Here is a 45,710-nt window from a genome sequence, read left to right as displayed (position 1 = left end):
GTGTATAGGAGTCGGGCTCCCGCCGCGGTGCCCGCCCCGCAGCCTCCGGCCGCCGCGGCGCCTGCCTCGCAGCCTCCGGCCGCCGCCCGGGCTCCGCGTCCTGAACCCGCGCCCGAGGTGGTGCCCGCGCAGCGTCCGGCCCCGGTCGCAGCGGCCGCCACGTCCGACGAGCGGGCGCCGGTCGACACGCAGCCGACGGGTGCCGCCGCCGAGCCGCCCGCGGCGCCTCCAGAGCCGACGCCGGTCGAGCTCGCGCCGGCCGCCGCCGCGGACGACAGCCCGCCGTGGGACCCCGCGCCGACGCCTACCGCCGTCGAAGCAGTCGAACCTGTCGCAGCCGTCGAACCCGAGAAGGCGGCGATCCCCGAGCCGGCCCCTGCCCCGACCCCCGCCCGCGCGTCCTCCGGCGGCCCCGACACCGAGGTCCTCCGTCGTCGCTGGCCGGAGGTCCTGGAGACGGTGAAGGGCCTGCGCCGGGTGACGTGGGCGCTCATCGACCCTCGGAACGCCCAGGTCGCCGAGCTGGACGCGACCACGCTGCGGGTCGCCTTCGACAACCCGGCACTGGCCACCACGTTCCGCAACGGAGCCCACGCGGACGTCGTCGCGCGGGCCGTGCGGGAGACGCTCGGGTTCGACGTGCGGGTCGAGGGCATCCTCGCGGAGCAGGTCGGCGCGGCCCCGGTCGCAACGGCGGCGGCCCGGCCCGCACCCGACGACCGCGCCAACCCGCGTGCGGTCACGCCGGCCGAGGCGGCCGCGTCGTGGGACGACGAGCCTCCGATGCCCGAGCCCCCGGACGACGAGCCCGGCGAGCCCGCCACCCCGGACGCCCCGCCGCAGGACCTCGCCCCGCCGCCGTCCGGTACCGCGCGCGAGCGCGGGATGGCCGCGGCGCGCGAGTCTGCGTCGCGGTCGGTGCCCGGGGTGCCGGACGACCCGTCGCCGGACGACCCGGACATCACCACGTCGAGCCTGATGGGCGCCCCGCTGGTCGCCCAGATGCTCGGCGGCACCGTCATCGACGAGCAGCTGGACGACGGCTCGTCGTGACCGAGCGGCCGTCGGGCAGCCTGCACCACCTCGAGGTCTGGGTCGGTGACCTGGCTGCGGCGGAGCGGAGCTGGGGCTGGCTGCTGACGCGGCTGGGCTACGCGGTGCGCGACCGGTGGCCCGACGGTGTCAGCTGGGGGCACGGCTCGGGGCCGTACGTGGTGCTCGAGTCGGGCCCGGACGTGGCGTCGGCTCCGCACGACCGGCTGCGACCCGGCCTGAACCACCTGCCCTCTGGGGCGGCTCGCGCGCGGACGTGGACGCGCTGGTCAGGGACGCCCCCGCGCACGGCTGGTCGCTGCTGTTCGCGGACCGGCACCCGTACGCGGGCGGCCGGGAGCACTACGCGGCCTACCTCGAGGACGCCCAGGGCTTCGAGGTGGAGCTGGTGGCGTCCGACGGCGGGACCCCACCGACCCCGTAGGCTGGCAGGCGTGTACGAAGGCGCGGTCCAGGACCTGATCGACGAGCTCGGGCGACTGCCCGGGGTCGGTCCCAAGAGCGCCCAGCGCATCGCGTTCCACATCCTCTCCGCGGACCCGGCGGACGTCCGCCGGCTGTCCGACGCGCTCACCGAGGTGAAGCTGCGGGTCCGGTTCTGCGAGATCTGCGGCAACGTCGCGCAGGAGCCGCAGTGCCGCATCTGCCGCGACCCGCGCCGCTCCCCGCTGACCATCTGCGTCGTCGAGGAGCCCAAGGACGTCGTCGCCATCGAGCGCACGCGGGAGTTCCGCGGCAAGTACCACGTGCTCGGCGGGGCCATCAACCCGATCGCCGGAGTCGGCCCGGACGACCTGCGGATCGCCGGCCTGATGACGCGGCTGGCGGACGGCACGGTCACCGAGGTCATCCTGGCCACCGACCCGAACGTCGAGGGCGAGGCCACGGCCACGTACCTGGCGCGGCTGCTGGTCCCGATGGGCCTGACGGTCAGCCGGCTGGCGTCCGGCCTGCCGGTGGGCGGGGACCTGGAGTACGCCGACGAGGTCACGCTCGGCCGCGCGTTCGAGGGTCGTCGACGGATCAGCGCATAGGGGAGCGGGCACCATGAGCACCACAGCAGACGCGGATCTTCGCGAGATCGCCCAGGCGGTCGCGTCCGAGGCCCGCAGCTATCTGACCACCGTCACGGAGGTCGCGTCGGGGTCCAACCCGGACGCGTCGCTGCCGTTGCTGCTGCTGGCCGTGAGCGACGTGCTCGCCGCCGGCGCCCGGCTGGGGGCGACGACCGACGTGGTCCCCTCGGAGCGCTTCGAGCCCGATCTGGGTCCCGACCCGGACGTCGAACCGCTGCGGGCCAACCTGGCCAACGTGTTCGAGGGCATCGACGAGTACGCCGAGGTGGTCGACCCCCTGCTGGGCGTGGAGGTCCAGCCCGCGACCGTGTCCGGCGACCTCGTCGCGATCGCCGGCGCGCTGGCCCAGGGCCTGCGGCACTACGAGACCGGCGGCGTGCTCGAGGCCCTCTGGTGGTGGCAGTTCTCGTACCTGTCCGACTGGGGCGAGCGCGCGTCGAGCGTGCTGCGCACCCTGCAGACGATGCTGGCGCACCTGCGGCTGGACGTGGAGGACGACGTCGCGGCCGAGGCGGAGTACGACGCCCTGCAGCCCTGACCTACCGGGTGCAAAGGCGTTGTCCACGGGCGGCCCGTCGAGCAAGGTAAACCTCGTGATGACTGCTGAGGACAGGGCCCACCTGCGCCGTGCCACCACCGACGACGCGGGCATCATCGCTGCCCTCAACGAGCACGTGCAGCGTCTGCACGTCGACGCCTTACCCGCCCAGTTCGTGACCGTCGACCGCGCTGCGGCGGAGACCTTCTTCTCTGCACAGCTGGCTGACGAGGGCAACATCGTCTGGATCGCCGAGGTGGGCGGACAGCCAGTCGGGTACCTCTACGCGGTCGAAGCGCACCGGGGCGTCAACCCCTTCACCACCGAGCAGCACACCCTCTACATCCACCACCTTGCCGTCGACCCTGCCGTCCGTCGGCGCGGCGTGGGCTCAGCGATGGTCGCGGCTGCGGAGACCTACGCCCGAGCTCACGGGCTGAGCGGCCTGCGGCTGGACAGCTGGCTCTTCAATGCGGAGGCGCACGCTTTCTTCCGCGGTCTGGGCTTCGATCCCGTCATCACGCGCTTCGCCCGCGACCTGTAAGCCTGTCCGGGGCGGCCACATCGAGCGTCAGGCGACGCGCGTCCCCCGGGCGAGCGTGCGGGTGGGCACGTGGAGCCGGCGCACCGCGACCACGAACCCGCCGGCGCCCAGCAGCACGGTCACGGCCAGCCCCCACGGCCACACAGGGGTGCGCGACGCGGCCTCGATCCTGTCGTCGACCGAGGTCTGGTCGGTCCAGCACTCGTCGAGCGGGATCGCGGGGCCCGCCCGCAGCTCACGGACGCCGTCCCGGATGGCACCGAGCGGGTCGTTGTCGTTCCCCGAGAACCTCGTGTACTCGGTCGTGCCGGCGCCGTCCGCCAGCACGACGAACGGGTTGAGGCCCAGCAGCCACCACGTGCGCTCCGTGTGGGCGACGGTCCGCTGCTGGACGCTCACCTCGCACTCGACGTCCACCTCGCCGGTCCAGTCCTGCGGGACGGTCGACACCTCGACGGTCTGCGTGCGCGAGATCGACGGGTACGTGAGCCCGAACAGGATCGGGGTCAGCAGGGTCAGTGCGGCGACCGTGAGGAACGTGAGGACGGTCGAGCCGGCCGTGCGTGCCGTGAGCGCGGAGAACCCCAGGCCGATCCCGCACACCGCGGCCAGCAGGACCGCGATCAGGATGATGACGCGGAGCAGGGCCGTGCCGGGGGTTCCGCCGAGCGCCAGCGCAATCCCGAGGAACGGCAGGCTCGCCACCAGGAACGCGCAGGCGGCGGCCCAGGCGGCGAGCAGCTTGCCGGCGGCGATCTCGGCGGGGGTCAGCAGCGTGACCTGCAGTGTCGCGAGCGTGCCCGCGTTGCGGTCTCCGTTGATCCCGGTCGACGCGAGCGTCGGCGTGACCAGCAGCCCGAGGCCGAGCACGAGGAACGTCACGGCGCCGAACAGGAGCGGTCCGTTCGACGGACGTGCGCCGAACGCCTCGCCGGACGAGAGGGCGGAGATGGCCCCGGAGGTCAGCAGCGTGATCCCACCGACGACCACGAACCAGACGATCAGCGCGACGATCCACCGGGTCGAGCGCACGCGCTGGCGCAGCTCGAGCACCGCGACGGTCCGGACTCCGTGCCACGTCAGACCCCACGTGGCGGAGCGCGGGGCCTTCGGCGGCGTCGTCGACGGCTCGTGCTCGAGCTCGACCTCGGACATCGTCATCGCCGGTCCTCCTCGAGGGTCAGGTAGGCTTGTTCGAGCGCGCCGGCGGCCGGCACCACCGACACGAGCGCGACCCCGGCGGTCACGGCGTCGCGGATGAGCCGCGCGGCGCCCTCGTCACCGTCGAGCTCGAGCAGCACGCCGCCGGAGCCGGTAGGGGTGTCGGGTGCCTCGTCGGGCCGCCACGCCACGCCGGTGCTGGTCAGCCAGGCGGTGAGCGCCTCGACGGACAGTGCGCGGACGTGCCAGGAGCGGCCGCCGCCGGGGCCGGCGTCGGGCACCACGGTGCGGCCGCGGGAGAGGAAGACCGCGTCGTCGGCCATCTCGTCGAGCTCGGAGAGCACGTGGCTCGAGACGAGCACGGTGCGGCCCTCGTCGGCGAGGCGGCGCAGCAGGATCCGCAGGTCGACGCGGGAGCGCGGGTCGAGGCCGCTGGCCGGCTCGTCGAGGAGCAGCACCGCCGGGTCGTGCACGAGGGCGCGCGCCAGGCCGAGCCGCTGCTTCTGGCCGCGCGACAGGACGCTCGCGGGCCGGTCGGCAAGCTCGGTGAGGTGGACGGTGGCCAGCAGGTCGGTGACCCGTGCCCGTGCGACAGCCTCCGACAGCCGGTACGCGGCGGCGAAGGTCAGCAGCACCTCGCGCGCGGTCAGGGAGTCCCAGGTGCCGAACGTGTCGGGCATCCAGCCGGTCCTCGCACGGGCGGCCGGTCCCTGGGCGATCGGGTCGTGCCCCGCGACCCTCACCGAACCGGCGTCCGGGACCAGCAGCCCGGCGAGCACCAGGAGCAGCGTGGTCTTGCCGGAGCCGTTGGGGCCGACGAGCGCGGTGACCGCCCCGGTGCGCGCGGTCAGGTCGACGCCGTCGAGGGCCTTGACCTGCCCGAACGCGCGGTGCAGACCGCGCACCGAGATGCCGTCGCCCGGCGCGGGAGAGGGGGGTGGTGGCGCGGCCGCGGTGTCGTCATCGACGGTGCTCGACATGGCGCCAACCTAGGCCTCGACCGGTCGGGCCGGGCAGGGTTCGGCCTCCGCGTCTGTGCAGGTGCTGTGGAGGGCGAGCCACCGTGATCCGCCATCTGAAACTCGCTGCCCACCAGGTGGGCACGGCCGTACACTCGCCCGGTCCTGTCCGAGCCCGCGAAAGAGCTCCCCCGTGGCCTTGATCGTGCAGAAGTACGGCGGTTCCTCCGTCGCCGACGCCGCCAGCATCAAGCGCGTCGCGAAGCGGGTGGCCGAGGCCAAGCGCGCCGGTCACGACGTCGTCGTGGTGGTCAGCGCCATGGGCGACACCACGGACGAGCTCATCGACCTGGCGCAGCAGATCACCCCGATGCCGCCGCAGCGCGAGATGGACATCCTCCTGACCGCCGGCGAGCGCATCTCGATGTCCCTGCTGGCCATGGCCATCCACAACCTGGGCGTCGACGCCAAGTCGTTCACGGGCCAGCAGGCCGGGGTGATCACCGACGAGTCGTACGGCAAGGCGCGGATCATCGACGTCACGCCCAGCCGCATCCGGCAGACGCTCGCGCAGGGGTCGGTGGCCATCGTCGCCGGGTTCCAGGGCGTCAACCCGACCACCAACGACGTGACCACGCTGGGCCGCGGCGGCTCGGACACCACCGCGGTCGCGCTCGCGGCCTCGCTCAAGGCCGACGTCTGCGAGATCTACACCGACGTCGACGGCGTGTTCACCGCGGACCCGCGCATCGTGCCGAACGCCCGCAAGCTCGACCGGGTCAGCTACGACGAGATGCTCGAGCTCGCGGCCAGCGGCGCCAAGGTGCTGGTCCTGCGCTGCGTCGAGTACGCCCGCCGGTACGGGGTACCGATCCACGTGCGCTCGTCGTTCACCACTCATACGGGCACCCTGGTGACGGACCAGCCCGCTGCCGAAGGAGAGATTGTGGAACAGCCGATCATCGCCGGCGTCGCGCACGACCGCAGCGAGGCCAAGATCACGGTCGTCGGCGTCCCGGACGTGCCGGGCAAGGCCGCCCGCATCTTCCAGGTGGTCGCGGGCGCCGGGGTGAACATCGACATGATCGTGCAGAACGTGTCGGTCGCCGCCACGGGCCTGACGGACATCTCCTTCACGCTGCCCGCCACGGACGGCGCCGCAGCGACGGCCGCGCTGACCGAGCACCAGCCCGACATCGGCTTCGCGTCGCTCCAGTACGACGACACGATCGGCAAGCTCTCGCTCATCGGCGCGGGCATGAAGTCGCACCCCGGCGTCTCCGCGCGGTTCTTCGCCGCGCTGTCGGAGGCCGGCATCAACATCGAGATGATCTCCACGTCGGAGATCCGGATCTCCGTGGTCACGCGGGCCGACTCGCTCGACGACGCGGTCCGCGCGGTGCACACCGCGTTCGACCTGGACTCCACGGAAGACGAGGCCGTCGTGTACGGCGGGACGGGACGGTAGGGCCATGGGACTGAACATCGCGGTGGTCGGCGCCACCGGACAGGTCGGCGCGGTCATGCGGCGGCTGCTCGACGAGCGCAACTTCCCGGTCGACTCGATCCGCTACTTCGCGTCCGCGCGCTCGGCCGGCACGACGCTGCCGTGGAAGGGCACCGACGTCGTGGTGGAGGACGTCGAGACGCAGGACCTGTCCGGCATCGACGTCGCCCTGTTCTCGGCCGGCGGTGCCGCGTCGAAGATCCACGCCCCGCGGTTCGCCGCGGCCGGCGCGCTGGTCATCGACAACTCGTCGGCGTGGCGTCGCGACCCCGAGGTCCCGCTCATCGTCTCCGAGGTGAACCCGGGCGCGCTGGCGGGAGCCGTCAAGGGCATCATCGCCAACCCGAACTGCACCACGATGGCCGCGATGCCGGCGCTCAAGGTCCTGCACGACGAGGCCGGGCTGCGCAGGCTCGTCGTGTCGACCTACCAGGCGGTCTCCGGCTCGGGCCTCGCGGGGGCCGCGGAGCTGGACAGCCAGATCCGCGCCGCGGTCACCCAGGACACGCTCGCGCTGGTGCACGACGGGTCTGCCGTGACCATGCCCGCGCCGGTGAAGTACGTCGCGCCGATCGCGTTCGACGTCATCCCGCTGGCCGGGAACCTGGTCGACGACGGCTCGTTCGAGACCGACGAGGAGCAGAAGCTGCGGCACGAGTCGCGCAAGATCCTCGACCTGCCCGGCCTGCTGGTGTCCGGTACCTGCGTGCGCGTGCCGGTGTTCACGGGCCACTCGCTGTCGATCAACGCCGAGTTCGACCGCGCGATCACCCCCGAGCGCGCCGCCGAGCTGCTGTCGACCGCACCCGGCGTGCAGCTGACCGACGTGCCGACGCCGCTGGTCGCCGCCGGTCAGGACCCGTCGTTCGTCGGCCGCCTGCGCCAGGACGAGGGCGTCGAGGGCGGCCGCGGTCTGGCGCTGTTCATCAGCAACGACAACCTCCGCAAGGGCGCCGCGCTGAACGCGGTGCAGATCGCCGAGCTGGTCGCGGCCCAGCGCCTCACCGCCGTCTGACGCACCACCCGCAACGTCCGCACTCGTCGGGGCTGGAGCCCTCACGAGTGCGGACGTTGCTGTGTGTTCGGGTCTTGCGGCGCGATCGGTTCTGTGGTTAGTTGGTCATGTAACGAACCACTGAACAGGACAGGAGGTGCACCGTGTTCGACGGTCGAGACCCCCTGTACGTGCAGATCGCGGACCAGATCCGCGCCGACGTCCTGTCGGGAGCCCTCGCAGCGGAGGAGCAGGTCATGTCCACCACGCAGTACGCGACGACGTTCCGGATCAACCCCGCGACGGCCGCCAAGGCGTTCACGGAGCTGGTCGACGAGGGCGTCCTCTACAAGCGCCGCGGCATCGGCATGTTCGTCGCGGAGGGTGCCCGGGAGCGTCTGCTGGAGCAGCGCCGGGCGACGTTCTTCACGGACGTCGTCGAGCCGATGCTCGAGCAGGCGCGGGTGCTGGGCATCACCACGGACGAGATCGTCGCGCGGCTGACGACGGGGGAGCAGCGATGACCGGGTTCGGCGTCGAGGTCCGGGACCTCACCGCCCGCTACGGCACGACGACCGCGCTCGACGCGGTGTCGTTCACCCTCCGACCCGGCGTCATCACGGGGCTGCTCGGCCGCAACGGCTCGGGCAAGACGACCGCGCTGTCGATCCTCGCGGCGTTCCGCCGACGGACATCGGGCACGGTCCTCGTCGACGGGGAGGACCCCTGGGAGAACGAGCGGGTGCTGGCCGGGACGTGCCTGGTGCGGGAGAGCGGCGACGTCGCCAACGACCAGAAGCTCAAGGAGACGCTCGAGTTCCTCGGGGACCGTCGCCCGCTGTTCTCCCGGGAGCTGGCGGACACGCTGATGGACCGCTTCGAGCTGGACCCCCTCAGTCGGCCCGACCGCCTCTCGCGCGGAAAGCGGTCGGCGTTCGGGGTGGTGGTCGGGCTGGCCAGCCGCACCCCGCTGACCCTGCTCGACGAGGTCCACCTCGGCATGGACGCCCCGTCGCGGTACGCGTTCTACGACGCCCTGCTGGCCGACTGGGTGGAGCACCCGCGCACGATCGTGCTGTCCAGCCACCTGATCGGCGAGATCGAGCGGCTGCTGGAGGACGTCGTGGTGCTGGACCGCGGGACCGTGCTGACGATGTCGGACGCGGAGACGCTCCGCTCCGGCGGGATCACCGTCACCGGTCCGGCCGAAGCGGTCGAGGCCTTCGTCGCCGGCCGCGACGTCGTCGCCCGCCAGCGGCTGGGGCGCACCGCGCAGGCGACGCTCGTCGGCACACGTGCCGACGACGCCAGCCGGGCCCGGCAGACCGGGCTCGAGCTCGGCCCCGTCGCACTGCAGGACCTGTTCGTCCACCTGACCGACCGCCCCGCCGGCGCCACCACGGAGGAGTCCCGATGAGCATCGACACGGCACGTCTCCCGAGCCGCAGCTCCGTGCGCGGCACCGCGACCTGGCTGCTCTGGATGAACCTGTACCTGGCCGCGTGGGCGTGGGGCATGGCGATCGTCGTCGTGACCGGCGCGCTCGTGGTGATCAACCAGGTGGGTGAGGTCAACAACAGCGTCATGGCGTTCGCGCGGCAGGGCGCGATCTGGTTCCCGTTCTCGGTGCTCATCGCGATCACCGCGGCCTACCTGCCGGTGCACATCGCGGCCGGGCTGACCCGGCGCAGCCTCGCGCTCGGGTCGCTGCTCGCCGCCGGCGGCCTGGCCCTCGTCTACGGGGTCGTGTTCGCCCTGCTGCTGGTCGTCGAGCGCGCGGTGTTCGACGCGTTCGGGTGGCAGTGGCGGATCGTCGAGGGGCTCTCGCCCGACAGTGCCGACGTCGCGACGCTCTTCGTCAGCTCGACGCTGCTGTTTCTGGTGGCCTACGTGTCCGGGCTGCTGGTCGGCATGTCCTACCAGCGGCTCGGTGGCTGGTGGGGGACCCTCGCGCTGCCGCTGACCGCCGGCCCGATCCTCCTGGTCTCGGCCCTGCTCGCGCAGGACGCCGGTCCCTTCTCCACCTCCGTGTGGTTCGGCGGCGACCAGCCGCTCCTGGTCGGCTCCGCGGTGACCCTGCTGATCGCCGGCCTCATGGCGGTCGCGTTCGACCGCCTGACGCGCGGTGCGTCGGTGCCCAACCGCACCTCCTGACTCGACCCGTCACTCACGGGACCGGCCGTCGGCCGCTCCCGCGGCACCCCACACCCGAAGGAGCCCGCCATGCCCGTCATCCAGGTCGAGAACCTGCACAAGCGCTACGGCGGCACGGTCGCCGTCGACGACGTCAGCCTCGAGGTGCACCGCGGCGAGATCTTCGGCGTGCTGGGCCGCAACGGGGCCGGCAAGACCACCACCGTCGAGATCGTCGGCGGGCTGCGCGAGGCCGACTCCGGCACGGTCCGGGTGCTCGGCCTGGACCCGGTCCGCGACCGCAGCCGGCTCCGGGAGGTCGTCGGCCTCCAGCTCCAGGAGAGCCAGCTGCAGCCGAAGCTGGTGGTCCGCGAGGCCCTCGACCTGTACGCGTCGTTCTACCCGGACCCGGCCGACCCGACGCAGCTCCTCGACGAGCTGGGCCTGACCGACCGGGCGGGTGCGCGGTTCGAGCAGCTGTCGGGCGGCCAGAAGCAGCGGCTGTCGGTGGCGCTGGCCCTCGTCGGCAACCCGCAGGTCGCCATCCTCGACGAGCTCACCACCGGGCTCGACCCGCACGCGCGCCGCGACACGTGGGAGGTCGTGGAGCGCATCCGCGACCGCGGCGTGACGATCGTGCTGGTCACGCACTTCATGGAGGAGGCCGAGCGGCTCTGCGACCGGATCGCGCTCATCGACGCGGGCCGGGTCGTCGCGACCGGCACCCCGGCGGAGCTGGTCGCCCGGGCGACCGCCGAGCAGGTGCTGCGGTTCCGCCCGTCCGCCCCCGTCCCGGTCGGGCTGCTGGAGCACCTCGCCCGCGTCACGCACTCCGACGACGGCACCATCGAGGCCCGCGGCCGCGACAACGTCGTCCAGGACGTCCTCGTCGCGCTGGCCCAGCACGGCATCCGCCCCGAGAACCTGCGCCTCGAGCAGAGCTCGCTCGAGGACGCGTTCGTCGCACTCACGACATCCGTGGAGGTCTGACCATGTCCAGCACGAGCGTCACCGCGTCCCTCACGGGCGCCCAGGCCCGCCTGACCACCGTCGAGGCCCGGCTCTTCCTGCGGGAACCGTCCGGAGCGTTCTTCGCGGTCCTCTTCCCCGCCGTCCTGCTCACCGTGCTCGGCCTGGTGATGCCGTGGGCGGACGTGCCGTTCGACGACCAGGACCCGATCCTGTCGCAGATCAACGGCATCACCGGCTACGCGCCGACCGTCCTGGCGCTCGCCGTGGCCACGGTCGGCCTCTCCTCCTACCCCCAGACCGTTGCGGGGTACCGCGGCCGTGGGGTGCTCAAGCGGCTGTCGACCACGCCCGTGCCGCCGTCGCGCATCCTGGTCGCGCAGGTGCTGGTGAACCTGGCCGCCCTGCTGGTGGCGGCGGTGCTCATGTACGTGCTCGGCGTGACCGTGGTCGACGTGGCCGCGCCGGCCGAGCCACTCGTCCTGCTGCTCGCGTTCCTGCTCACCGTCCTCGCGACCTTCGCGGTGGGATCCGTGATCGCCGCGCTGGCCCCGAACGCGCCGGCCGCGACCGCGTGGGGGATGACCGTCTACTTCGTCTCGCTGTTCTTCGCGGGCGTCTGGCTGCCCCTGCCGCTGATGCCCGACGCCATCCAGACGATCGCGGGCTGGACGCCCCTCGGGGCGGGCAGCGAGGCGCTGGCCGCGGCCTGGTACGGGCAGCCGTTCCCGACCGGGTCGCTGCTGGTCCTGGCAGCGTGGACGGCCGTCGGGGTGCCGGTGGCGGCGCGCTTCTTCCGGTGGTCGTGACGACCATGTGGTCGCGCTCCCACTCGAATCGTTTAGGAGTCTGGACGCCGGCTGTGCGCCGCCGGAAAGTGGGCGCCGACCCGGCCTCCGTCTGCCCGGACACCCGCACCGTTGCGGGGTACCCGGCACCGTCGGCCAGTTCCTTCGTGCACCTCCGTCACCGCCCGCACGCGCTTGCGTGCGGGCGCGGGGCGTACCCGCGACGTCGCGGGGGCGCGCCCGACAGCCAGAAAGGTACGAGTAGATGTCCTCATCGACCCGACGGCGAGCTGCCTGGGTGGCCACGGCCACCCTGAGCGCAGCATCGCTGCTGGCCATCTGCGGGATCCAGCCCGCCATGGCCGCCGGCCCGGCCACCGTCTCGGTGCCGGCCGCTGCACCCGTCAAGGCCGCCGTGGCCGACGGCGAGTACACCCAGCGGTTCCTCACCATGTACGACAAGCTCAAGGACCCGGCGAACGGGTACTTCAGCGCGCAGGGCATCCCCTACCACTCCGTCGAGACCCTCATCGTCGAGGCGCCCGACTACGGCCACGAGACGACGTCGGAGGCGTACTCCTACTGGGTCTGGCTCGAGGCGCTGTACGGCCAGGTCACCGAGGACTGGGCCCCGTTCAACCACTCGTGGGACACGCTCGAGAAGTACATGATCCCGACGAGCGCGGACCAGCCCACCAACTCGTTCTACAACCCGAACAGCCCGGCGACGTACGCCTCGGAGTTCAACCACCCGAGCAGCTACCCGTCGCAGCTGAACAGCGGCGTGACGTCGGGCAAGGACCCGATCGGCGCGGAGCTGAAGGCCACCTACGGCAACTCCGACGTGTACGGCATGCACTGGCTCGCCGACGTCGACAACAAGTACGGGTTCGGCGCCACCCCGGGAGCGGGCTGCGAGCTCGGCCCGACAGCCACCGGCACGTCCTACATCAACACCTTCCAGCGCGGCCCGCAGGAGTCGGTCTGGGAGACCGTCCCGCAGCCGTCGTGCGAGGAGTTCAAGTACGGCGGCACCAACGGCTACCTGGACCTGTTCACCAAGGACGCCTCGTACGCCAAGCAGTGGAAGTACACCAACGCCCCCGACGCCGACGCGCGTGCGGTCGAGGCCGTCTACTGGGCCAACCAGTGGGCGACCGCGCAGGGCAAGCAGGCGCAGATCGCCGGCACGGTGGCCAAGGCCGCCAAGATGGGCGACTACCTGCGCTACGCGCTGTTCGACAAGTACTTCAAGGCGGTCGGCTGCACCTCGCCGTCCTGCCCCGCCGGCTCCGGCAAGGAGAGCGCGCACGGCCTGCTCTCCTGGTACTACGCGTGGGGTGGGGCGCTCGACTCGTCGGCCGGCTGGGCCTGGCGCATCGGGTCGTCGCACGCGCACTTCGGCTACCAGAACCCGCTCGCGGCCTGGGTGCTGTCCACCGACCCGGCCCTCACGCCGAAGTCGCCGACCGCCAAGTCGGACTGGGCCAGCTCGCTGACCCGCCAGCTCGAGTTCTACAAGTGGCTGCAGGCCCCTGAGGGCGGCATCGCCGGTGGCGCGACCAACAGCTGGGACGGCGCGTATGCCACGCCCCCGGCCGGCACGCCGACCTTCTACGGCATGGGCTACACCGAGGCACCGGTCTACAACGACCCGCCGTCGAACCAGTGGTTCGGCATGCAGGCGTGGGGCATGCAGCGCGTCGCGGAGCTCTACTACGCCTCGGGCAACCTGCAGGCCAAGGCCATCCTCGACAAGTGGGCACCGTGGGCCGCGGCCAACATCACGGTCTCGGGCTCCACGTGGTCCGTCCCCTCGGAGCTGACCTGGACCGGCAAGCCGGACACCTGGAACGCCGCGAGCCCGGGCTCCAACTCGGGTCTCAAGGTCGTCGTCAAGAGCAGCGGCCAGGACGTCGGCGTCGCCGGCGACACCGCCCGCACGCTCCTGTTCTACGCCGCCAAGTCGGGCAACACGGCCATCCAGGCCAAGACCAAGGCCCTGCTCGACGCCATCTGGGCCTCCAACCAGGACTCGCTGGGCGTCTCGGCGCCGGAGACCCGCACGGACTTCGGCCGGTTCGACGACACCTACGTCGCGGGCGGCAACGGGGTCTACATCCCTGCCGGCTGGACCGGCACGATGCCCAACGGCGACGTCATCAAGCCGGGCGTCTCGTTCCTGGACATCCGCTCCTGGTACAAGCAGGACCCCCAGTGGTCCAAGGTCCAGGCGTACCTGAACGGCGGCGCCGCGCCGACGTTCAACTTCCACCGGTTCTGGGCCCAGACGGCCGTCGCCGGTGCCATGGCCGACTACGACCGGCTGTTCTCGACGCCCGCCCCGACCGACACGGTCGCTCCGAGCGTCCCGACAGGTCTGCTCGTCGGCACCACCACCGCGACGTCGGCCACGATCTCGTGGACGGCCTCGACGGACAACACGGGTGGCTCCGGCGTCGCCGGGTACGACGTGTACCGGGGCGGTGCGCTGGTCGGTTCCTCGACCACCACGTCGTACACCGACACCGGCCTGACCGCGTCGACGGCGTACTCGTACACCGTCCGGGCCAAGGACGTGGCGGGCAACGTGTCCGCCGCCTCGTCGGCCCTCGCAGTCACCACCAGGGCCACGCCGACCGACACGGTCGCGCCGAGCGTCCCCACGGGCCTCGCCGCGAGCGCGGTCACCCAGAACAGCCTCACGCTGTCCTGGGCGGCGTCGACCGACAACTCGGGCGGCTCCGGCCTGGCCGGGTACGACGTCTACCGGGGCACGACGAAGGTCGGCTCCACCACGACGACGTCGTACTCCGACACCGGCCTCACGGCGGCGACGGCGTACTCGTACACGGTGCGCTCGCGTGACGTGGCGGGGAACATCTCCGCGGCGTCGAGCGCGCTGTCGGTGACCACGCTGCCGGCCACCACGGTGGACACGATCGCCCCGTCGGTGCCTGCGGGCCTCGTCGCGACGACCGTCACGGAGACCAGCGTCGCCCTCACGTGGACCGCGTCCACGGACACGGGTGGCTCCGGCCTGGCCGGGTACGACGTCTACCGGGGGACCACCAAGGTCGGCACGCCGACCACGGCGTCCTACACGGACAGCGGCCTCACGGCGGCGACGGCGTACCAGTACACCGTGCGGGCACGGGACAACGCGGGCAACATCTCCGCCGCGTCCTCGGCCCTCTCGGTGACCACGAAGTCCCCGACCACGACCGGCTCCTGCAAGGTGTCCTACACCGCCAGCAGCTGGAACACGGGCTTCACGGCCTCCGTCAAGGTGACCAACACCGGCACCACGGCCCTCAACGGCTGGACCCTCGGGTTCACGTTCGCCAACGGCCAGAAGGTCACGCAGGGCTGGAGCGCCGACTGGTCGCAGTCCGGCACGGCGGTCAGCGCCAAGAACGCGGCGTGGAACGGCACCCTCGGTGCCGGCCAGAGCACCGACATCGGGTTCAACGGCTCCCACACGGGCACCAACACCAACCCGACGGCGTTCACCCTGAACGGCGCCACCTGCACCATCGGCTAGTCGCACGACGGACGGGCCGGTCCTCCCTCGGAGGGCCGGCCCGTCCTGCGCGGGGGTAGGGAGAACCCACCGCGCGCTCGTGGGTGGTCAGGCTGTCTGCCGGTCGCCCCGGAGCCCTAGCGTCACTGTCATGACCTCACCGACGTCCCCGAGCAGCGTGTCCGACGACCTGCGCGTCGTCGCCCCCGCGTTCACCGACCTGCGCGCCCTCGCGGCCGCCCCCGTGTCGGTGGCGACCTGGCGGGGGATCTCCCAGACGGTCGTCGGCTCGTTCGTCGTCCTCGTCGCCTTCATCGGCCTGGCCGTGGCCGTCTCCCTGTCGGTCTCCCTGATCCCTCTGCTGGTCGGCATCCCCATGCTGGTCGCCACGCTGTGGGCGGGCCGGCCGTTCGCGCAGCTCGAGCGGGCGCGGCTCGAGGCGCAGCTCGCGGTCGAGATCGCGGCGCCGACCTACCCGCGCCGCGACGGGTGGTGGGCGTCGTGGTGGGCGATCCTGTCCGACAGCCGCACGTGGGGCCACAGTGCCTACGTCCTCGTCGCCGGCGCGATCCTCACGGTGCAGAGCGTCGTCGTCACCGTCGCCGGCGGGTTCGCGCTCGGCGGGCTCGTCTACCCGGTGATCGCCGCCACGAACGGCCTCAGCCACCCGCCCTTCCCGCTGGTCCTCATGGTGCCGGGAGCCCTCGTCTGCGCCTGGGTCGCCGCGCTGGCCTCCCAGGCCGGCTCGCTGGCGATCGTCCGCTCCGGGCGGTCCCTGCTGGGCGCCTCCGCCCGTGCCGAGGCGCTCGAGGCCGCACGGCAGGCGCAGGCCAGGGCCGCGCAGGCCGAGGGGCGCGCCGTCCAGCTGACCGAGACCCGCACCGCCGCCGTGGGGGCCGCCGACGAGGAGCGCCGCCGCATCGAGCGCGACCTGCACGACGGCGCCCAGCAGCGACTCGTGGCGCTCGGCGTCGAGCTGGGCGCCGCCAAGCGCAAGGTCTCCAGCGACCCGGAGGCCGCTGCGGCCCTCGACCACGCCCACCGCGAGGTCAAGGAGACGCTGGCGGAGCTGCGCGACCTGGTCCGCGGCATCCACCCGGCGGTCCTCACCGACCGCGGGCTCGACGCCGCCCTGTCCGCGCTCGCCGCGCGCAGCCCGGTCCCGGTCCGGGTCGACGTGCCCGACCCACCGGCCCTCAACTGCGCCAGCACCTCCGCGCAGGCCGCCGCCTACTTCGTCGCCGCCGAGGCGCTCACCAACGCCGCCAAGCACGCCGAGGCCCAGCAGGTCACGGTCACCGCCACGGTGAGCCCGGGCGGCCGCCTGCGCCTCGTCGTCGCCGACGACGGCCGCGGGGGAGCGACCGCCGCGCCCGGCAGCGGGCTCGACGGACTGCGCAGCCGTGTCGCCGCCCTCGACGGCACGTTCGACCTGGACAGCCCGGCCGGAGCCGGCACCCGACTCACCGTGGAGGTGCCGTGCGCATCGTGATCGCCGAGGACTCGGTCCTGCTGCTCGACGGCCTGACCAGGCTGCTCGTCGCGGAGGGGCACGAGGTCGTCGGCTACACCACCGCCGACGAGGTCGTCGCCGCCCTCGGGCCCGACGACGACCTCCCCGACCTGCTGGTCACCGACGTCCGGATGCCCCCGTCGCACACCGACGAGGGTCTGCGGGCCGCCGTGCACCTGCGCAGCCTGCACAAGCGCCTCCCGGTGCTGGTCCTGTCGCAGTACGTGGAGCAGCGGTACGCCCGCGAGCTCTTCGCCGGGGACGTGCGCGGCCTCGGGTACGTGCTCAAGGACCGGGTGGCGGACGTGGACGAGTTCCTCGACGCCCTCGGCCGCGTGGCCGCCGGCGGCACGGTGATCGACCCCGAGGTCGTCGCCCAGATCCTTGCCCGGACCCGCCGTTCGGGCCTCGAGACCCTCACCCCGCGCGAGCGGGACGTGCTCGGTCTCATGGCGGAGGGCCGCTCCAACGCGGCCATCGCCGACCGCCTCGTCGTCGGGTTGCCGGCGGTCGAGAAGCACGTGACGTCCATCCTCACCAAGCTCGACCTCCCGCAGGCCGCCGACGACCACCGCCGCGTGCTCGCCGTCCTGCGCTGGTTGGAGCACGAACCCACGATCGGAGAACGACCATGACCACCACCCTGGAGCGGCCGGCGCCCGCCGCGGGTCCGACCCCGCGCAGCCCCGGTGCGCGCGCCCTGACCTGGACAGGAGCCGTCGTCGGCGGCGTCCTGCTGGTCTCCGCCTCCTTCAGCGCCGTCGACCTGCTCGTCCTGGGCTCCGACGACGCCACGACCCGCACCGACAGTGCCAGCTACGCGGCCGCGCCGGTGGTCGAGCTGGTGGCCGACGGGCACATCACCGTGACCACCGGCGGCGACCGCGTCGAGGTCGAGCGCACCGCGACCACCGCCCTCACCCGCGCGCACTACTCGGTCGACGAGCTGGCCGACGAGCTGCGGGTGCGGTACGTCTGCGACTGGTGGCGGCCCGGCTTCTGCACCGCGTCCCTGGACGTCACGGTCCCGGACGGCACGTCGGTGATCGTCCGCGCCCGCGACGGCTCCGTCACCGCGACCGCCCTGCAGGGTCCGCTCGAGGTGCACGCCAGCGACGGCGACACCGACGTGTCCGACATCGACGGGGACGTGACCGTCCGTACCGCCGACGGCCGGACCGACGTCAGCGACGTCCGCGGCTCGGTGTCCGTGTCCTCCGCCGACGGCGCGATCACCGTCTCCGACGTGTCCGGCTCGGCCACCACCCGCTCCAGCGACGGCCGCACCGAGATCTCCGGCGTCCGGGGTGACGTGGACGCCCACGCGAGCGACGGCGACGTCACCGTGTACGGGACGGGCAAGCCCGTGGCGCTCGACATCTCCACCGCCGACGGCGGCCAGACCGTGGAGGGGCCGGTCGACCCGACCTCGTCCACCCACGTCCGGATCCGCGTCGCCGACGGCCACGCCGCCTACCTGCAACCGCGGGGCTGACCACGCGAGAAGGGCCCCTGATCAGCAGATCTGCTGATCAGGGGCCCTTCTCGTCTGTCGGGGTGGCGGGATTCGAACCCACGACCTCTTCGTCCCGAACGAAGCGCGCTACCAAGCTGCGCCACACCCCGTGGAGCCTGGTAAGGATAGCCGACGACCACCCGTGCGACGAAACCGGAAACAGCCGACCTACGCCGCGACGAGAGTGAGGAGCGTCGCTTCCGGCCGGCACGCGAACCGCACGGGTGCGTACGGCGACGTGCCGAGGCCCGCGGACACGTGCATCCACGTGGAGCCCGCGCCGCCGGGCTGGTCCGGACGCGGACCGGGCCAGCCGTGCAGACCCTTGGCGCGGCGGGTGTCCAGGTCGCAGTTGGTCACCAGGGCGCCCCAGAACGGCAGGGCGAGCTGGCCGCCGTGCGTGTGCCCGGCGATCGTCAGGTCCACGTCGTCCGCGTGCATCTGGTCGAGCACGCGGCGGTAGGGCGCGTGCGTGACGCCCAGGTGGAGGTCCACCGGCGTCGAGCCCGTGCGGGCGTCGTCGTCGCCCCGCGCAGCCGGGAACGCGTCGCGGTCGAGGTGCGCGTCGTCCGTGCCGACGAGCGAGAGCACGCGGCCGTCGACCTTGAGCACGTCCCGGCGGTTGGTGAGGTCGATCCAGCCCGCCGACCGGAACCGTGCGGTGAGCTCACGCCACGGCAGCTCGGCCGGTCGCATCGGCTTCTTGAACCGGGCGTCGGGCAGCAGGTACCGCGCCGGGTTCTTGGGCATGGGTGCGACGTAGTCGTTGGAGCCGAGCACGAACGCACCGGGCACCGCCAGGTGCGGCTCCAGGGCCTCGAGCAGCGAGGGCATCGCGTCCAGGTGGGCCCAGTTGTCGCCCGTGTCGATCACCAGGTGCGGGTCCAGGGAGGCCAGGTCCCGCACCCAGTCGATCTTCCTGCGCTGGCCCGGGGTCAGGTGCAGGTCGGAGAGGTGCAGGATGCGCAGCGGGTCCTGGCCGGCGGGGAGCACCGGGACGGTGACCTCACGCAGCGTGTACCAGCGGACCTCGACCAGCGAGGCGTACGCGAGCGCACCCGCACCGGCCAGCGCGAGGCCCCCGGCGGTGCGGGCGAGCGTGCGGCCGGGGCCGTCGATCACGGTCTCGGGTTCCCGCCGCCGCCGCCGCCGCCGTTGCCGTTGCCGTTGTTGCCGCCGCCGGGACCGCCCGGCTGGTTCGGGTCGACCGGAGCCGCGGGCGGCTGGCCGTTGGACAGGGTCAGCTGCACGTACGAGCCGCGCACCGCGGTGCCGGACGGGCTCTGCGACGCGACCGTCCCGGCCGGGAGCGCGGAGGGCACCTGGGCGGGAGCGACCGACGCCCGGAACCCGGCTGCGGAGAGCCGGTTGCGCGCGTCCGCCTCGCTGAGGCCGACCACGGACGGCACGGCCACCTTCTCGCCGAACACCTCCTTGTCCCCGGGTGCTGGGAAGTCGGTGTTGGGCGCTCCGGCGAGAGTCTGCGTCATGAACCGGCTCCACGTGGGACCGGCGATCGTCGCGCCGTAGGCGTTCGGGACGAACTTGCCGTTGATGGTCATGTCCTGCACGGGCCGCATCCCGTCGGAGAAGCCGACCCACACCGCGGCGGCGCGCAGCGGGGAGTACCCGACGAACCAGGTGTACTCGTTCTCGCTGGTGGTGCCCGTCTTGCCGGCGGTCGGGAACGGCGGGGGCGTGACCTTGTCCGCCGTGCCCTGCCAGACGTTGCGCAGCGCGAAGGTCAGGGCGCTCGTGTACTTGGGGTCGATCACCGGGCTGCACTCGGCGCTCGGGACCGGGAGCTCGACACCGTCGGCGTTGACCACGCTGGTGATCGCGATGGGCTTGCAGTAGGTGCCGTTGGCGGCGAACGCGGCGAACGCGGCGGCCATCGACAGCGGGGCGATCGAGTTGCTCCCGATCACGTTGGCCGGGAACGCGTCGGCGTTGCCCTCACCGGCGTTGCCGCCGGCCTTGTGGATCCCGATCTGCGCGGCGCCGTCCATGATGCTGCACAGGTCGAGCTGCATGGCCATCGTCAGGTAGGCCAGGTTGACCGAGTTCTTGGTGGCGTCCATCACGGACATGGTCCGACCGTTGCCCTCGGCGTTGCCGGGGGTCCACTTCTTGTTCTTCCCCTTGGCTCCGCACGCCGTGAACATGTTCTCGTTCAGCGGCCGGACGCTGCCGTCGACGGTCTCGTTCAGGCTGTGGCCCTGCTTGAGCCACTCGAGGAGCGTGAACGGCTTGAACGTCGAGCCGGGCGCGAAGCCGGACGCGCCGCCGTAGGCGTTGTCGGTGTTGAAGTTGACGGGCGTCTCGCGGTCCCCGTGCTCGGCGACCGCGGTGTAGTTGCGGTTCTGCGCCATCGCGGTGATCTTCCCGGTGCCGGGCTCGACGACGACGATGGAGCTGGCCACGCCCGAGGGGTCCTCGACGGGGACGCCGGCCTTGACCTCGGTGTCGGCGATCGCCTGCTCACCCGGGATCAGCGTCGTGGTGATGGTCAGGCCACCGCGGTAGAGGAGCTTGATGCGGTCGTTCTTGGTCGGACCGAACGCCGGGTCGTTGCCGATCACCTTGGTGACGTAGTCGCAGAAGTAGCCGGCGCCGGGCACCAGGTCGCCCGCCGTCATGCACCCCTGCTTGAGGGGCGACGGAACGAGGGTTGCCGCCAGCGGTGTGGCGCGGCCGGCCTCGTACTCCGCCTCGGTGATGAACTTCTGCTCGAACATGAGCTTGAGCACGCGGTTGCGGCGCTCCTGCGAGGCCTCGGGGTTGAGCACCGGGTCCCACTTGGTGGGGCTCTGCGTGACGCCGGCGATCGTGGCGGCCTCGAGGTAGTTCAGGTCCTTCGCGGACTTGGTGAAGTAGTACTGCGCGGCCGACTCGGCGCCGTAGACCGAGGCACCGAACGGCGCGATGTTCAGGTACTTCTCGAGGATCTGGTCCTTCGTCAGCCGCTTCTCCAGCGCGATGGCCAGCTTGGCCTCCCGCAGCTTGCGCGCGTAGCCCTCGGTGCCGTCGGCCTCCCGCGCCTGCTGGATGGCCTCGAGCTGCTCGGCCTTGGTGTCCTTGGCCAGGGCGGCGTCGATGAGGACGTTCTTGATGTACTGCTGGGTGAGCGTCGAGGCGCCCTGCTGGCCGCCGTCGCTCGCCTGGTTCTGCACGAACGCACGGAGCATGCCCGTGGGGTCGACGCCCGCGTGCTGGTAGAACCGCTTGTCCTCGGTGGCGATCACGGCGTGCTGGAGCATCGGCGAGATCTCGGTCAGCGGGACCACGACACGGTTCTGCGTGTAGAACGTGGCCAGCAGCGTGCCGTCTGCGGCCTTGATGACCGACTTCTCCGGCAGGGTGCCCTCGTCGAGCTCCGTCGGCAGGTCGTCGAACGCGGTGACCGTCAGGTCCGTCACGCCGTTGGCGACCGCGACTCCGGGCAGGACGAGACCGGCGGCGAGCACACCGCCCACGCCCGCGACCAGCGCGAAGGTGAGCAGGAGGGCCAACGCCTGGAAGACGTTGACCTGTCGGCCGCGCTGGCGCGCAGGGTTCGGCATGCCGTCAGGGTAGTAGGCGCCCCTGGCAGGGCCGCCACGGATCGGGCCCGACGCCCCGACCTGCACGGGACCTGCACATGCGTGACTGCACCCGCTCCGACCCGGTCAAGCGTCCATCTGACGGAACAACCCGAACGGAGTCTCGCCAGAGTGGTGCTCGGAGCGCTAGTTTCCCGGCAGGACTCGGGTGCGGCTGCCACGGCACGCCCCGTCGGCGTGCTCGGGAGGATGCGTGACCACACTCGTGCAGGACACGCACTGGACCGCGCTCGCGGCGTGCGGGAAGGGCAAGCTCGCGCCCGACGCGCTGTTCGTCGAGGGTGCCGCCCAGCGCGAGGCGCGCGCGGTGTGCACCAGCTGCCCGGTGCGACTGGCCTGCCTGGCGGACGCGCTCGACAACCGCATGGACTTCGGGGTCTGGGGTGGCATGACGGAGCGCGAGCGCCGGGCCCTGCTCCGCCGCCGCCCCGAGGTGCGGTCCTGGCGGACCGAGCTGGTGGGGTCGGACGCCGTCGAAGGCGTGTGAGAGCGCTCCGACACCCCGCCGGTGGCCCTAGGGTGAGCCGCATGGCTACGCAGTGGGAGTACGCGACGATTCCGCTCATCATTCACGCCACCAAGGCGATCCTGGACCAGTGGGGCGCCGACGGCTGGGAGCTCGTCCAGGTGATCCAGGGGCCCGACGCCGGGCTCGTGGCCTACCTCAAGCGGCCCAAGGAGTCCTGATGGGCGCCGCCGCGCGCCTCGCCGAGCTCGGGCTCGAGCTCCCCGAGGTGGCGCTGCCGCTCGCGGCGTACGTGCCGGCCCTGCGGTCGGGGTCGTACGTGTACACCAGCGGGCAGCTGCCGTTCGTGGCGGGCGCCCTGCCCGCGACCGGCAAGGTCGGCGTCGGTGCCGGGCTGATCAGCCCGGAGGAGGCCGCCGGCTACGCGCAGACGTCCGCGCTCAACGCGCTGGCAGCCGTCGCCGCGGTGGTCGCGGCCGACGGTGGGCCGCAGGGGGCCGACGCCCTCGACCGCATCGCGCACGTGGTCAAGGTGGTCGGCTTCGTGGCCAGCGATCCCGCGTTCACCGGGCAGCCGGCGGTGGTCAACGGCGCGAGCCTGCTGCTGCACGCCGTGCTCGGCGACGCCGGGGTGCACGCGCGCTCCGCCGTGGGCGTGGCCGTGCTGCCGATGGACTCGCCCGTCGAGGTGGAGATCGTCGTCGAGCTGGCCTGACCCGCTCAGCGGGCGCGTCGCTCCAGCCGCTCCACGTCGAGCAGGACGACCGCCCGGCCCTCGCGGCGCACCCAGCCGCGGGCGGCGAAGTCGGCGAGCGCCTTGTTCACGGTCTCCCGCGAGGCACCCACGAGCTGCGCGAGCTCCTCCTGCGTCAGGTCGTGCGCCACGCGGATGCCCTCGTCCACCTTCTCGCCGAAGCGGGTGGACAGGTCGAGCAGCGCCTTGGCGACGCGACCGGGGACGTCCGAGAACACCAGGTCGGCCAGCGCCTCGTTGGTCCGCCGCAGCCGGCGCGCGAGCGCCTGGAGCAGGTGCGGCGCGACGGTGGGCTTGTCCTGGAGCCAGCGGATCAGGTCGGCGTGCCCGAGCTCGAGCACCACGGCGTCGGCGACGACGGTCGCGGTGGCGGTGCGGGGGCCGGGATCGAACAGGCTGAGCTCGCCGAACATCTCACCCGGGCCGAGGACCGCGAGCAGGTTCTCGCGGCCGTCGTTGGAGCGCCGGCCGAGCTTGATCTTGCCCTCGCGCACGACGTAGAGCCGGTCGCCCGGCTCCCCCTCGTGGAACAGGGCGTCGCCGCGGGCGATGTCGATCGGCTTCATCGACGCGACGAGCGCCTCCGACGACTCCTGGTCGAGCCCGGCGAACAGCGGCGCCGACAGCACGATGTCGTCCTCCACGGGGACCTCACCTCTCTGGCCGACTCCCGGATCGTCCCGGTGGCGGCATCGTTCACATCTGGGTCCAGACGCACCGACTGCTGGTCAGCGGCCTGCGCGGCTCTCAGTCTGCCCCATGGTGGGCGTCATCCGCGGCCCAGAGGCTCCCGCAGACCCGCGACGACCACGCTGGGGTCCACGGCGAGCCGGACGATCAGGCGGTCGGTGGCACGGGTGAGGGCGGCCTCGACGCCCGCGGCGTAGGCGGAGAGCTGCTCGTCCAGGGCGCGCAGCTCGTGCAGCCGGCCGACGTCCGTCGCGGGGTCCGCGCCGGCGAGCACCGCGGCCAGCGCGGCGGGGCGCGGCACGTCGAGGCCGACCTCGAGCGGGAGCTGGAACGCGACGTCCTCGCCGAGCGTCTGCGGGCGGGCCGCCTGGGCGACGGCCAGGTCGAGGCGGGCCCGCACCAGCCGGCGCCACCAGGCCACCCGGGCACGCTCGGCCCGTAGCGCGCGCCGGTCGAGGCGGAGATCACTGACCCGTTGCTCGACGGGGGGCGTCATGCGGGCAGGTCCTCCTCTGACGGGCATCACGGGCGGGCTCGTTGTCTCGTTTCGGCCCGATACGCGGCCACCTTGAGCGTCGGTACCTGTGTGCGCCACGGAATCACTCCATAGGAGCAAGCGCTGCACAGAAGGCCACGGTGCGCCAGGGTCTCCGCTGCCACGAATGGGTGTCGGTGCCAGGTCGTACGCTGCCGAGGTGATCGGAGCAGACTTCGAGTCGCCCCTTGCCCGTACCCGCCGTGCACGCCGTGTCGACCGTGCCCTGACCGTGCGCTACCCGGACGCGCGCTGCGAGCTGGACTTCACGTCGCCGTTCGAGCTGCTCGTCGCCACGGTGCTCTCTGCGCAGACCACCGACGTCCGCGTGAACCTCACCACGCCGATCCTGTTCGCCCGGTACCCCGACGCCGCGGCGCTGGCTGCCGCGAACCCGGAGGAGCTGGAGGAGATCCTGCGGCCCACGGGGTTCTTCCGCGCCAAGGCGAAGTCGGTCATGGGCCTGTCCCGGGACCTGGTCGAGCGGTTCGGCGGGGAGGTCCCTCCTCGGCTGAAGGACCTGGTCACGCTGCCCGGCGTCGGGCGCAAGACGGCCAACGTGGTGCTCGGCAACGCGTTCGGGATCCCCGGGATCACCACGGACACGCACGTCATGCGCCTGTCGCAGCGGCTCGGCTACACCACGAGCAAGGACCCGCTGGTGGTCGAGCAGGACCTCGGGGCGCTCCTGCCGCGCAGGGACTGGACCATGGCCTCGCACCGGCTGATCTTCCACGGCAGGCGCACGTGCTTCGCGCGCAGGCCGGCGTGCGGGGCGTGCCCGGTCGCGGCCATGTGCCCGTCGGCCGGCATCGGGGAGGTCGACCCGGTGAAGGCGTCGGCGATGGTCAAGCCGTGACGACCGGCACGGACTCCCGCAGCCACGCCAGCAGCAGGTCGGTCACGCGCTCGGGGGCCTCCTCGGCGGGGTAGTGCCCCACCTGCGGCAGCAGCTCGTACTGGTAGCGGGAGGCGACGAGCGCGGCGGTCTCCTTGGACAGGGCCGCGCCGGCTGCCGGACGGAGCCCGTCCCGGCCGCCGTGCAGCTGGAGCACCGGCAGGGGGCGCGTGCTCTCCTCGAGGTCAGCGTGGTACCGGCGACCGTCGGGCCGCGGCATCGAGCGGACGAGCCAGCGCAGCTGCTCCATCTGGCTGTGCGCCGCGAACGGCACCCGGGCGGCGGACCGGTAGGTCGCCTCGGCGCGGGCGTCCAGCCATCCCGGGGCGCCACCCCACTCGTGCAGGAGGCGGGCCACCAGGTCCCCCTCCATGAGGGCGCGCTCGGGCAGCGACGGGAGCTGGACGAACGCGAGCCGCCGCAGGGCCGACGGCCGGACCGCGGCGCGGAGGTGACCCCGGGTGTCCAGCGGGTGGGGTGCGGCCAGGGCGCCCACCGCGCGGACGCGGTCGCGGTGCAGGCCGGCCATGGCCCAGGCGATCTCGCCGCCCGAGCCGCTGCCGACCACCACCGCGTCCGCGGCGCCCAACGACTGGATGACGCCGGCCACGTCGGCCGCGAGGGTCGGGACGTCGTAGCCCTGCGGCGGCTTGTCCGAGCCGCCGGTGCCGCGGACGTCCATGGCCGCCACGCGATAGCCCGCGGCTGCCAGGGCGGGGAGCTGGTGCCGCCAGGCCCACCAGAACTGCGGGATGCCGTGCAGGAGCACGACGAGCGGCGCGTCGCGGTCGTCGGGACCGGCGACGGCCACGTGGAACCGTGCGCCGTTCGCGGCCACGAACCGGTGCTCCCAGGGGCCGTCGATGAGGAGCGAGGCGGAGTCGACGGTGCTCATCGGTGCGAACCTACCGGTTCTCGCGGTCCGGGCGGGAGGCCGCCGCCGCCGCGCGGGCGTGATGCCGGTCGCGCTGCGCCAGCGCGCCACCGCCGAGCAGGGCGGCGACGAGCGACCCGGCGAGCACCGCGACGACCACGTGCTCGTCGTGCGGGCTGCCGGCACCGAACGCCAGCTCGCCCACCAGCAGGGACACGGTGAACCCGATCCCGCCGAGCAGGCCGACCGCGGCGACGTCCGCCCAGCCGAGCCCGGGCGCCAGCGCGGCACGCGTGAAGCGGGCGACGAGGTAGGTGGCACCGAGGATGCCGATCGGCTTGCCCAGCACCAGCCCGAGGGCCACGCCCTGGGCCACCGGGTCCGCGAACGTCGTCTGCAGCGCGTCCGCGGAGAGGGTGACCCCCGCGGCGAACAGGGCGAACACGGGAACGGCGATGCCCGCGGACAGCGGCCGCCACACGTGCTCCCACCGCTCGGCGAGCGACTCCTCGGGCAGCTCCGTCAGGCGCAGGGCCCGGCGGGTGGCCTCCTGGGTGCCCGGCACCACGAGGCCCAGCGCCACCCCGGCGATCGTCGCGTGCACCCCCGACGCGTGCACGGCGGCCCAGGCGACCACGCCGAGCGGCACCAGCAGCCACCCGCTGACCCACCCGCGTCGGATGACGAGCGCGAACACCACGACGGTCGCCGCCCCTACGCCGAGCCAGAGCGCCGAGACCGACTCGGTGTAGACGGCGCCGATGACGATGATCGCGAGCAGGTCGTCCACGACGGCGAGCGTGAGCAGGAAGGCGCGCAACGCGTTCGGCAGGCTGCGGCCGACGATCGCGAGGACGGAGACCGCGAACGCGATGTCCGTCGCCGTCGGGACCGCCCACCCGCGCGCGTTGCCGTCCGGCGAGGTCAGGTTGACGGCGAGGTACAAGGCGGCGGGGACGAGCATGCCGCCGACCGCGGCGACGATGGGCACGACCGCCGTGCGGGGGTTGCGCAGCTCGCCGGCGACGATCTCGCGCTTGAGCTCGAGCCCGACGACGAAGAAGAACACCGCGAGGAGGCCGTCGGTGGCCCAGGTGGCCAGCGTGAGGTCGAGGTGCAGCGCCGCGGGTCCGACGACGGTGTCGGACACGGCCGTGTACGACGACGGCGCGAGGTTGGCCCAGAGCAGCGCCACGACCGTGCCGGCCAGCAGCAGTGCGCCGCCGACGCGTTCCTCGCGCAGGGTGTCGAGCAGGTTGCGCTCGGACCCGGGGGAGAGGGCGTCGAACAGGCGGCGGGCTGGTGTGGGCACTGGACCTCCGGGCAGGCGGACGGGACTGCCGACCAGGCTTCCCGGCACACCAGGAGTCAGGCTAGCGGGCTACGCCTCAGCCGGCTCCGGCAGCTCGGAGCGCCCGTCGACGCCCCGGCGGTCCTTCGGCGGATCGAACCGGTAGCCGACGTTGCGGACGGTGCCGATGAGCTGCTCGTGCTCGGGCCCGAGCTTGGCGCGCAGGCGTCGGACGTGCACGTCGACCGTCCGGGTGCCTCCGTAGTAGTCGTAGCCCCAGACCTCCTGGAGCAGCTGGGCGCGGGTGAACACGCGGCCCGGGTGCTGCACCAGGTACTTGAGGAGCTCGAACTCCTTGTAGGTGAGGTCGAGGGGCCGCCCGCGCAGGCGAGCCGTGTAGCCGCCGGCGTCGATGGTGAGCTCGCCCGAGGAGATCTCCTGCGGCGAGTCGTCGTACCGGGTGGTCGCAGCGCGCTCCATGACGAGCCGGAACCGCGTCTCCACCTCGGCCGGGTTGGCCGTCTCCAGGATGATGTCGTCCGCGCCCCACTCGGCGGTGACCACGGTCAGGCCGCCCTCGGTGAGCACGAGGATGAGCGGGACGGTCAGGCCGGTGGCGCGCAGCAGCCGGCAGGTGGTCCGGGCGGTGACCAGGTCCCGGCGCGCGTCGAGCACGACGATGTCCGCATCCGGTGCATCCACGAGAGCCGACGGTTCGACGGGGAGCACACGGACACGGTGGGACAGCAGACCGAGGGCCGGGAGCACCTGGGCGGAGCCTCCGGACGCTGGAGTGAGCAGCAGCAGATCTGCCACCTGGAACCTCCCCGCGTGCGAGTGGGGGCCACGGTACCGCGCGCTACGGGCAGGTTGCGCGCCGGTGTCGAGGGCTGGCGTGGCATCCCCCACACGGATGACCTGTAACGCCGGTGAAACGGTGACGAGATGCGACAATCGGCGGCGTGCTCCTCCCCTCCCTGTCGACCGGTCGCCTGCGCGCGCTCTCGCCGGCGGCGACCGTGACGCCCGCGGGACGGTAGGAGACCTCATGCAGCTCGCCACCCGGGCGGTCGTCACCGCCGTGCTCGCCGCCGCCGTCGCGGTCGCCGGCTACCTCGGCGGCCTCCCGCTGAGCGTCACCGCCGCGGTGCTCGCCCTCGTGTTCGCGCTCGGCTGGCCGTCGCTCGCGGGGCTCCCGTTCGCCCCGGGCTCCGCCGCGGTGGTCGCGCTCGGTGGGGTCGGCGCCGTCGCCGTCGTCCACCTGACCACCACGCAGCCCTATCTCCGGGACCTGCCCGTGGTGTTCGCGGCCGCGATCCTGCTGGCGTTCATCAACGAGCTCCTGCGTCGCGACGGCCGCACCCGGTTGGTGGAATCGGTGTCCGGGACGGTCGCCGGGACGCTGGTCGCGGTCGCGGTGTCCGGGTGGGTGGCGATCGGCCGGACGCCCGGAGGCGAGCCGATCGTGGTCGTCGGTGCGCTGGCGCTGGCGGTGGGCTCCGCCGTCGTGGCGCTCCACCTGGCGCCGTGGGTCGGCGCGCTGGTCACCGCCGGTGCGGCCGCCGCCGCCGGGACCCTGGGCGCGCTGCTGCTCCCCGGGATCGACCCGCTCGCCGGGGCCCTGCTCGGCCTCGCGGTCGGTGTCCTCGTGGCCACCCTGCACGCGCTGTTCGACCAGCTGCCCTCGCTCCAGCGCCGGCTGCCGTCGCTCGCCGCGGTGACCCTGCCCGTGACCGTGACCGGGATCCTCGTGTACGTCGTCGGCCGGGTCCTGGTGGGCTGACCGTGCAGGGCACCGTGCTCCGCCTCGTGCTCGTCGTCGCCCTGCTGGCCGTGGCCACCGCGCTCGGCCTGTGGTGGCGCGCGCGCAACGGCCGGTACACCGCGGTCGACCCGGCGCTGCTCGCCTCGGCGCCTGCGGACGTCGCCGACGACTCGCGCCTGACCGCCGCCGAGCTGGGTGCCCCGTTCGGCGCCCGGGCGACGTTCGTGCAGTTCTCCAGCGAGGTCTGCGCACCCTGCCGGCGCACCCACGCGGTGCTCGCGCAGGTGGTGTCCGAGCACGAGGGCCTCTCACACGTCGAGATGGACGTGGTCGAGCACCTCGATCTCGTGCGACGCTTCGGCATCATGCGCACCCCGACCACGCTCCTGCTCGACGCCCACGGCGTCGTGGTCGGCCGCATGTCCGGTGCCACGGACCGTCGCCACGCGCTCGCCGCGCTCGAGGCCTCGTGTCCGGGCGGGGTCCCGGCCGCCTGACGCTGCGCCCTGCGGGGTGAGCCGCCGGGTGCCGCGGCCCCGGCCGATGGACCCCACCCCCTCGCACGGTCCCCAGGAGCTGCCATGTCCACGCCCGTCACCACCCGCACGTCCGCCCCCGCCGGCATCGACCCCCGCGGCCCGCGCTTCGGCGCCGCCGTCACGCTCGTCCTGCTCGTCGCCGTGCTGCTGCTGGGCACCACGCCCGCGGCCTACGCCGTCCTCGCGGTGATCGTCGCCAGCTTCGCGCTCGGCGCGTTCGGCGGCATCGGCCGCACCTGGCAGGGCCGGGTGTTCACGAAGGTCGTGCGCCCGCGCCTGTCACCGCCGGCCGAGCTCGAGGACCCGCGCCCGCCCACGTTCGCGCAGCTGGTCGGCCTGATCATCACCGGCGTCGGCCTCGTGCTCGGGCTGGCTGGGGTGAGCGTCGCCGTCCCGGTCGCCGCCGCGTTCGCGCTCGTCGCGGCCTTCCTCAACGCGGTCTTCGGTCTGTGCCTCGGCTGCGAGCTGTACCTGCTGGGGCTGCGGCTGCGCGCGGGCCGCACCGCCTAGTAGACGAGCGCCTGCGCGCGCTCGGCCAGCGACTCCTCGACGAACACCACGGCGCCCGCGATCCGGACGCCGGGCAGCACGTCCTGCGGACCGATGCCCCGGCGCGCGGCGCACTGCGTGCACACGGTCACGCGGCCGCCCTCGAGCACCAGCTCCAGCAGCTCGGCCAGCGGGGTCGCGTGCTCGAGCACCAGGTCGGCCGCGCGCCCCGGCAGGGCGAACCACGCCGACTCTCCGGTGAGCCAGAGGCTGACGTCGGCACCGGCCGCGACCGCTGCGGCGGCCACCGTGAAGGCCTGGTTGGTGGCCTCCGGGCGCTCGGTGCCGGACGTGGTCTTGATCACCAGGGGGCGTGGCGTAGCACTCATCGGAACAGGTTAGGGGTGCGCTCTCGTTAGGATCGTCGACATGACTGCGCTCGAGGGAGTCTTCATCGGCCTGCTGGTCGCCGCCACGCTGGTGATCGGCTGGTTCGCCTGCTTCGTCGTCTACCGGCTCTACAAGGGCCAGCGCTGACGTCGCCGTGATCGACCGGGAGGACCGCTGTGCCGTTCGTGCTGCCCGACCCCGAGGGCCTCGCTCCTGAGGTCTACCCGCTGGCCTGGCTGCTCGGCACCTGGCGCGGTGAGGGGGTCGTCGACTATCCCGGCATCGACGAGGCGACGTTCACGCAGGAGATCGTCATCGCCAGCGACGGCGGACCGTACCTGTCGTACACGTCGACCATCCGGCTGGTCGTCGCGCCATCCGATCCCGCCGCGCTCGCCGGAGATGTGCCAGACGAGCCGCCCGCCCCCGTCTGGCAGACCGAGTCGGGCTACTGGCGCATCCCGCCCGAGCGGCCCACGGACTGGGGCCTCACCGCAGACCAGCACCCGGTCGAGCTGCTGGTCGCGGACCCGTCGGGCCACGTCGCCCTGTACATCGGGGCGGTCGGCAAGGGTCGGATCGACCTGGTCAGCGACGCGATCGTCCGCGCGGCCAGCGGCGCCGAGGTCAGCGCCGGCAAGCGCCTCTACGGCCTGGTGAACGGCGAGCTCATGTGGGCGCACGACCTCGCCGCGTTCGGGCATCCCATGCAGTCCTACGCCTCGGGCCGCCTCGCGCGCGTCGAGGCCTTCACCGACGACGAGGCCTGATGACCACCGACGCACCCGTAGAGACCCCGGCATCGCACGGCGAGCCCCCGCGGCACAGCAGCCCCCTGCTGGCCCGGCGGGGTGCGGTCCGGGCCGCGGGTCCCGACGACGGCGTGGCGTGGCACTACGGCGACCCGACGGCCGAGCAGCGCGCCCTGTCCCGCGGCGGCGCGGTGGTCGACCAGTCGTACCTGGGCGTCGTCACCGTCACCGGCCCGGACCGGCTGACCTGGCTGAACTCGATCACGTCGCAGGAGCTGACCGCGCTGGCCCCCCGCACGTCGACGGAGCTGCTGGTGCTCAGCCCGCAGGGGCACGTCGAGCACGCGGCGGGCGTCGTCGACGACGGCGTGACCACCTGGCTGCTCACCGAGACGCCGATCGCGCTGGCTGCCTGGCTGAACCGGATGAAGTTCATGCTCCGGGTCGAGATCGCGGACGTCACCGACGACTGGGCGGCCATCGGCGAGCCCGTCGACGCGGAGGGCACCGCGGACGAGCCGATCACCTGGCGCGACCCGTGGCCGACCACCGGCGTCGGCGGCACGCGGTACGGGCCGGCTGACGACGAGCACCCCGGCGCGGACCGCGACTGGCGGCTCGTGCTGGTGCCGCGCGACCGGCTGGTCGAGGAGGTGCGCGCCCGGGAGGCCGCCGGCTGGCCGCTCGTCGGCACGTGGGCCAGCGAGGCTGCCCGTGTCGAGGCGTGGCGCCCGCGCGCGTCCCACGAGGTCGACCACCGGACCATCCCGCACGAGCTCGACTGGCTGCGCACCGCCGTGCACCTGACCAAGGGCTGCTACCGCGGGCAGGAGACGGTCGCGCGCGTGCACAACCTCGGCCGGCCGCCGCGCCGCCTGGTGATGCTGCACCTCGACGGGTCCGGGCACCTGCTGCCCGAGCCCGGTGCCGCGGTGCACGACGTGGTGAAGACGGACAGCTCGCAGGAGCCCGGACGGGTGGTCGGTCAGGTGACCACCGTCGCGCGGCACCACGAGCTCGGTCCGGTCGCGCTGGCCGTGGTCAAGCGGTCGGTGCCGTCGGACACCGAGCTGGTGGTCGACAGCGAGGCCGGCGCGGTCGCCGCAGGGCAGGAGCAGATCGTGCCCGGCGACGGGGTCTCCGTGGACCGGCCGGCCGCCCGCGGACCCCTGACCCGCGGCCTGGGGCAGCACCCGATGCTGTGAGGGCCTGGTGACGGGCACCGACTCGCGAGCCCGGGTGGTCGTCCGGGCGCGGGTCCGGCAGGGGTCGTCCCGCGTCCGCGCGGCCTGGTTCCCGATCCTCCAGGCGTCGGTGGCCGCGGCGATCTCGTTCGCGATCGCCAAGTACGCCGTGGGCCACCCGTACCCGTTCTTCGCACCGGTCAGCGCCTGGATCGCGCTCGGGTTCACCACCGACCGGTCCGTGCGACGGGTGGCGGAGCTGGCGGTCGGGGTGGCGATCGGCGTCGGCCTCGGGGACCTGCTGGTGCATCTCATCGGCAACGGTCCGTGGCAGGTCGCGGTGGTGCTCTTCGTCGCGGCGATCCTGGCCCGGTTCCTCGACCGTGGCGGGATGCTCACCACGCAGGCGGGCGTGCAGGCGCTGGTCATCGTCGGCCTGCCGGCGATCGGCGCGACCGGTGGACCCCTCGGCCGGTGGATCGACGCGGCGATCGGGGGTGCGGTCGCGCTCGCGGTCGCGCTGCTCACCCCGCGCGACCCGCGGCGGCACCTCAGGGTGCTGGCCCGCGCCGCGGTGGAGGACCTGGCCGCCGTGCTCCGCCTCCTGGCCAGCGGGCTGCGGACCGGGTCGACGGCCGACGTCCAGGACGCGCTGGTGCGCGGGCGGGCGTCGCAGCCGGCCCTCGACGAGTGGTCCGAGACCGCCACCAGCGCGGGCGAGCTGGCCCGGGTGTCCCCGACCCTCCGCAAGTACCGCGCGGAGCTGGCCGGCCTCGGCGGCAACGCCGTGCTCATCGACCGCGCCATGCGCAACGCCCGCGTCCTGGCCCGCCGGTCGCGGTCGACGGTGGACGCGCAGAGCCACGACCTGACGACGATCGCCGCGCAGGTGGAGGACACCGCGCGCGCCACGGACGAGCTCGCCGCGGCACTCGGGTCCGGCCGGGACCCGGAGCGGGCGCGAGCGCAGCTGCTCGCGGTCTCCCGTTCGCTCGACCCGTTCCGGCTGGCCGCCAGCGACTGGCAGGTGCAGAGCCTCGTCCTGCTGCACCGCTCGTTGGTGGTCGACCTGCTGGAGGCGGCCGGTGTCGATCCGCAGGCCGCCCGAGACTCCCTCCCGGAGATGTGACCGACCGACGTCCCGGTTCGGTACGGTCGCTGCGTGGACGTCCCGGTCAGCGCGCTGCGCGCAGAGCTCAGGCAGTGGATCGAGGCCGCGCGCGCCGGGGAGGACGTGGTGATCACCGAGCGCGGGATCCCCGTGGCCCGGCTCAGCGGCATCGAGTCGGCGGACCTGCTGAGCCGGCTCGAGCGCGACGGCCTGCTGACCGCACCGGCGTCGACGCCGCGGCCCGCCGCCCGCGCCGGTGACCGGTCCGCCGCCAAGGGCGGGGTCTCGGACCTGGTCCGCCGGCTGCGCCGCTGAGATGGCGATCGTCTACCTGGACACCAGCGCGCTGGTGAAGCTCTGCGTCGCCGAGCCCGGGTCCGCCCTCGTCGCGGCGCTGTGGGACGGCGCCGACCTGGTGGTCACGTCCCGGCTGGCGGACGCCGAGGTGCGGGCGGTGCTCGCGGGCGGGCGGCGCGCCGGACGCCTGGACGGCGAGGCCGCCGCGCACGCGCTGGCCGCGTGGGAGCGGCTGTGGCCCGCGCTGCACGTGCTCGAGCTGCGGGACGTCGTGACCGCGACGGCCGCCGCGCTGGTCGGCCGGCACCCGTTGCGTGCCGCCGACGCCCTGCACCTCGCCTCGGCGCTCGAGCTGCGGTCGCCGGACCTGGTGGTCGCGGCCTGGGACGAGCACCTCGCCGCGGCGGCGCGGGCCGAGGGGCTGCTCGTCGTGCCGTGACGTCTCGTAGGCTCACCCCGTGATCGCCAGCGCGCAGGTCGTCATCTTCGTCGTCTTCTACATCGCCATCTTCGGGCTGAGCCTGTGGGCGCTCGTCGACCTGCTCGGGCGGCCCGCGAGCGCGTTCCCGCAGGCGGGCAAGCGGACCAAGGGGTTCTGGGGCGCGATCGTCGGCGTCGCCACGGCCGTGTCGTTCAGCGTGATCCCGATCCCCGGCGTGCCGCACCTGCCGTCGTTCCTGGCCCTGCTCGCCGCGGTGGGCGCCATCGTCTACCTCGTGGACGTCAAGCCCGCCGTGCAGCCGTACTCGCGCCGCCGTGGGCCCCGAGGCCCGAGCGGTCCGTCCGGCGGCTGGTGAGCGTGCCCGACATCGGCACGGACGCGGTCCCGCTGGCGCGGGTGCTGCGCGGGGGACTCGTCGAGTCCGTGCATGCCGGGCACGTGCTGGTGCTCGCGCCCGACGGGTCCGAGCGCCTGGTGCTCGGCGACCCCGACGCGACCCTCTGGGCCCGGTCGTCGCTCAAGCCGCTCCAGGCGGTCGCGATGCTCCGCGCGGGCCTGGACGTCGACGGCACCGCGCTCGCGCTCGTGTGCGCCAGCCACAACGCCGAGCGGGGGCACCTGGACGTCGTGCGGGAGCTGCTCGCCGGCGCCGGCCTGGGGCCTGACGACCTGCGGAACACCCCCGACTGGCCGCTCGACGCCGACTCCGCGTGGCAGTGGCGCGCGGACGGGCACGGCACCGAGCCGCTCACGCAGAACTGCTCGGGCAAGCACGCCGGGATGCTGGCCACCTGCGTCGCGGCCGGCTGGTCCACGGAGGACTACCTCGACCCCGAGCACCCACTCCAGCGAGTCACCCGGGACGTGATCGGGGAGCTGACCGGGGTACCCGTCGAGCGGGTGACGGTCGACGGCTGCGGCGCCCCGCTGTTCTCCACCACGCTGCGCGGGCTGGCCCGGTCGTTCGGACGGCTGGCGTCGGGCGACGGGCTCGAGGCACGCGTGGGCAGGGCGATGTCCGGGCACCCCTGGCACGTCGCCGGGACCGGCAGGGACGCCACCCGGTTCATGGAGGCCGTCCCCGGGCTGGTGGCCAAGGACGGGGCCGACGGCGTGTACGCGGCGGGCTTGCCGGACGGCGGGGCCGTGGCGGTGAAGATCGTCGACGGATCCTCGCGGCCGCGGCCCGCGGTCCTGGCGGCGGCGCTCGTCGTGGCCGGGGTGGACCCCGGGCTCGTCGAGCCGGTCGGGCTGACCCCCGTGCTCGGGCACGGAGCACCCGTGGGTGAGGTCGTCGTGACCTTCGGCGCATGAGGGCGGTCGTCCAGCGCGTCGCGCGCGCGTCGGTGACCGTCGACGGGAGCGTCGTCGGGGCGATCGACCGGCCCGGGCTGGTGGCGCTGGTGGGGGTCACGCCCGGCGACGGCCCGGCGCAGGTGGAGCTGATCGCGCGCAAGATCGCCGAGCTGCGCATCCTGCGCGACGAGCAGTGCGCGGTCGACGTGGGCGCCCCGGTGCTCGTCGTCAGCCAGTTCACGCTCTACGCCGACACCCGCAAGGGCCGTCGCCCCACCTGGAACGCGGCCGCACCCGGGCCGGTGGCGCAGCCGCTGGTCGAGGCCGTCGTCGACGCGCTGCGCGCCCGCGGGCTCGAGGTGGCCACCGGGGTGTTCGGCGCGGACATGGCGGTCGAGCTGGTCAACGACGGACCGGTGACGATCCTGCTGGAGTCCGTGCCCGACGCCTGACGCGCTAGATGTGCCCGCAGTCGGTGATCACGATGCTCAGCAGCTCGAGGCCGGTCGGCGCCGCGGGCGGGTCGACGACCGCGCTGTCGGCGCCGTCGACGAACGCCACCCCGAAGCCGTCGCGGCAGAACCCGCCCGCGTTCTCCGCGCGCCACCCGTCCGCCACGAGGCCCACGCCCACCTCCGCCTGGGCCGCACCGGGGTCCGGCACGGCGTACAGGTGGACCACGCGCGAGCACTCCTGCATGCACAGCGCGTTCTCGACGCTCGACGTGGTCATCAGCTGCGCACCGGTCGCCACCGGGAGGGATGCCCCGACGCTCGTCATGCGGGCCAGGCTCGGACCGCCGAGCGTGCCGAGCGCCAGCCCGAGGGCGAGCAGGACTACGGCCGAACCCGCCATGAGCGTCCACCGTCGGCGCGCCGCCCGGACGACGAGCCACGTCGGGGCGAGCGCGCTCAGCATCGCGACGACGGCCACCACCCAGTCGGACGGCTTGCCCGCCGTCCCGGTGAGCAGCAGCACGGCGGCGATCGCGAAGGTCCACACAGCCCACAGCACGAGCAGCCCGATGCAGCGGGCGACCCACCGGGGGTTCGAGTGCTGGTCCGGCGGGAACAGGTCGGCAGAGGTGGTCGTCACGGCATGCCCTCCTGGCCGCAGCGCCGCGGCCGTCGCGATCTCGACTCGCCACCGACCCTCGCGTGCGGTCCGGCGGTCCACACCGAACCAGGATCGGGCTCGGTGCGCTGGGTCTGCGACCGCACTCCACTCGAACGAGGGAGGTTCGAGGGCGGCCGGCACCACGAACGGTCGGTCGTGTCACACGGAGAGGGCCCCTCGGAGTAAGCGTCCGAGGGGCCCTACCGTGTTCGCAGGTCTTCCGTCCCCGGCGGACCGGGAACCGACGCCGCGCTGACGGTGCGGCTACGTCCCGACGCCCGGTTCGCCACCGGTGTGGTCACCCCGGGGGGCTCCGACACCAGCGGCCCGCCGTGAGCGGGACGACTGCGAGCAACCAACCGGCGCCTTGACGACCCCCGCGTCGCCATCCGCGGGTCGTCGTGTTGCCACGACGATGTGGTCGTCCGTTCTCCGGTCGGCCCGACATCCACAGCCTGTCCTCGCCGGCGCCACCTCCCCGAAGGGCGTTCTGCGTCGCCTGCGCGAAGCCCCGAGAGGCCCCGTGCGTCGAGGTTCGTCTCTCTCCTGAGCATCCGTCCACCCGGTCCACGTGAGCTCCGAAGAGTCCACCTGACCTGCGGTTTCAGTCTCCCCTGGAGGGATCCTTCACCTGCGGTTCTCGATCTGTCGATCTCGATGTGAGATTTCTAGTCCTCTTCGGGAAGGGGCCACAAGGGCTTCCGGGACCCTATTTTGTCCACCGACTTACCCACAGCCTTGTCCACAGGTTCACCTGCGGAAACATCCGGTTAACACAGGGCTGTGGACAGAATTTGTGGACGAGTCGCGTGTCGTTCACCCGTCCGCGCGCGGGTGGCTTGTAGCCTGAGCACCGGTCAAGGCCCCTCGGAGTAAGCGTCCGAGGGGCCTTACCCGTGTCCGCGGGCCATGATGGCCGGGTGCTGGTCGAGGCGGTCCGGGGTGACATCACGACGCAGGACGTCGATGTCGTCGTCAACGCGGCGAACTCGTCCCTGCTCGGCGGCGGGGGCGTCGACGGCGCGATCCACGCCGCCGCCGGTCCGGAGCTGCTGGCGGCCTGCCGTGAGCTGCGTCGGACCACGCTGCCCGACGGTCTGCCCGTGGGGGATGCCGTGGCCACGCCCGGGTTCCGGCTCCCCGCCCGCTGGGTGGTGCACACCGTCGGGCCCAACCGGCACGCCGGGCAGACCGACCCCGACCTGCTCGCGTCGTGCTTCTCGCGGCCGCTGGAGCTGATGCGCGAGCTCGGTGCGAGCACCGTCGCGTTCCCCGCCGTGAGCGCCGGCGTCTACGGCTGGGCGGTCGAGGAGGTCGCGGAGGTCGCCGTCCGGGCGGTCCGCGGCCACGGGCAGGCTCCCGGCGTCGCGCTCGTGCGGTTCGTCCTCTTCTCCCCGCAGGCGCTCGGGGCCTTCCGGGCGGCGCTCGACGCCCGCTAGCGTCGGGAGCATGCCCGAGCTGCTGCCGGCGCTGCCGGACACCGCGTTCCAGCGCGTCCTGTGCGTCGTCGCGCACCCCGACGACGTCGAGTACGGCACGTCCTCCGCGGTGGCCGTCTGGACGGCACGCGGGGTCGAGGTCGCCTACCTGGTGCTCACCCGCGGGGAGGCCGGCATGGACGCGTCCCCGCCGGACCGCACCCGCGAGGTCCGCACCCGCGAGCAGGTCACCGGGTCCGCCGCGGTGGGCGTGACGGACGTGCGGTTCCTGGAGCACCCCGACGGCGTGCTCGAGTACGGGCTGCCCCTGCGGCGGGACATCGCCCGGCGCATCCGGGAGTGCCGGCCCGACGTGGTGCTCACCGGGTCGTGGGAGGTCGAGTTCGTGGCCGGGCTCAACATGGCCGACCACCGGGTCGCCGGCCTGGCCACGCTCGACGCGGTGCGCGACGCGGGCAACCGGTGGGTGTTCACCGAGCTGCTGGACGACGACGGCCTCGAGCCCTGGCAGGTGCGCTGGCTGCTGGTGGGCGGCGACTCCCGGCCGACGCACGGCGTGGACGTCACCGGAGAAGCGCTGCAGGCCGGGATCGCGTCGCTGGAGGCGCACGCGGAATACCTCGCCGGGCTGCCCGGCCATCCCGCACCCCGGGACATGCTCCCGATGATCGCGGGCATGCAGGGACGCGCGATGGGGGTCGAGCACGCGGTGCTGTTCCGCGCCTACGACCTGCAGGCGCCGCCACCGATGGTCGGCGAGTAGTCAGCGGGTGATGTCGCGGCCGTGCGCGGTGAGCGCCCAGATCACGAGCACGTTCAGCGTGATGATGATGACGCTCCACACGGGGTAGTACGGCAGCCACAGGAAGTTCAGCAGCGCGCCCAGGCCGGCCAGGAACACCCCGACGCTGCGGGCCCACACCGAGCCCGTGAGCACGAAGTACCCGGCGGCGGCGATGACGATCCCGGTGATCAGGTGGATCCAGCCCCACGTCGTGACGTCGAACGAGAAGGTCCACTCCTGACCGACGACGAAGAGCGTGTCGCCGAGCAGCGCGACCAGGCCCTCGACAGCCTGGAACATCCCCACCAGCAGCATGAGCACCGCGGCGAAGACGGTCAGTCCTACCGCGAACGAGTTGCGGGTCTCAGTCATCTCTGTCCTTTCGAGAGGTGGGCGAGCTGTGTCATCCCCAGACCGCGGCCTCGACGGGTGCGGCCGGGGGCGCGTAGGGGAGCCTGCCCGTGCGGAACGAGACCAGCAGGCCGCCGAGCGCGGCGACCAGCGGGACGAGCATGGCGATCTGCAGGGCGAGCGGCCGGGCCTCGGTGTTGATCCGGATGATCTCGTCCTGCGTGTCCTGCGGCTGGCCGGCGAGGAGCTCCTCGAGCTCGGTGGTGCTCACCACCTGCGCGTCGTGCTCCAGCACCTCCGCCACCTGCGTCTGCTCCGCGGCGTCCAGCACGGTGCTGTCGGACGCCATCGACGTGAAGATCGTCGAGAGCGCGGCCAGCAGGATCGCGCCGGCGAACGCGAGACCGAACGAGAGCCCGAACGAGCCGGCCGCGGAGTTGATCCCGGCTGCCTCGCTCACGCGCTCCTCGGAGATCGGTGCGAGCGTGTAGTTGTTCAGCTGCGAGACCAGCAGGCCCAGCCCGGAGCCGGCGACGAGCAGCGGGACCACCAGCCACCACCCCGAGTCCGCCCGCGGCACGACGAGGATCACGGTCGCGATGCCGACGAGCAGGAGCGCGAACCCCCACCGGATGATGCCGCTCGGGTTGCGGGTGCCGGCCTTCTTGCCGGCGACGAGCGCGACCGCGAACATGCTCAGCGACAGCGGTGCGATGGACAGGCCGGCCCCCATCGCGCTGTACTCCAGCACCACCTGGAGGTAGATCGGCAGCGCGATCATGGTCCCGCCGAGGGCGATCTGCTGGAGCGACTGCTCGGTGATCCCGAACCGGAACACCTTGGAGGCGAACAGGTCGGGGTCGATCAGCGTCGGCTGCGCCAGCCGTCTGCGCCGGCGGAGCCAGACGACCAGCGAGCCGAGCGCCACCACGCCGACGGCCAGGATCGCGACCACCGACTCGCCACCCTCCTGCCAGACGAGGATGCCGAGGACGACACCGCCCATGCCGAGCACCGAGAGCACGGCCCCGACCCCGTCGATGTGGCGGGATCCGGTGTACGGGACGTCCTTGACCAGGCGGATCCCCGAGAGCACGACGGCGATGATCACGACCTCGAGCAGGAACGCGAGCCGCCACGACAGGTACGTGGTGATGAACCCGCCGAGCAGGGGGCCGACCGCCGCAGCGATCGCCGCGGCCGCGCCGACCAGGGCGAACGCCTTGCGTTGGGCGGCGCCGGCGAAGTTCCCGTGGATGAGCGACTGCATCGCCGGCAGGAGCAGGGAGGCGCCGAGCCCGCCGATGATCGCCCAGAACACGATGATGGCCGTCAGGCTCTGCGCGAGGGTCATCGCCAGGGCGCCGACGGCGTAGGCCAGCAGGCCGACCACGTACGCCCGCTTGCGGCCGAACAGGTCGCCGATCTTGCTGCCGATGAGGATGAACGCGGCCGAGACCAGCGCCTCGAGGGCGATCGCGGACTGCACCCCGCTGACGGTCGTGTCGAGGTCGCGGACCACGGCCGAGATCGAGACGTTCATCAGCGACGTGTCCACCACGAGGACGAACATCGCCATCGCCAGCAGGATGGCGAGACGCGGGTTCCCCGCGGACGGTGTGGCGTCGTCCCCCGGCGTGGCGCTCATGGCTCACACCCGGGCGCGCGCCGGGCTCACCGCCTCCGGGGGAGCGAGCACGGGCTGGGTGGCCCTGCGGCGCATGAGCACCTTGTCGACCTCCGCGACGACGGGCAGCAGCAGGGCGAGCCCCAGGCAGGCGAGCCACTGGGACCCGGTGAGCGGCTGCGTGGTGAGCCAGCGCTGCAGGAAGTCCAGCTCGGTGGCCAGCACCACGAGGATCACCGGCACCGAGAGCACCTTGATCGCGGTCAGCAGCGGAGCGGCCAGCCCGGACTCGGGTTCGCGGCGCAGGACCAGGCCGGAGAGGACCGAGCCGAGCCCCATGACGACGAACGCCATCGTCATCGACGCCGTCGGGTGGTCGGCGGCCGGGGTGTCGGGACCGAGCACCAGCGGGATCGCCGAGGCGATGCACAGGATCGCGCCGTTGATGATCCAGCGGCGCACGGCGGGGCCGTTGGTGATCCCGACGTCCGGGTCGCGCGGCGCCCGGTCCATGATCCCGGGTCCCACCGGGTCGAGCATGATGGCGATCACGGGGAACACGCAGACGAAGAAGTTGAGGAACAGCACCATCATCGGGGTCATCGCGACACCGTCGGCGATGTCGAAGACGCTGGCCGCCAGGAACAGGACCACCAGACCGATGAGCTGGCTCATCTGGAAGCGGATGTACGCGGTGATCTTCTGGTAGATGCTGCGGCCCAGCTCGACGGCGTGCACCAGGGTGCTGAAGTTGTCGTCGGTGAGCACCAGGCGAGCCGCCTGCTTGGTGACCTCGCTGCCGGAGCCCATCGCGACGCCGATGTCGGCCTGCTTGATCGCGGCGGCGTCGTTGACCGCGTCGCCCGTCATGGCGACCACCAGGCCCTGCTTCTGCATGAGCTGGACCAGCCGGAGCTTGTCCTCGGGGGTGACGCGGCCGAACACGTGCAGGTTCGGCAGCCGCTCGAGCAGCTCCTCGTCGGTGAGGGCAGCCAGCTCGGGTCCGCTGATCGCTCCCGGGCCGAGTCCGAGCTGCTTGCCGATCGCGCTCGCGGTCACCGCGTGGTCGCCGGTGATCATGCGGACCTCGATGCCGGCCTTCAGGGCGATGTCGACGGCCACCTTGGCGGTCGGGCGCAACGGGTCGACGATGCCGACCAGCCCGACGAACACGAGCTCCTCGACGTAGGACATCGGGTCCGCGACCAGGGCGGCCTCGTCGGCCGGCGTGAGGAACCGCGTCGCGAAGGCGAGCGTGCGCAGACCCTGCTCGGCGAGCCGCTCCATCTCCGCCTCGATGTCGGCGCGCATGGCCTCCAGCGGGACGGTCTGGCCGGGACCGGCGAGGGCGTGCGTGCAGCGCTGCAGCACGACGTCCGGCCCGCCCTTGACCACCTCGACGAGCGACCGCTCGCCCCGCCAGGGCAGCCAGTGGGCGGTCGCCATGAACTTGTACGCCGAGTCGAACGGCACCTCCGCGACGCGGGGGTACGTGCGGCGGCTCTCCTCCGCGTCGATGCCCAGCTTGGCGGCGAGCACCACGAGTGCCGCCTCGGTCGGGTCGCCGATGACGCCGCCGGAGTCGGACACGGTCGCGTCGCTGGCCAGGCAGAGGCCGTAGGCCAGCGGGGTCAGGTCGGGGACCTCCGCACCGGCTGCCTGCAGGATCTGGCCGGTCTTGGCGTACCCGTTGCCCTCGACCGTGAAGTGCTGGCCCACGGTGTAGAGCGCGGTCACCGTCATCTCGTTGAGGGTGAGCGTCCCCGTCTTGTCGGAGTTGATCGAGCTGGTCGCCCCGAGCGTCTCGACGTCGTTGAGGTTGGCGACGACGGCCTTGGCGTCGGCCAGCTGGCGGGCTCCGTACGCGAGCATGGCCTGCACGAAGGTGGGCAGACCCGTCGGGATGGCCGAGATGGCGACCGCGGTCGCGAGGAACAGCAGGTCGCTCGGCGACTGGCCGCGCAGGACCCCGATGAGCACGATCACCGCGACCGCGCTCCACGCGATGACCCCGAGCACCTTGGTCAGCTTGTCGAGCTCGCGCTGCAGCGGCGACTTCGTCTTCTCCACGGACGAGAGCAGGGTGGCGATGTTGCCGATCTGCGTCGTCATGCCGGTCGCGGTGACGAGCATCGTGCCGGTGCCGCGGGTGACCGAGGTGTTCTGGAACGCCATGTTGGCGCGGTCACCGAGCGGGACGTCCTCGTCGGCGAGCGTGATCACGTCCTTGCCGATCGGGGTGCTCTCGCCGGTCAGCGCCGCTTCCTGCGTCTCCATGGTCGCGGTCCGCAGCAGCCGGCCGTCGGCGGGCACGATGTCGCCGGCCTCGAGCTCGACGATGTCGCCGGGCACCAGCTCGTTGGCGGGGATCTGCACCAGGGCGCCGTCCCGCCGCACGCGCGACTGCGGCTCCTGCATGGTGGCGAGCGCGTCGACGCTCTTGCGGGCGAGCATCTCCTGCCGGGCGCCGATGACCACGTTCACCACGACGAGGAACCCGACGATGAGCGCGGTCGAGCCCTGCCCGATCGCCGCGCTCACCGCCGCGACGGCGACGAGCATGATGTTCATCGGGTCGCGCAGCTGCGCGAGCACCACCGACCACACCGACGGTGCGGCCTGCGCGGTGAGCGTGTTCGGTCCGTAGCGCTCCCGGCGGGCAGTCACCTCCGCCGTGGTCAGGCCGGCCGCGAGGTCCGTGCTGAGCTGCGCGCTCGCGGCCTCGGGGTCGAGCGCCCACCAGCGGGTGGGGGCTGCGGTGCTGCTGAGAGTGTCGGTCACCGAAGGCTCCCTAGGCCGCGACGAGTGGTGCACGCTCGTGCGGCCACGCTAGCGCGAGATGCCCGGATCGCGGAGGATCCGGGCATCTCGGGTCAGCGGGTCAGGAGACGGGGACCGCGACGGGCTGCTCCGCGGGCTCGGGCTCCTTCTGCTTGCTGAGCGCGCTCGGCCACCACATGGCCTTCCCGATGTCGAGGTTCAGGGCCGTGACCAGCACCGACCGGACGATGAGGGTGTCCAGCAGCACGCCGAACGCCACGGCGAACCCGATCTCCGCGAACGCCACCAGCGGCAGCGTGCCGAGCACCGCGAACGTCCCCGCCAGGACCAGTCCGGCCGACGTGATCACCCCGCCGGTGGCCGCCAGGCCGACCAGCGAGCCGCGGTGGTGCCCGATCCGCAGCGCCTCCTCGCGCACCCGGGTCATGAGGAAGATGTTGTAGTCGATCCCCAGGGCCACCAGGAACACGAACACGAACAGCGGGAACGACGTGTCCGCCCCGGCGTAGCCGAAGACGTACTTGAACACGAGCGCGCTGATGCCGATGGCCGCGCCGAACGAGAGCACGACGGTGCCGATGAGCACCAGCGGGGCCACGATCGCCCGCAGCAGGACCATGAGGATGACGAACACGACGAGCAGGATGATCGGGATGATCAGCCGGTTGTCGTCGGCCGAGGCCCGCTGCACGTCGAGGTTGACCGCCGTCGTGCCACCGACCAGCGCCTCGGCGTCGGGCACCGCGTGCACCGCCTCGCGCACCCGGTCGACCGTGTCGTAGGCCTCGTCGGCGTCGGGCGCGGACGTCAGGGTGCCCTCGATGTAGGCGAGGTCGCCCAGCACGACGGGCTCGGCGACGCTCGCCGGGTCGATGCCCTCGACGTCCGCGAGGACAGCGGCGACGTCGTCGGCCTGGCCGGCGTTCGCGATGACGACGACGGGGGAGCCGGCGCCGCCGGGGAAGTGCGCGGAGAGCACCTTCTCGCCCACGATCGACGGCTGCTCGCCGCGGAACGACTCCTCGGTGGTCAGCCCGGTCGCGTTGAGCGCCACGATGCCGACGCACGCGACCAGGAGGGCCGCGGACGTGCCGATCCACGTCGCCCGGGGCCGACGCTCGATCCGACCGCCGACGCGTGCCCAGAAGCCGTGCTCGGACGGCTCGCTGTCACCCAGCTTGGGGGTGCGCGGCCAGAAGATCCACCGGCCGCAGGTGACCAGGAGCGCCGGCAGGAGGGTGAGCATGACGAGCAGGGCCACGCCGATGCCGATGGCGGCGACCGGGCCGAGTCCGGCCGTGGAGTTCATCGTCGCGAACAGCAGGGCGAGCATGCCGATGGCCACCGTGGCGCCGCTGGCGATGATCGCCGGGCTGGCCCGGTGCAGGGCCAGCGCCATCGCCTCGTGCCGGTCGCCGTGCTTGCGCAGCTCCTCGCGGTAGCGGGCGACCAGGAGCAGGGCGTAGTCCGTCCCCGCGCCGAACACGAGGACCGTGAGGATGCCGGCGCTCTGCGCGTTGACGGTCAGGTCGTAGTTGTCCGCGAGCAGGTAGATCAGGGCCTGGGAGACCGTGAGCGCGACGCCCGCGGAGATGACCGGCAGGATCCACAGGATCGGGCTGCGGTAGGTGATGAGCAGGATGACGATGACGACGGCGACGGCCGCGTACAGCAGCGTGCCGTCGATGCCCTCGAACGCCTCGGACGAGTCCGCGGCGGAGCCGGCCGGTCCGGTCACGTAGACGTCGAGACCGTCTGGCCCGTCCTCCGCGGTGGCCCGCAGGTCGACGACGGCGTCGGCGGCGAGGTTCCAGCCGTCGGAGCCGAGATCGAGCGGGACGATGATCTGCGCGGCCTGGCCGTCCTCGGACGGGATCGGGCCGACGACCTCGCCGTCCAGCGTGTCGAGCGTGCCGAACTCCGCTGCGTCGGCCGCGATCGCAGCGAGGTCGTCGGGCGTGAG

General features: G+C 73.0%; 47 protein-coding genes, 1 tRNA gene and 1 pseudogene (1 of these 49 only partly in view). 33 read left to right on the top strand and 16 right to left on the bottom strand.

Going from position 1 to position 45,710, the window contains the following annotated elements:
- From HP550_RS05375 to HP550_RS05355, 5 genes and pseudogenes are all read left to right on the top strand, one after another.
- Positions 1–1,053, top strand: a pseudogene (locus tag HP550_RS05375) (DNA polymerase III subunit gamma and tau); the annotation flags it as partial.
- A gap of 256 nt (positions 1,054–1,309) precedes the next feature.
- Positions 1,310–1,477 carry a VOC family protein gene (locus HP550_RS22920; RefSeq protein WP_343047992.1) on the top strand — a complete coding sequence of 56 codons (168 nt, stop codon included), beginning with the start codon at positions 1,310–1,312 and terminating at the stop codon, positions 1,475–1,477.
- Between the two features lie 10 nt (positions 1,478–1,487).
- A complete protein-coding gene (gene recR, locus HP550_RS05365; protein WP_175346554.1) occupies positions 1,488–2,087 on the top strand; it encodes a recombination mediator RecR in 600 nt (199 codons plus the stop codon).
- Positions 2,088–2,100: 13 nt separating this feature from the next.
- Positions 2,101–2,667, top strand: coding sequence for a DUF5063 domain-containing protein (locus tag HP550_RS05360; RefSeq protein ID WP_175346553.1), 567 nt, complete (start codon positions 2,101–2,103; stop codon positions 2,665–2,667).
- A gap of 58 nt (positions 2,668–2,725) precedes the next feature.
- Complete coding sequence (locus HP550_RS05355) at positions 2,726–3,211, top strand: GNAT family N-acetyltransferase (protein WP_175346552.1); 486 nt, start codon at positions 2,726–2,728, stop codon at positions 3,209–3,211.
- 27 nt (positions 3,212–3,238) lie between these two features.
- Here HP550_RS05355 and HP550_RS05350 read toward each other — a convergent pair whose 3' ends face one another.
- Both HP550_RS05350 and HP550_RS05345 read right to left on the bottom strand, forming a co-directional pair.
- Positions 3,239–4,372 (bottom strand): ABC transporter permease, encoded by a 1,134-nt coding sequence (locus HP550_RS05350; protein ID WP_175346551.1) that lies wholly within the window; start codon positions 4,370–4,372, stop codon positions 3,239–3,241.
- Positions 4,369–5,352, bottom strand: coding sequence for an ABC transporter ATP-binding protein (locus HP550_RS05345; RefSeq protein WP_175346550.1), 984 nt, complete (start codon positions 5,350–5,352; stop codon positions 4,369–4,371). The genes HP550_RS05350 and HP550_RS05345 overlap by 4 nt, the downstream gene beginning before the upstream one ends.
- 172 nt (positions 5,353–5,524) lie before the next feature.
- Here HP550_RS05345 and HP550_RS05340 point away from each other — a divergent pair, with 172 nt between their 5' ends.
- The 11 genes from HP550_RS05340 to HP550_RS05290 all read left to right on the top strand — a co-directional run bounded on the left by HP550_RS05340 (position 5,525) and on the right by HP550_RS05290 (position 18,253).
- On the top strand, positions 5,525–6,799 hold the full coding sequence (locus tag HP550_RS05340; RefSeq protein ID WP_175346549.1) for an aspartate kinase: 1,275 nt from the start codon (positions 5,525–5,527) through the stop codon (positions 6,797–6,799).
- A gap of 4 nt (positions 6,800–6,803) precedes the next feature.
- Positions 6,804–7,853, top strand: coding sequence for an aspartate-semialdehyde dehydrogenase (locus HP550_RS05335; protein ID WP_175346548.1), 1,050 nt, complete (start codon positions 6,804–6,806; stop codon positions 7,851–7,853).
- Positions 7,854–7,996: 143 nt separating this feature from the next.
- On the top strand, positions 7,997–8,356 hold the full coding sequence (locus HP550_RS05330; protein WP_175346547.1) for a GntR family transcriptional regulator: 360 nt from the start codon (positions 7,997–7,999) through the stop codon (positions 8,354–8,356).
- A complete protein-coding gene (locus tag HP550_RS05325) occupies positions 8,353–9,249 on the top strand; it encodes an ATP-binding cassette domain-containing protein (RefSeq protein WP_175346546.1) in 897 nt (298 codons plus the stop codon). Before HP550_RS05330 ends, HP550_RS05325 begins: the two co-directional genes overlap by 4 nt.
- Positions 9,246–9,986 carry a hypothetical protein gene (locus HP550_RS05320; protein WP_175346545.1) on the top strand — a complete coding sequence of 247 codons (741 nt, stop codon included), beginning with the start codon at positions 9,246–9,248 and terminating at the stop codon, positions 9,984–9,986. Before HP550_RS05325 ends, HP550_RS05320 begins: the two co-directional genes overlap by 4 nt.
- A 69-nt stretch (positions 9,987–10,055) precedes the next feature.
- Positions 10,056–10,955, top strand: coding sequence for an ABC transporter ATP-binding protein (locus HP550_RS05315; RefSeq protein ID WP_175346544.1), 900 nt, complete (start codon positions 10,056–10,058; stop codon positions 10,953–10,955).
- A 2-nt stretch (positions 10,956–10,957) separates the two neighbouring features.
- On the top strand, positions 10,958–11,743 hold the full coding sequence (locus HP550_RS05310) for an ABC transporter permease (protein ID WP_175346543.1): 786 nt from the start codon (positions 10,958–10,960) through the stop codon (positions 11,741–11,743).
- Between the two features lie 244 nt (positions 11,744–11,987).
- Complete coding sequence (locus HP550_RS05305; protein WP_175346542.1) at positions 11,988–15,266, top strand: glycoside hydrolase family 48 protein; 3,279 nt, start codon at positions 11,988–11,990, stop codon at positions 15,264–15,266.
- Between the two features lie 130 nt (positions 15,267–15,396).
- Positions 15,397–16,737, top strand: coding sequence for a sensor histidine kinase (locus HP550_RS05300; protein ID WP_175346541.1), 1,341 nt, complete (start codon positions 15,397–15,399; stop codon positions 16,735–16,737).
- The gene (locus tag HP550_RS05295; protein WP_175346540.1) at positions 16,725–17,393 is read left to right on the top strand and encodes a response regulator; all 669 of its coding nucleotides are present in this window, start codon (positions 16,725–16,727) and stop codon (positions 17,391–17,393) included. Before HP550_RS05300 ends, HP550_RS05295 begins: the two co-directional genes overlap by 13 nt.
- Positions 17,390–18,253 carry a DUF4097 family beta strand repeat-containing protein gene (locus HP550_RS05290; RefSeq protein WP_175346539.1) on the top strand — a complete coding sequence of 288 codons (864 nt, stop codon included), beginning with the start codon at positions 17,390–17,392 and terminating at the stop codon, positions 18,251–18,253. The genes HP550_RS05295 and HP550_RS05290 overlap by 4 nt, the downstream gene beginning before the upstream one ends.
- 57 nt (positions 18,254–18,310) lie before the next feature.
- On the opposite strand, the gene HP550_RS05285 is transcribed toward HP550_RS05290, so the two are convergent.
- The 3 genes from HP550_RS05285 to HP550_RS05275 all read right to left on the bottom strand — a co-directional run bounded on the left by HP550_RS05285 (position 18,311) and on the right by HP550_RS05275 (position 21,837).
- Positions 18,311–18,384, bottom strand: a tRNA-Pro gene (locus tag HP550_RS05285).
- A 58-nt stretch (positions 18,385–18,442) separates the two neighbouring features.
- Positions 18,443–19,396: a metallophosphoesterase gene (locus HP550_RS05280; RefSeq protein WP_343047991.1), complete on the bottom strand. Its 954-nt coding sequence runs from the start codon at positions 19,394–19,396 to the stop codon at positions 18,443–18,445.
- Complete coding sequence (locus tag HP550_RS05275; protein ID WP_175346538.1) at positions 19,393–21,837, bottom strand: transglycosylase domain-containing protein; 2,445 nt, start codon at positions 21,835–21,837, stop codon at positions 19,393–19,395. The genes HP550_RS05280 and HP550_RS05275 overlap by 4 nt, the downstream gene beginning before the upstream one ends.
- A gap of 232 nt (positions 21,838–22,069) precedes the next feature.
- Between HP550_RS05275 and HP550_RS05270 the strand changes: the two genes are divergently transcribed.
- The 3 genes from HP550_RS05270 to HP550_RS05260 are packed head-to-tail and all read left to right on the top strand — an operon-like array spanning position 22,070 to position 23,057.
- Positions 22,070–22,363 carry a WhiB family transcriptional regulator gene (locus tag HP550_RS05270; protein WP_421735154.1) on the top strand — a complete coding sequence of 98 codons (294 nt, stop codon included), beginning with the start codon at positions 22,070–22,072 and terminating at the stop codon, positions 22,361–22,363.
- 41 nt (positions 22,364–22,404) lie between these two features.
- The gene (gene sp36 / locus HP550_RS05265) at positions 22,405–22,563 is read left to right on the top strand and encodes a Sp36 family protein (protein WP_146925896.1); all 159 of its coding nucleotides are present in this window, start codon (positions 22,405–22,407) and stop codon (positions 22,561–22,563) included.
- On the top strand, positions 22,563–23,057 hold the full coding sequence (locus HP550_RS05260) for a RidA family protein (RefSeq protein ID WP_175346537.1): 495 nt from the start codon (positions 22,563–22,565) through the stop codon (positions 23,055–23,057). The genes sp36 and HP550_RS05260 overlap by 1 nt, the downstream gene beginning before the upstream one ends.
- A 5-nt stretch (positions 23,058–23,062) precedes the next feature.
- Here the strand turns inward: HP550_RS05260 and HP550_RS05255 are convergent, their stop codons facing one another.
- Both HP550_RS05255 and HP550_RS05250 read right to left on the bottom strand, forming a co-directional pair.
- Positions 23,063–23,740, bottom strand: coding sequence for a cyclic nucleotide-binding domain-containing protein (locus tag HP550_RS05255; RefSeq protein WP_175346536.1), 678 nt, complete (start codon positions 23,738–23,740; stop codon positions 23,063–23,065).
- A 125-nt stretch (positions 23,741–23,865) separates the two neighbouring features.
- Positions 23,866–24,282 (bottom strand): hypothetical protein, encoded by a 417-nt coding sequence (locus HP550_RS05250; RefSeq protein WP_175346535.1) that lies wholly within the window; start codon positions 24,280–24,282, stop codon positions 23,866–23,868.
- A gap of 166 nt (positions 24,283–24,448) precedes the next feature.
- On the opposite strand from HP550_RS05250, the gene nth reads away from it, so the two are divergent.
- Complete coding sequence (gene nth, locus HP550_RS05245; RefSeq protein WP_175346534.1) at positions 24,449–25,180, top strand: endonuclease III; 732 nt, start codon at positions 24,449–24,451, stop codon at positions 25,178–25,180.
- Here nth and HP550_RS05240 read toward each other — a convergent pair.
- The 3 genes from HP550_RS05240 to HP550_RS05230 all read right to left on the bottom strand — a co-directional run bounded on the left by HP550_RS05240 (position 25,170) and on the right by HP550_RS05230 (position 28,200).
- A complete protein-coding gene (locus HP550_RS05240) occupies positions 25,170–26,114 on the bottom strand; it encodes an alpha/beta fold hydrolase (protein WP_175346533.1) in 945 nt (314 codons plus the stop codon). The genes nth and HP550_RS05240 overlap by 11 nt on opposite strands.
- Positions 26,115–26,124: 10 nt before the next feature.
- Positions 26,125–27,405: a Na+/H+ antiporter NhaA gene (nhaA, locus tag HP550_RS05235; RefSeq protein WP_343047990.1), complete on the bottom strand. Its 1,281-nt coding sequence runs from the start codon at positions 27,403–27,405 to the stop codon at positions 26,125–26,127.
- A gap of 69 nt (positions 27,406–27,474) precedes the next feature.
- Positions 27,475–28,200 carry a winged helix-turn-helix domain-containing protein gene (locus tag HP550_RS05230; RefSeq protein WP_175346532.1) on the bottom strand — a complete coding sequence of 242 codons (726 nt, stop codon included), beginning with the start codon at positions 28,198–28,200 and terminating at the stop codon, positions 27,475–27,477.
- A gap of 232 nt (positions 28,201–28,432) precedes the next feature.
- Between HP550_RS05230 and HP550_RS05225 the strand changes: the two genes are divergently transcribed.
- From HP550_RS05225 to HP550_RS05215, 3 genes are all read left to right on the top strand, one after another.
- Positions 28,433–29,167: a hypothetical protein gene (locus HP550_RS05225; protein ID WP_175346531.1), complete on the top strand. Its 735-nt coding sequence runs from the start codon at positions 28,433–28,435 to the stop codon at positions 29,165–29,167.
- Positions 29,168–29,169: 2 nt separating this feature from the next.
- Positions 29,170–29,646 (top strand): thioredoxin family protein, encoded by a 477-nt coding sequence (locus tag HP550_RS05220; protein ID WP_343047989.1) that lies wholly within the window; start codon positions 29,170–29,172, stop codon positions 29,644–29,646.
- An 84-nt stretch (positions 29,647–29,730) separates the two neighbouring features.
- A complete protein-coding gene (locus tag HP550_RS05215; RefSeq protein ID WP_175346530.1) occupies positions 29,731–30,198 on the top strand; it encodes a DUF4395 domain-containing protein in 468 nt (155 codons plus the stop codon).
- On the opposite strand, the gene HP550_RS05210 is transcribed toward HP550_RS05215, so the two are convergent.
- Entirely contained in the window at positions 30,195–30,566 is a 372-nt protein-coding gene (locus tag HP550_RS05210; protein WP_175346529.1) for a DsrE family protein, read from the bottom strand. The genes HP550_RS05215 and HP550_RS05210 overlap by 4 nt on opposite strands.
- Before the next feature lie 177 nt (positions 30,567–30,743).
- Here HP550_RS05210 and HP550_RS05205 point away from each other — a divergent pair, with 177 nt between their 5' ends.
- From HP550_RS05205 to dtd, 8 genes are read left to right on the top strand one after another with little or no spacing between them, the layout of a single operon-like run.
- On the top strand, positions 30,744–31,337 hold the full coding sequence (locus HP550_RS05205) for a heme-binding beta-barrel domain-containing protein (protein ID WP_175346528.1): 594 nt from the start codon (positions 30,744–30,746) through the stop codon (positions 31,335–31,337).
- Positions 31,337–32,524, top strand: a complete 1,188-nt coding sequence (ygfZ, locus tag HP550_RS05200; protein ID WP_175346527.1) for a CAF17-like 4Fe-4S cluster assembly/insertion protein YgfZ — start codon at positions 31,337–31,339, stop codon at positions 32,522–32,524. The genes HP550_RS05205 and ygfZ overlap by 1 nt, the downstream gene beginning before the upstream one ends.
- Positions 32,525–32,531: 7 nt before the next feature.
- A complete protein-coding gene (locus HP550_RS05195; protein ID WP_175346526.1) occupies positions 32,532–33,632 on the top strand; it encodes an FUSC family protein in 1,101 nt (366 codons plus the stop codon).
- 33 nt (positions 33,633–33,665) lie between these two features.
- Complete coding sequence (locus tag HP550_RS05190; protein ID WP_175346525.1) at positions 33,666–33,929, top strand: type II toxin-antitoxin system prevent-host-death family antitoxin; 264 nt, start codon at positions 33,666–33,668, stop codon at positions 33,927–33,929.
- Position 33,930: 1 nt separating this feature from the next.
- Positions 33,931–34,350: a type II toxin-antitoxin system VapC family toxin gene (locus HP550_RS05185; protein ID WP_175346524.1), complete on the top strand. Its 420-nt coding sequence runs from the start codon at positions 33,931–33,933 to the stop codon at positions 34,348–34,350.
- A 19-nt stretch (positions 34,351–34,369) separates the two neighbouring features.
- On the top strand, positions 34,370–34,708 hold the full coding sequence (locus tag HP550_RS05180; protein ID WP_175346523.1) for a DUF2516 family protein: 339 nt from the start codon (positions 34,370–34,372) through the stop codon (positions 34,706–34,708).
- Positions 34,702–35,667 (top strand): asparaginase, encoded by a 966-nt coding sequence (locus tag HP550_RS05175; protein ID WP_210767696.1) that lies wholly within the window; start codon positions 34,702–34,704, stop codon positions 35,665–35,667. The genes HP550_RS05180 and HP550_RS05175 overlap by 7 nt, the downstream gene beginning before the upstream one ends.
- Entirely contained in the window at positions 35,664–36,101 is a 438-nt protein-coding gene (dtd, locus tag HP550_RS05170) for a D-aminoacyl-tRNA deacylase (protein WP_175346521.1), read from the top strand. The genes HP550_RS05175 and dtd overlap by 4 nt, the downstream gene beginning before the upstream one ends.
- A 4-nt stretch (positions 36,102–36,105) precedes the next feature.
- Here dtd and HP550_RS05165 read toward each other — a convergent pair whose 3' ends face one another.
- A complete protein-coding gene (locus HP550_RS05165) occupies positions 36,106–36,744 on the bottom strand; it encodes a hypothetical protein (protein ID WP_175346520.1) in 639 nt (212 codons plus the stop codon).
- Positions 36,745–37,685: 941 nt separating this feature from the next.
- On the opposite strand from HP550_RS05165, the gene HP550_RS05160 reads away from it, so the two are divergent.
- Together HP550_RS05160 and HP550_RS05155 are read left to right on the top strand one after the other, a co-directional pair.
- On the top strand, positions 37,686–38,204 hold the full coding sequence (locus tag HP550_RS05160; RefSeq protein WP_175346519.1) for an O-acetyl-ADP-ribose deacetylase: 519 nt from the start codon (positions 37,686–37,688) through the stop codon (positions 38,202–38,204).
- A 10-nt stretch (positions 38,205–38,214) separates the two neighbouring features.
- Positions 38,215–38,967, top strand: a complete 753-nt coding sequence (locus HP550_RS05155) for a PIG-L deacetylase family protein (protein ID WP_175346518.1) — start codon at positions 38,215–38,217, stop codon at positions 38,965–38,967.
- On the opposite strand, the gene HP550_RS05150 is transcribed toward HP550_RS05155, so the two are convergent.
- The 4 genes from HP550_RS05150 to HP550_RS05135 all read right to left on the bottom strand — a co-directional run.
- Complete coding sequence (locus HP550_RS05150) at positions 38,968–39,360, bottom strand: DUF7144 family membrane protein (protein WP_175346517.1); 393 nt, start codon at positions 39,358–39,360, stop codon at positions 38,968–38,970. It lies immediately after the preceding gene.
- Positions 39,361–39,391: 31 nt separating this feature from the next.
- Positions 39,392–40,987 carry an MFS transporter gene (locus tag HP550_RS05145; RefSeq protein WP_175346516.1) on the bottom strand — a complete coding sequence of 532 codons (1,596 nt, stop codon included), beginning with the start codon at positions 40,985–40,987 and terminating at the stop codon, positions 39,392–39,394.
- Between the two features lie 3 nt (positions 40,988–40,990).
- Positions 40,991–43,747, bottom strand: coding sequence for an HAD-IC family P-type ATPase (locus HP550_RS05140; RefSeq protein WP_175346515.1), 2,757 nt, complete (start codon positions 43,745–43,747; stop codon positions 40,991–40,993).
- A 100-nt stretch (positions 43,748–43,847) separates the two neighbouring features.
- A protein-coding gene (locus HP550_RS05135; protein ID WP_175346514.1) for an MMPL family transporter crosses the window boundary here: on the bottom strand, positions 43,848–45,710 show its 3' portion. It continues 240 nt past the right edge of the window; 1,863 of the gene's 2,103 nt are visible here — the last part of the coding sequence; its start codon lies beyond the right edge, outside the window — the gene reads right to left on this strand; it ends in the stop codon at positions 43,848–43,850.

The sequence above is a fragment of the Cellulomonas humilata genome, from assembly GCF_013359775.1.
Lineage (GTDB): Bacteria > Actinomycetota > Actinomycetes > Actinomycetales > Cellulomonadaceae > Cellulomonas > Cellulomonas humilata.
The sequence above is the reverse complement of the archived record's forward strand: the minus strand, read 5'-3'. Positions and strand labels throughout refer to the sequence as shown.

Coding starts and splice junctions, on each gene's coding strand:
- HP550_RS05360 (WP_175346553.1), top strand. CDS start 2,101: ATGAGCACCACAGCAGACGCGGATCTTCGCGAGATCGCCCAGGCGGTC.
- HP550_RS05355 (WP_175346552.1), top strand. CDS start 2,726: ATGACTGCTGAGGACAGGGCCCACCTGCGCCGTGCCACCACCGACGAC.
- HP550_RS05350 (WP_175346551.1), bottom strand. CDS start 4,372: ATGACGATGTCCGAGGTCGAGCTCGAGCACGAGCCGTCGACGACGCCG.
- HP550_RS05345 (WP_175346550.1), bottom strand. CDS start 5,352: ATGTCGAGCACCGTCGATGACGACACCGCGGCCGCGCCACCACCCCCC.
- HP550_RS05335 (WP_175346548.1), top strand. CDS start 6,804: ATGGGACTGAACATCGCGGTGGTCGGCGCCACCGGACAGGTCGGCGCG.
- HP550_RS05325 (WP_175346546.1), top strand. CDS start 8,353: ATGACCGGGTTCGGCGTCGAGGTCCGGGACCTCACCGCCCGCTACGGC.
- HP550_RS05320 (WP_175346545.1), top strand. CDS start 9,246: ATGAGCATCGACACGGCACGTCTCCCGAGCCGCAGCTCCGTGCGCGGC.
- HP550_RS05315 (WP_175346544.1), top strand. CDS start 10,056: ATGCCCGTCATCCAGGTCGAGAACCTGCACAAGCGCTACGGCGGCACG.
- HP550_RS05310 (WP_175346543.1), top strand. CDS start 10,958: ATGTCCAGCACGAGCGTCACCGCGTCCCTCACGGGCGCCCAGGCCCGC.
- HP550_RS05305 (WP_175346542.1), top strand. CDS start 11,988: ATGTCCTCATCGACCCGACGGCGAGCTGCCTGGGTGGCCACGGCCACC.
- HP550_RS05300 (WP_175346541.1), top strand. CDS start 15,397: ATGACCTCACCGACGTCCCCGAGCAGCGTGTCCGACGACCTGCGCGTC.
- HP550_RS05290 (WP_175346539.1), top strand. CDS start 17,390: ATGACCACCACCCTGGAGCGGCCGGCGCCCGCCGCGGGTCCGACCCCG.
- HP550_RS05275 (WP_175346538.1), bottom strand. CDS start 21,837: ATGCCGAACCCTGCGCGCCAGCGCGGCCGACAGGTCAACGTCTTCCAG.
- sp36 (WP_146925896.1), top strand. CDS start 22,405: ATGGCTACGCAGTGGGAGTACGCGACGATTCCGCTCATCATTCACGCC.
- HP550_RS05260 (WP_175346537.1), top strand. CDS start 22,563: ATGGGCGCCGCCGCGCGCCTCGCCGAGCTCGGGCTCGAGCTCCCCGAG.
- HP550_RS05250 (WP_175346535.1), bottom strand. CDS start 24,282: ATGACGCCCCCCGTCGAGCAACGGGTCAGTGATCTCCGCCTCGACCGG.
- nth (WP_175346534.1), top strand. CDS start 24,449: ATGGGTGTCGGTGCCAGGTCGTACGCTGCCGAGGTGATCGGAGCAGAC.
- HP550_RS05240 (WP_175346533.1), bottom strand. CDS start 26,114: ATGAGCACCGTCGACTCCGCCTCGCTCCTCATCGACGGCCCCTGGGAG.
- HP550_RS05225 (WP_175346531.1), top strand. CDS start 28,433: ATGCAGCTCGCCACCCGGGCGGTCGTCACCGCCGTGCTCGCCGCCGCC.
- HP550_RS05215 (WP_175346530.1), top strand. CDS start 29,731: ATGTCCACGCCCGTCACCACCCGCACGTCCGCCCCCGCCGGCATCGAC.
- HP550_RS05210 (WP_175346529.1), bottom strand. CDS start 30,566: ATGAGTGCTACGCCACGCCCCCTGGTGATCAAGACCACGTCCGGCACC.
- ygfZ (WP_175346527.1), top strand. CDS start 31,337: ATGACCACCGACGCACCCGTAGAGACCCCGGCATCGCACGGCGAGCCC.
- HP550_RS05185 (WP_175346524.1), top strand. CDS start 33,931: ATGGCGATCGTCTACCTGGACACCAGCGCGCTGGTGAAGCTCTGCGTC.
- dtd (WP_175346521.1), top strand. CDS start 35,664: ATGAGGGCGGTCGTCCAGCGCGTCGCGCGCGCGTCGGTGACCGTCGAC.
- HP550_RS05155 (WP_175346518.1), top strand. CDS start 38,215: ATGCCCGAGCTGCTGCCGGCGCTGCCGGACACCGCGTTCCAGCGCGTC.
- HP550_RS05150 (WP_175346517.1), bottom strand. CDS start 39,360: ATGACTGAGACCCGCAACTCGTTCGCGGTAGGACTGACCGTCTTCGCC.
- HP550_RS05145 (WP_175346516.1), bottom strand. CDS start 40,987: ATGAGCGCCACGCCGGGGGACGACGCCACACCGTCCGCGGGGAACCCG.